Here is a 55,885-nt window from a genome sequence, read left to right on the forward strand (position 1 = left end):
AGTAAAAAAGTTGTCAACTGACACACCGCTATCGCGAGCAGGCTCACTCCTACAGGGGGCCTGCATTTCAATCTAAAAAATTGGTGTTAGTTGGTTCAGGTGTTGGCTCAGAAACACTTCTGCTGAACTAAGAACAATCCTTTAGAGCGATCTAACCTAAGCGTTATTGGTTCTTTTACGAGTTGCGGCAGCTCGTCTAGCATCGGCTTTCAAGGGGAAACGTCTCACGCTGGGGAAACTGCAACTCACCGTAAAAAAGCTTCACTGCCTTCCAGAAATCCAAAACTACAGCAGACATTGCCGCGCATTGCTTGCCGCACTTTTATTGTCGGCGACGGCCGGGTATTAACTGCGATTCAAGGAGCTGTTATATGCATTACCGTTCCCGTTCATTACTGGCGGCTACTGTCGCGTGCGCCATCTGGCAACTTCCGGCCAATGCCGAAGAAACTGCGGCAAGCGCTGACAGCGAATCCCGACTCGGCACGGTGTTGGTCACCGGCACCCGGGGTACGTCACGCACCGTTCTCGATTCTCCGGTACCGGTCGACGTGCTCACCGCAGAAGACCTGAAATCCGCCGGCGCCGCTGACGGTGAACTGGGCGCGGCGTTGCAGACGCTGTTGCCATCCTTCAGCCTGCCGCGCCAATCCAACTCCGGTGGCGCCGACCATGTGCGCGCGGCGCAACTGCGTGGCATGAGCCCGGATCAGGTGCTGGTGCTGGTCAACGGCAAGCGTCGCCATACGTCAGCGGTGGTCAACGACTCATCGAAGATTGGCCGCGGTACCGCACCCGTGGATTTCAACTCGATCCCGCTCAGCGCGATCAAACGCATCGAAGTGCTGCGTGACGGTGCCGGCGCGCAGTACGGCTCCGATGCGATTGCCGGGGTGATCAACATCATTCTCGACGACGCGCCCGAGGGCGGCGAAGTGTCGACCAGTTATGGCGCTTATCACACCCATCAGGACGCCATCGACAAGACCACCACCGACGGCCAGAACAGCGTGACCACCGCGAAGATCGGCACGCGCCTGGGCGAAGAGGGCGGGTTTATCCGCGGCGGCACCGAATACAAGGATCGCAACCCGACCAACCGCGCCGGTTTTGACGGCTTTGCCGATACCCCAGGTCAGCGCAACTATGTGATGGGCGACGGCGTCGCGCGCGACGTCAATCTCTGGTTCAACAGCGAACTGCCGCTGGCCGGCGGCAAGGCCTACAGCTTTGGCACTTATAACCAGCGCCACACCACCGGCGCCGAGTTCTATCGTTATCCGTACGAACAGCCGCAGTTCTACCCCAACGGCTACTTGCCGCAATCGCTCGGCGACAACAAAGACGTCTCAGCCACGGCCGGGTTCAAAGGCCTGATCGGTGACGATTGGGACTTCGACAGCAGCGTCACCCACGGTCGCAACCGCTTCGATGGCTCGACCCGGCGCACGCTTAACGTCAGCCTCGGCGAAGACTCACCGACGAAGTTCGACACCGGCGATTACGAGCTGCGTCAGACCACCAGCAACCTCGACTTCAGCCGTGAACTGCGTCTCGGCGAGCGCTCGTTCGTACTGGCGGTGGGCGGCGAATACCGCTACGAAAACTACCTGACCTATGCCGGTGACGAGGCCTCGTATATCGGCTCCGGGGCGGACGGCGCCAATGGCCTGCGCCCGAGCGAAGAGTCGGATCTGGATCGCAACGTGTTCGGCACCTATGCCGAGTTGTCCGGCGATCTCACTGATCGCTTGTTCGTCGACGCCGCCACGCGCTGGGAGCATTACGACGACGCCGGCAGCAAACTCACCGGCAAACTCAGCGGTCGCTACAAACTCACCGAGCAATGGGCCTTGCGCGGTGCGGTTTCGAACAACTTCCGCGCGCCGTCGCTGGCCCAAAGCGGCTTCCAGAACACCACCAGCAACTTCGGCGATGGCGGCACGCTGACTGATATCCGTGTGCTCTCGGTCAACGATCCGATCGCCCGTGCACTCGGCGCCGAGAAGCTTGATCCGGAAACCTCGAAGAACTTCAGCCTTGGCCTGACTGTCCAGTTGAACGAACGCTTCGACGCCTCGCTGGACGTGTTCCGCATCGACGTCAAAGATCGCATCACTCTGTCGCAACGCATTGGCAGCGATGCTCTGGAAAACTACATCAATGACAACTTCGGCGTTGCTGGCGTGCACGACGTCAACTTCTTCACCAACGCGGCGGACACCAGCACCCACGGCGCCGAACTGGTGCTCAACTACCACCAGCCGTTCTACGAAGGGCAACTGGGCCTGACCACCGCGTACACCTACAACCACACCAAAGTCACCAGCACCAAAGGCACACCGTCGCAACTGACGGCACTGGGCATTGGCAATGACGCCCTCGTTGGCGTCGAAGAAACCAATACCCTGACCGACGCTGCGCCGAAGGATCGCTTCATCTTTTCCGCTAACTGGGCCAGCGAGCATTGGGGCCTGCTCGGGCGGTTGACGCGACAGGGCGAGACCACCCGGGTGTTCGACTTCGGCGACTCGCAACCGGAGCAAACCTATGGCGCCGTGTGGCAACTGGACGCCGAGGTGGCTTACAAATTCACGCCGAAATTCAACATTGCCGTGGGCGGCAACAACCTCACCGACAACTACCCGGAACGTTCCGGTTCGGCGATCAACTACGGCGGCAACCTGCCGTACGACGTGCTCTCGCCGATCGGCACCAATGGCGCCTACTACTACGCCCGCGCCACCTATGGTTTCTGACGCGGGGCCGGGGCGGCACCTGCCGGTGTTTCAGGCGTTGCTGATCACGCTGGGCATGGTGATCACCACCGACATCCTGAAAACCGCGCCGACAGTGGCGCTTAACGTCGGGCCGGAGCATTTCTATTGGGTGTGGGTGCTTGGCGGCGTCGCATCAATGATCGGTGCGCTGTGTTTTGCCGAGATGGCCACGGCGTTTCCGCACCCGGGCGGCGACTATCACTTTCTGCGCACGGCGTATGGCGAGCGCATGGGATTTTTGTTCGCCTGGTCGCGGTTTTCGGTGATGCACACCGGGTGGATAGCGTTGTCGGCGTTCATGTTTGCCGATTATGTCGATGCGGTGGTGCCGCTGGGTCAGTACGGTTCGGGGCTGTTTGCCGGGGCGGTGATTGCGGCGTTGGTGCTGCTTAATCTTGCCGGTAAACACATCGGCTTCATCACGCAGACCTTGCTGGTTGGCCTGCTTGCACTGGGTTTTTTGAGCATTGCCAGTGCCGGTGTTTTTCTGGCCTGGCAAGGCATCGAAGCGCCTGCGCCGAGTCTTGCGCCCGTCGCGCAAAACACTGGCATGGCTGGCTTCTCGGCGGCGATGATTTTCGTCTTTCTGGCGTTCGGAGGCTGGAGCGATGCGGCGACGTTATCGGCAGAAGTGCGTGATGGCCGGCGGGGAATTTTCATCGCCATGCTCGGTGCGCTGAGTGTGTTGATGGCGATCTATCTGGCGCTCAATTGGGCGTTCGTTGTGGGCCTGGGATTCCCGGGACTGGCCGCCAGCAATGCACCGGCGGTGGAGTTATTGAACCGCGCCTTCGGTGCTCCGGGTGTCATGTTGATACTGCTGATGGTTGGCATCGCCGCGATCGCGACCATCAACTCGACCTTGCTGGTCGGCGCTCGCACCACTTACGCGGCTGCGCGTGATGTGCCGCAACTGCGCAGTTTCGGCGCCTGGGATGACCGGCATGGCGTGCCGCGCAAAGCGTTGCTGGCAGAAGGTGCGGTGGCGTTGTTGCTGGTGCTGTTTGGCAGTTTCACCCAGAGTGGATTCAATACGATGGTTGAATACCTGACCCCGGTGTACTGGCTGTTTCTGAGTTTGAGCAGCGTGGCGCTGATCATTCTGCGACGGCGTTTTCCCGAGGTGCCGAGGCCGGTGAAGGTGCCGTTGTATCCGCTGTTGCCGCTGCTGTTCTTCGGGTTGTGCCTGTACATGCTGTATTCCAGCGTGACGGTGGTGGGGTTTGGGGCGTTTTTCGGGATTGGGGTGTTGTTGGTGGGTGCGGTGATATTGGCAGTATTGAGCCGACTGACGCCAAGCCCTCACCCCAGCCCTCTCCCGGAGGGAGAGGGGGCCGACCGAGGTGTCTTGGGGGATACATCGACCTGAAAGACCGAATCGATTATGGATTCATTGAAGCAAACTCAGGCTGAGGTCGATCATGGATTCAGTGAAGCACGTTCAGGTCGGCGTACTCCTCCAATATCCCCGGATCGGTTCCCTCTCCCTTTGGGAGAGGGCTAGGGTGAGGGGCTTCTGATTCTAGAAGGACACCTGCGCCGGCTGCGACAACCGCAGCACCGACAAGTCCCCGGTAATACGCTTGTAAGCCAGCCGAATCGCTTCAATATTGCTCACATTCTTCGCACTGTTCTCATGCAAGATCACAATCACCTTGGTACTCAACCGCTCAGGTTCCTTCGCTCCCTTATCCCGCCACTGCCCATAGGCATCAAACACACTGAACCCATCCGGAAAGCGCGACGTGACCTCCTGATCGAGAAACTCGCGCCAGCGCGCCGGGCTGACTGCACCGTCCTTGCCATCGATCGAACCCACCGAGAAATACAGCTCGGTGCGAATCCACTGCGCCTGCGCCGGACGCGAGGCGTCGCCCTGCAGAGTGGAACTGGATGGATCGTGGGTGTGAACAGAGGCGGGAGGAGGGCTGGCGCAACCGGCGACCGCAACGAACAGTGCAACCAGTAACAAGCGTTTTGGCATGGAGCTTTCCTTCTTATATGAGTGCAGGCGGGGCAATTATAGAATGCGAGCTAAATAGCGATAAAAGATTAAAAAACTTACCTGGCCTCTATTTCTGGAATAAGAGGTTGCGGCGTATTTAATCGTTTCATGTCCAAGGGTTTTAAAGCGGTTCGCGTCAGTTTCGGGTATGTGCTGCCGTGCGCCAAGTGTTAAGTGATGACTTTTGCTTCTTGAATAGTCGGACAATTAATTGATCATCTCAGATGCTCGAGGAATTTGCGTATCAGATTTTTTATATTGAAGCGTTGTTCGGAATGGGTGGCATAACCTGCTGATAAGTTTGCTTTTTAATGAATTTATAATTTTTTGAAATAACCTGCGCGGATTGTTTGGCTGTTTGTGTTTAAGGAAAGTTTTTCTTCATGGGAATCAGCTTGTTGTGTTTGCGATTTAGTTTTTAAATTGACGCTGTGAGGGGGCGAGACTAGGTTCTTTCTTCACAACTTTACTTGACTAAGTATTTGTCTGATTTCGAATGTCGCGCGATTTTTCGTGTGAGTTTTTTGCATGCCTTATAGCGCCTGTGTTCTGCGTGAGTGCAGGGTTGTTATTCACACTCAATGGTATGAAAGGAGTGTCAGTGGTCATGGATTGTTTAAGAGAAACACGTGTTGGAAATGTACTGTCAGGATGGAATCACTTGTCGGTAGTTGGGCCGATCAATGTGCAGAATACTGCGGGTGCGCGTATTCAGTTATCCTCTGGCGAATGGTGCGACGATTATATTATGGGCTGGGGTTCATGCCTGTTAGGGCACGATAGTCCGGTCATCAAACATTCGATCAGCAAAGCCCTGGAGCGAGGTTTTCTCCAACAATACGAAACCGATGAACATCGCCTGTTGAGCGAGAAGTTTTGCGCGGTGGTGCCGTGCGCCGAGAAGTTGCGACTGGTGAACTCCGGCCTGGAAGCCACCATGTATGCAACGCGCATTGCCCGTGCCGTTACCGGCAAACGAATCATCATCAAGTTTGAAGGCCATTTTCATGGGCTCAATGATTCGCTGACCTGGAACGTGGATTCTTCGCCACGCTCGGGTGAGGTATTGGCCGGCGGAGAACTGGAGCGTCTGTCAGGTACTGTGGGTATTCCGAACGAATTCGGAAGTTTGACGGTGGCGGTTTCTTGGAACGATCTGCAAGCCGTGGAGCACGCCTTTGAAAAGTACAAGGACGATGTCGCGGGCGTGATTCTGGAACCTGTCGCCCTGAACCTCGGCTGCATCAAACCGGACGAGGGCTTTCTGCAAAAGTTGCGGGCATTGACCACGCGGCACGGGGCGTTGTTGATTTTCGATGAAGTGCTGACCGGGTTTCGCGCCAATATCGGCGGTGCGCAGAAAGATTTCGCGGTCACTCCTGACATTGCCGCCTTCGGCAAGGCGTTCGGTTGCGGCATGCCCATCGCCGGGATTGCCGGTAAAGCCGAGTACATGGATGTCATCGCGCCCCGCGGTCCGGTACAGATCAGCGGCACCAACACCGGGCGCTATCTTTCTGTGTCCGCCGCACTTGCCGCTATCGATCACCTGCAGGACGGTGCGGTGCATCGGCACGTCGCCGCGCTGGAGTCTCAGTTGAAATCGGGACTTCGGGATGTCTTCGATAAACACCGGATTCCTTGCCATATCGATGGTTATGGCGGTCGAATCGGCGTCCATATCGGCACTTCCGAACGTCCTCGGACAATGAAGGAGATAGAAGGTTTTTATCCGATCGATTTTGCCCAGAAGTTGTTTTATCTGTTGTCCTGCGAATACAACCTGTATGGCTTCCTGATGCCCCTTGGTTACTGTCCTGAGCCGGTAACACTTAGCGCGGCGCACACAGCGGAAATGATCGCGGATGCCTGTGATCGACTGGATTCGGCACTCAAGAGGATTCCATTCCATGGAAAATGAACTTGATCAGGATATTTGCATTCGCCGATTCATAAAGTCCGATATGCCGGCAGTGCTGGCACTGGTCGCACAAATTGGTTCCAGCGAGGACTTGACTGAATCTGCCGGTGAGCAATTTGCCCGGGAACTCGCTGACCCAAACCATGAGGGCGATCGTTTTATTGCCGCACTAGGCGATGTGGTTATCGGAACCATGGGGTGCGCTCCGGGCCCTATCCCGTCAAAGCATGTGTTATGGGCAGACTGGTTGATTGTTGACAGTGAATATCGTCGATATGGCGTTGCGTCCTTGTTATATGACGAGATTGAAAAGTTTGCACTGGAACATAAGAAGGCCTGGCTGTGTCTCGATATCGGCAATATCGACAGAGAACGGGCGGCCTACCGCTTTCATTTACGCAATGGCTTTCAGATCGTCGGGCAACTTCCCGATTATTGGGGTGAGTTTGAACACTTGAACATCATGGCTAAATCTCTCAAATCAAAGGATTGAATTTATCATGGGCGTTTTGAATGACATTACTGCATTGCAGGACGAGGCGGTTTATTGCCGCGAAAAAGGTTTGGTGATCGGGCTTTGTCACGGTTGTTTTGACATTGTTCACCCTGGGCATATTTATCATCTGCAGCGCGCCAATACGATGGTCGATCGACTGTTCGTATCCGTCACCGCAGACCCATACGTGAACAAAGGCGCGGACCGGCCGGTATTTCCCGATCGAAAGCGCGCGGAGTTTCTCGCTTCCATCCGTTATTGCGATTACGTCATCGTCAACCATACAGCTACCGCTGAATTCATGATCAAGACATTGCGCCCCAATTTGTATTTCAAGGGCGCGGATTACACCGATGGATCGGACACCAGACTGCAGGCGGAGCGGGCGCTGGTTGAAAGCGTGGGAGGGCGGATGGTGCTGACGGACGACAAGATATTCGACTCGACTTCCAGGATCGCTCAACTGGTCATGGCCAAGAACAGCTGACAGGTAAACAACCATGTCGAACCTTTTACTGATTGATCTCGACGGAACAATGATCGACACACCGCATTTCGAAGCCTGGCGCAATGCGGCCCTTGAGTTTTCAGGACAGCAACTGACATCGCAGCAATACATCGAGCACATCGCCGGGCGGCCACGCATGGAAGGCGCTTCCCGACTGCTGGCGCTGACCACCCGTCATGCCGGCGGTGCAATGTCCGCAAGGTTCAGCGCCGACGAGCTGGCCGCGTACAAACAGGAGGAATTCCAGCGGCTCTCACCGGGCACCGAGCTGTTCGAGGATTCTTTGCGATTGCTGCAGCGCATCGAAGCGTCTGCGCAGCCGGTGATGTTCTATACGGCGTCGCTGAATGCTCCGCAATTGTTCGAGGCGGCGCTGAAACGGGCGAACGTATGGGGACAGGCGCCGGTCTCGATTACCCGGCAAGCACCACATCAAACCCGCGACAAACTGGTTCAACAACTGATCGGCGACCACGCTCCGCAGGATGTTCAGCTGATCGATGACAGCCCCTATGCGACTGACCTGGCGTGCGGCCTGGGCGTGCGCGCCTGGCAGATTCGCCGTGATCCGCTTGAACCCAAGGCTAGCCATCCACGCGCTTCAATACTGTCATCGCTTGATGAATTCACGCTGGCGCACTCACCACAGGGAAGGAATTAACCATGAAAAAGGAATCAACTGTTCTTGTTACCGGCGGTGCTGGCTACATTGGCTCGCGTCTGGTGCCCAAACTGCTTGCCGCCGGGTACAGCGTCCGGGTGCTGGATGCGCTGTATTTCGGCAACGGGCTCGAAGGTGTGCTGAACCATCCTGGCCTGGAACTCATCAAGGGCGACATACGCGATCCGGCGCTCGTGGAAACGTCGCTGCAAGGTGTCGACACTGTTGTGCATCTTGCTGCAGTGGCGAACGATCCGAGTTTCAATTCGGCTCCGGAACTGGGCCAATCGATAAACATCGATTGCCTGCCGCATCTCATGAGCAGCGCCAAGCGTCTGGGTTGCCGGCGTTTTATCTACGCGTCTTCAGCGAGTGTCTACGGCGTCAATGCAGAACCTTTTGTCGACGAACGCCAGCCCTGCGTGCCCATCACCGACTACAACCGGTTCAAGGCTGATGGCGAGAAGATACTCTTCGAACTGACCGATTCATCGTTCGAGACTGTCGCGGTTCGCGCCGCCACGGTGTGCGGCTGGTCGCCCCGGCAACGTCTGGATCTGACCGTGAACATCCTGACCGCCAGTGCGCTGGCGCGCGGTGAAATCACCGTATTCGGCGGCAGTCAGTATCGCCCTAACGTGCATATCGGCGATCTGACCCGGCTGTATACGATGCTGGTCGAACGGGAGTCCCTGGGCGAGGTGTCCGGGACGGCAATCAATGTCGGCTACGAGAACCACACGGTGACCGACATTGCCAGTCAGGTAAAAGAGATTGTCGATCGGTACTTCCGCACCAATGTGCCGATCACCACGACCCACAGTGACGATGTTCGATCCTACCGGCTGGATTCCCGACGGGTGCAACAGACGCTGGGTTTCGAATTCATCTTTTCGATCCGCGATGCGATCGTCGAAATCTGCGAGCAGTGGCAGTCGGGGAACTTCAAGGACAGCGGCGATGTGTTAGCGGATATCCGTTATCACAACGTACGCAACATGCTGCACAACGACTGGTCGTTCCAGGCGTCAGGAGGCGCATCGTGCTGAGCATTTCCTACGGCGAGCACCGCGAAGACATTGTCGCGATCAACGCGAGATCGTCATCCTTCGCGGCGTGCGTGGCGACCCTGGCCAATCCCTTGCTCGGCGTGCGTGCGCACATGCCCAACGCATCGCCACGCAGCCGGCGCACGCAGTTGCTGTTGGCGGGGGTGTATGCGGCCGGTGTCGGCGTCTCGCGGGAAATCATTGCCTTGCCCGCGCCGGCCATCCTGCGGCTTTACGATGTTGATACGGGGTTGCCGCTTGAGCCGGCAAGCAACGAACCCGTGGTGGTGTTGGCACTCGATCAGGCGACCGTCAGCAGTTGCGAGCAGTTTCAGCTGGCCGGAGTGCAATATGAGCTGACGGTCACCCAGTTCATTGATGCCCCGGATCAGGCGGCGGTGTTGACGCAGATCAGTTTGAAACGCCTCGGCACGGGCACCGCACGCCATCGATTGAGGCTTGATTACGGAGTGGATGGCAGCGCGTCGAACGAATACCTCGGGGCTTGTGACTGGCTGACCGCGCGGCATTACCATTTCGGGGAAAGCGTTGTCGATCAAGCGTCGTTCAGCCTGATCGTCGACACGGCCGAGCAGCGGCTGCGTTATGACGTGCGCGTCGAACAGGCGGATTCAACGGCGAGTTCCGTCGTTTCCTGGCGGCAGGGGCAAGAGGGTTGTGTGGCTTCGGTAACCCTCGACTTTGCAGCGGTCAGCCAGCACCGGTTGGTGACGCATTGGCGGGTGGGCGTCGATAGCGATCAGACCCACCCTGACACGTTTGCCGGCGACTTTGATGTCGCAAGGATTCAAGGCTGTCATTTGAGCCAATGGAACAGCCTCTGGCGTGAGCATGAAGTCACCATTCAGGCTCCGCACACGTGCACTGATCTGGGTATGAAGTACGCAGTATTCCAATTGCTGCAACATGGCCTCGGCGCAGCGCATGGCGTCAATGGCACGATATCGCCGGCGCGAGGCCTGACCAGCACTTACCATTCTGGTGCGACGTTCTTCGACACCGAACTGCACAAGTGCATGTTCTGGATCTGGAACGCGCCGGACGTTGCCAGGGCATTGATTGACTACCGCTACACCTTCATCGAAAAAGCGCTGCAGTTCGCGCGCTCCACTGGCTTTTGCGGCGCACGGTTCCCGGAGGCGTCCAACGATCAGGGCGGCGAAAATGGCCCGCATTATGTGCTGTCCTATCCTGAACAGGACATAAGGCGAGAGTGGAGTGTCGATGAGGTGCTGCACATTTCGGCAGACGTCAGCTATGCCGTGAACAAGTACTGGGCGGTAACCGGTGATGACGCGTTCATGGCGTCTCGGGGCTTCGAAATCCTGATTGAAAGCGCTCGATTCGCGGCATCGGTGTTCAAGTGGTCAGAGAGCAAGCAGGCCTATGGGGTGAATTCGGTCATGGGCCCGGACGAGTATCACTACCACGTGAACAACAGTTTCTTTACCAATTACCTGCTGCGCTGGAGTATCCGGCGGGTGCTTTCATTGCTGGACCGCCCGGGCTTTCCCGGGGTGTCTGGCGCGCAACGCCGACTCTGGCAAGCGATAGCCGATAACGTCTACCTGCCGTGGATCACGGTGGACGGGGTGGCCATTCCTGAGGAGTTCGAAGGTTATGCGGCATTGCCGGACACCCGCCTGCGTGTGGTCAAACAGCGTGGGCCGCAGTTTGCCGACGAGGTCGAACGCGACAGCGCGGAGAAACTGCAAAACTTCGATTCGCAACTGGTCAAGCAGGCTGACATCGTGCTGTTGATGTCGATGTTTCCCGACGATTTTTCAGCGGCCGTGAAGCGGGCCGCGTTCAATTACTATGAACCGCGTACGGTGCATGAGTCCTCGTTGAGTTACGGCCCGCATGCCGTCGTCGCCGCGCATCTGGGCGAGACGCACACCAGTGCCGATTTCATTGCCCGGGCCAGCCGCTATAACCTCGACTTCACGCCGGTCGACGACTACAGCAACGGGCTGCATCTTTCCGCCTATGCCGGCGCCTGGCAAGGATTGGTCGAGGGGCTGTCGGGGCTGGATATCGAATCGGGCCAACTGGCCTTCCGACCGAAGTTGCCCGCACACTGGCAGGCTTACCATTTCACTCTGCAGTTCCGCGGGCAAAGACTGCGGATTTCCGTACTCGGTGACGACGAGCTGGAGATTCGCCACGGCGATCGCCAGTTGCCGACCCAGCGCGGCGAGGATGGACGAATAGGCCTCAAGGAGGGGCACCCATGATTTCTATCAAAGAACGCTTGTCACCTTACAACGAAGCCTTGGGTGTCTTGCCGTTTCGCAAGTTGCTGATTGGCCAGGGCCTGTCGATGGCCGGCGATGCCATCTGCCTGGCGGCGCTGCCGATCGCACTGATTCGCGACGGTTTCGGTGGTGATGTATTTGGTTTCATCATGGCTGCCGTCGGTGTCGGAACCGTTATCGGTGCGCTGGCCGGGGGGATGCTGGCGGATCGCAAATCGCCCCGGCAGGTACTCATCTACACCGATACGGCGCGAGGCCTTGCGCAACTGGCCGCCGTTGCGCTGCTGGTGACAGGGGCGCACTGGGGCTTTTTGGTGCTGGCGTATCTGATCTTCGGTATCGGTATTGGTGTATCGAAACCCTGTGCACAGGTGCTGCTGGTCAATCTGTTGCCGAAAAAGGCCCTGGTGGCGGGCAACGGGGCGATGAACTTCATCGATAACCTGGTCGCCATTCTGTTTCCGGCGACGCTAGGGGTGTTCATCATTCTTTGGGACCCAGTGTGGGGGATCCTGATCGATGGGCTGACCTTCTTCTGCGCTGCCATTTACACCGCGCAGCTGCCGAATGTCGGCCACCATGAATCGGAAGAAGAGTTCTCGCTGCGTGAAGCGCTCAACGGCATCACCGTGGTCGTCAACAACGCCACGCTGCTGTTGGGTTTTGCCGCGACGCTGGTGGTGAACGTGTTGTGTTTCCCGATCTTTCTGGTCGTTGCCCCTTATGCGATCAGTCAGCGCTTCAGTGAAGACATGTGGGGTTATTGCCTGGCGGCATCGGGGTTCGGCGCTTGCATCGGTTCGGTCATCACGGTGCTGGCCTCGGGGCATGAGCGACTGGTGGGGCTCGCCGTCACTTGCGGATTGTTTCTCGCGGGGGCAATGGCCTTGCTCGGGCTGGGCACATCGGCGTGGATGGCGATTCTGGGGGCGACGTTCGTCGGCATCGTCGAAGCCTCCTGGCTCACCGGCTGGGCAACTGCCATGCAGACACATTCCCCGGAGAAGGATCTGGGCAAGGTCGTGGCGGTCGATACCTTCGTGACCAGCGGCGTGCACCCCTTCATCTATCTGGGCAGCGGTGTGGTCGGCGGAATCGTCGGCTACTCCCAGACCCTCACGCTTACCGCTGTTGTCAGTGCGGTCGGGACCCTGCTGATTGTCCTGACTTCCCTCATGTTCATGCCAAGGAGTGCGCGAAATGATCAAGTGCAATAACGTCCAGGAACAGGCCCAAGACCTTTCGAGCGAGATTGTCGAGCGCTGGCAGGCGCTCCTGCAGTCAGGCGAATTCATCCTGGGTGAAGAGGTTCTGGCGTTCGAAGCCTGGATGTCGGAACGCTGTGGCGGGGCGCATGCGGTGGCCCTCAATTCAGGCACGGATGCGTTGTTTCTGGCATTGCGTGCGCTGGATATCGGGCCTGGCGACGAAGTCATTACCTGCGCCAATACCTTTGTTGCCACCGTCGGTGCCATTGTGGCGGCAGGTGCCCGGCCGATCCTGGCGGACGTGGGCGACGATGAGCTGATGAACGTCGATACGATTGCGCCCCTTTTGAATGAGCGGACCAAAGCGGTCATTCCGGTCTATCTGCGCGGACGTCCGCTGAATATCGATGCCATCCTCGACCTGTGCCGTGCCCGCGCAGTGGCCGTCATCGAGGATTGCGCACAGGCGATCGGCACTACCCTCGACGGTCAGCAAGTCGGCACTCGAGGCGATGCCTCAGCCTTTTCCATGCATCCGTTGAAGACGCTTGGGGGCCTGGGGGATGGCGGTATGCTGGTCACCCGCAATCCGAAGATTGCCGAATACGCACGTATTGCACGCAATCATGGCCTGGAAACCCGTAACGAATCGGTGCGGTTCGGGATCAATTCGCGCCTCGACTCGTTGCAGGCCGCGGCGCTCAATGTCAAAGCGCAGTATCTGGATCAATGGCTGAAAAGACGTGTGGAAATCGCCGCTTTCTATGATGACGTCCTCGGCACCACTCGTACGGGTACCGACCTGGGTGGCGGCAAGCCGGGAAATTCCTATTATCACTATGTCGTGCAGTCGCAAAATCGTGATCGCTTGCAGGCGTTTCTGGCGCAGTACGATGTGCAAACGGCGATTCATTATCCGCTGCCCATCCATTGGCAAAAAGCTTGGTTGAGCAGTCAGCCGCGCCTCGTGCTGGCCAATACCGAACGTCTGTCCCGGCAAATGCTCACCCTTCCTTGTCATCATCATTTGTCGGATGGCGAGGTGGAGAAGGTCACCACGCTGATCAAGCAATTCGAACGCACGGAGGGGCGGTGAATATCGATATCGAATGCGTAGTGATCGGCGCCGGTGTGCTCGGGCTGGCGGTGGCCCGGGCACTGGCCTCCAGTGGGCGTGAAGTGATTGTGGTGGAGGCGGGCGAGGGCATCGGGAAGGGCATCAGTTCGCGCAATTCAGAGGTCATCCATGCCGGTATCTATTACGCCGGCAACAGCTTGAAGGCGCAAATGTGTGTGCAAGGCAACCGTCGTCTGTATGCCTTCTGTGAGGCGCACGCCGTGGCTTGCCAGCGTCTGGGCAAGCTGATCGTTGCGACCGATGACGCGCAGCGCGGTGCCTTGCAACGCTTGTGGGAGCAGGGGCGGCGCAACGGTGTCGAGGGCTTGCAGTTGCTCGACGCGCGCCAGGCGCTGGCGCTGGAGCCGGAACTGTCCTGTGTCGCGGCACTCTGGTCGCCCTCCACCGGAATTGTCGACTCCCATGCCTTGATGCTCGCCCTGCAAGCGGATGCCGAGTCCATGGGTACCTCGTTTGCCTTTCATACCCCGTTTGAATCCGCCCGCTGTCACCCTGCCGGGATCGAGTTGCGGATGGGCGGTGCGCAGCCCATGACCCTGGGTTGTCGCGAATTGGTCAATTGTGCCGGTTTGTCGGCGCCGCAAGTCGCAAGTCGTATCACCGGCCTGTGCTCATCGTTCATCCCCGTGCCGCGGTTGTGCAAAGGCAGCTATTTCAGCTTCAGCGGGCGGATACCTTTTCGCCATCTGGTCTACCCCGCACCCGAAGCCGCCGGACTCGGTGTCCACATGACGCTCGACCTCGCGGGGCAGGCGCGCTTCGGGCCGGATGTGGAATGGGTCGCGGACGTTGATTACCGCGTTGACCCGCAGCGGGCCGACAGCTTTTATCAGGCGATTCGCCGCTATTGGCCGGGGCTGCCCGATGGCAGTCTGCAACCGGCGTACAGCGGCATCCGCCCGAAGATCAGCGGCGAACAGCAACCGGCGGCGGACTTTGTCATCAGTGGCCCAGCGGCGCATGGCGTGCCGGGTCTGGTGAATCTGTTTGGCATCGAGTCTCCGGGGCTGACGAGCTGTCTGGCTTTGGCGGACCGCGTCGTGCAGGAAATCGGCGGTTGTTCGCCTCATTGATTACTCACGTACTCGCCGCCGGCTGCGCCAGCGCAATTCCCGCCGCCCCCAGACGCTTGAGCACTTCGAACAAAAGATCGCTCTTGGTCACCCCGACAATCCTCGGGCTGCCCACGTACCCGGTCACCGTCAAGGTGATTCCGTCCGGCGACAGCTTGCTGAAGCGCACGAACGGCGCCGGTTTATCGAGGATGGTTTCGTTCTCCCGATAAGTTGTGAGCAACAGGTCTTTGACGGCTTCGGGATCGATGTCCAGCGGGAACACCAACTCCAGCGATGCGACGCCTTGCGCGCTGCCGCCCAGTGTCACGTTGCGCAGGTTCTGCGAGATCAGTTGCGAGTTCGGCACGATCACAATCGAGCGGTCGCTGAGCTGGATTTCCGTGGCGCGCACGTTGATCCGGCGAATATCGCCTTCGACGCCACTGATGCTGATCAAATCGCCAACTTTCACCGGACGCTCGGTGAGCAGAATCAGGCCGGAGACGAAGTTCTTCACGATCTCCTGCAAGCCGAAACCGATGCCCACCGACAACGCACTGACGATCCACGCCAGATTGGTCCACTGCACGCCCAGCGACGACAGCGTCAGCAGAATCACAAAGGCATAACCGATGTTGGAAAACAGCGTGCTCAGCGAAGCGCACATGCCCGGGTCCATGTCGGTCTTGGGCAGAAACTCATTGTCGAGCCAACGGCGCAGGGCGCGGATCAGCCAGATGCCGATCATCAGCGCCAGCACGGCATTGAGCAGATGGCCGGGAACGATGTTCAGCTTGCGCAACCCGGCGCCGCCAAGGATTGCCATGATATTGCTCGCCAGTTGCCCGAGCGTGGTGCCGATGCCGCCGACAAACAGAGCGATGACCGCCAGCAGCAACAGCGCGGCCCGACTGAAACCGGACAGCAGAATCGAAATCTGATCGAGTCGTCGATCACCGATACCCAATAACTGTTTGAGCGCCTGGCCGCTAGCGTGCCGTGGCGAAAACACGTGCTCGCAGACATCCTTGATCAACTGGATCAGCAGGTAGAAACCCGACAAGACAATGTACGCCCATACCAGCTCATAACTGATGAACCGCGCCAGCGACACGTAGCCAGCCAGCAGCGCGATCGCCGAGACAAACATCGAGATGCCGGCAATGGTGTAAATCACCCCGGCAAACGTGCTGTTCGCCGCCGCATCATTGTCCGCGACCAGCGCCTTGTGCACCTTGCCGACGCGCAACAGCAGGACCGTCACGATCGCCAGCACGACGATCGAAATGACCCCGCGCCCGGCGATCACGATCTGGCTGCTCATGCCGGTGGCGTTGCTGACCTGCACCAGCGTCACCAGCACCAGTAACGTGCAGGACAGAATGCGCGGGTAGGGCTTGAGCGCCAGCGCCACCTGATCGGCAATCGCCGGCAGGCGCCACGAGGGATGTTCGGTCGACAGCAACGCGCGGCTCAACCCGGTGAGCAGCACGCAGGCATACACGACCTTCTCGAACTCTTCGGAAAAAGTTTCCAGCACCGGCGGCAAAGGTTGATGGCGGGTGCAGGCGTAGAACAGCAACTGCAAGGCAATGCCGGTGGTGGCGATGGTCGCCAGCGCCGAGGCGAACGCCAGCGCACTGCGGCGCAGGCGTCCCTCGGGCATGCGGTAAATGCACACCCAGGTCAGACCCCGTTCCGCGAGCCTGCGCCCGAACGTCCAGATGATCAGCGCCAACGCCATCAGCACACTGGTATAGACGCGTTGGCCCGGGGCCCACACGGTGGCCCATGTGTCACGCACCTGCGCGACGAAAAAACGCAGACGCTGACGATCATCCTCGGTCGGACTCACCAGTGGCGACCAGAAACTTGGACTCAACACGCTGTCAGTGCCCAGCGTCAGCTCACTTTCCAGCAGTGTGCGACGGATGCCGGCGATCTGCGTAATCAGATCCGCCGCGCTCTGCTTCAACGCCGCCAGGCTCTTCAGCGTCCCGTCTACTTTGTTCTTCTGCTCCGCCAGGGACGCCCGTTGCGCGACGATATCCGCCTGTTCCGCCGCTACCTCTGCGTCCGGCGCGGCCCCCAGCACTCCCAACTGCACGGCCAACTGCGCCTGCTGCGGCAACAACGCCGCCGACAACCGGTCGACATCCAGAATGAACGCCTGCACTCGATCCTGCGGACCTTCGAGCTGGTTGTAGTTGTTTGCTGCGGAAATCTGTTGCTTGAGGCCGTCGAGACGCAGTTGCAGGGCCTGCAAGTCACTTTGATTGATGACCGCAAGCGGCGCGGCGGCGCTCGTCGAGGGCGCTGGCAAATCCGCCGCCCACATTGACGAACCGGCGGGAACAAGCAGCATGAGCGCGACAAGGATCAGCGACTTCAATGTGTTGCGCATGGAGGGGGAGGCTCGAATTGATCACACAGTCTATGAGGTTAGGTGATCAGGGCGAGGGCCGAGAAAAAAATTCAGGTGGATGGCGCGCAACGTCGGCTCCGTGGCGCACCTTTGAGGCTGGCTACCCTTGGGATCTCGATGGTTATACGTCGTCTGAATTTTTCCAGAAGGGCAGAAGCTTGCCCACTCGCTGTTGATAGTCGAGGTAGTTGTTGCCGAACGTTCTGACTAAATCGCGCTCTTCAAAATGAGTGCCGATCAATATGTAAATCGTACACGTCAAGGCGAAGACCAGATGTCCGACTGTCATGTTGGGTGTCGCCCAGAATGCGATGAGGAAACCCAGATACATGGGGTGCCTGACCATTTTGTAGAGCGATGGCGTGATGAAGGGTGAGGTTTGCACTTCAGTGCGCCGAAAAGCCCGAATTGCCTGGCTTACGCCAAATAATTCGGAATGGCTGATCAAGAAGGTCGCGAACGATATGAGTAGCCATCCGGCCCAGAAAAGCCCGGAAACCAGCGTGGCGGCAAAGCTCGATCGAATGCTCCAGATCGACATGGGAATGGGTTGCCATAGATAGAAGAGCAGCAACAGCATCAGGCTGCTCGACAGCACGTAAGTCGCTCGCTCCATGGCGGGAGGCAACCATTGCGCCAACCTTGCTTTAAAGCCTTGCCTGGCCATAACGCTGTGTTGAAGACCGAACAGCGTTATGAGGGCGATGTCGATCAGTATTGAAAGGGGCAGATTGCGATAGTCGCCTGAGTTGATGTTCTTGGGGACCACCAACCCGCCAACAAAACCGATCAAGTACAAAATCGTCAGCAGGAAAATGAAATAACAGCTCAGGCTGTAAAACAGATAGGCCAAACGGCTGGCCAGAGTTGCTGTTTGTGGTTTTACATTGGATGACATATTCATGATCGATTCTCTCGGTCATAGCGTGGACTGCAAACTCGCACCTGTGGATTAACTGAAGGATAACCTCTAAACGTGGCAGGGATTTCCAGCCGCATTTTGTCTGCTGACGTTTTCAGCCGAGCGGGTTGCCCCATCACGCAGGGGAATCCAGCAGGTGCACCAGCTGAGGGGTGAGCGTATCAGCCGATACGTCGAGAAGTGCCAGTGTGACCGGCAGTTTGAAACGACGGCGACCGGCGCTGCCGGGATTGAGGTAAAGACAATCACCGTGCCATCGGATGCAGGGTTTGTGCGAGTGGCCGGTGATGACGAGTTTGATCTTGCTGTCGAGATCGGCAGGGACGTCAGCGATATCGTGGGTCAGCAGGGTTTGCCAGCCGTTGATCTCAAAGGTGAGATAGTCCGGGAGATTGGCCGCCCAGGGCAGGTTGAGGTCGTTGGAGTTTTCCTGCCCGGTCCCCGGCGTGTATCGCGTCAAAAAACGCCAAGTTTGTCTTTAGGCAGTTTCGCCAGACTCTATCGCCATTATCAATGGCTGGGTGCTGCCAGTTTGCCAATTCGGGTCATGTCCTGAAAGTAGGCAGACGGGTAGGGCTCAGGATGTACGCTGTCAGGGATGGGCAAACTGTGTAGCTCAACCCATCCAAGAAGATCTTTCACAATGTACTTGCACGGGTATTTGATTGTGGGCGACAACAGATCGATATTTCGGCGAGCCTCGACATCCTTGAAATAGGCAAAAGAGGGCGTCTGCTGTTTGAGGCCTTCCACGTGAGCCCCGAGATTACGGCCATGCCAAATGGCGCTTAGCAGGCATTCGTTCTGTGAGGACAACAGGGTGCCTTCGTGTGCTTTCCAAAGCCCCGGTTTTCCGAGTACACGTTTGATTCCGCCTTGGGCGATCATCAGGATCGAAGCGCAGAGCGTGTTAATCGATTCGCTCCTGGCCTCTGCCATTGACTCAAGTTTCCCCCTCGAATATCGCACGGCCTCGACTGTAGGAGCTTCCCCCATATCCTGCTTCCACTTATCGAAGTCTCCCGGCCCATAACCGTCGTGCTCCTTTCCGAGGAGATAGTTCTCCAAGTGAACCCAGTGATGAATGGAGATACCGAGTTTAAACAGCTTTTCGGATGAGTCTCGAATAGCCCCGAATATTGTCGAAACAGCATCGTCGGTACTGGTTAGATAGTCTTGCATGTTCATAGGAGAAAGATTCCTGGGTCGCACGTCACGCGATGCCTGAAGATTAAGCAAACGGACAGTCAATCAGTGCGGTTTTGACTGCCCGGCGAGCGAAGTAAATGGCGGTTGAGCGTATTGTCAGGAAATGCCCAGCTCGGACAGCAGCTTTTTGGCGGTAATTTTTGCGCCGAGTTTGTTGATGGCGTCAGCGGCCGTGTTGTAAGCCCTGATTTTCATTGCGTCGGTGTTGCCTTGTGCATCGACGTCATAACCCAGCTCTTTCAGAACTCTGTTCTTGAAGCCAAAGCCATCCCAGCCTGGGCCGCCGAGTGAAGACAAGGCCCCTTCAATTTGCAGATGCTTATGGAGAGAACCTTCGATTTTATACAGATCTTCGATATCAACATGTTCCAGCATGCGTGCTCCTAAAGTCGTTTCAGGCTCAAAGGTGTCTTGGTTCATCAGATGTTCGATGCCGATCCTGCGCAGCCGGACGAAGAACGGCGCGAGGAGTGGCAGATGGTCGTTGACCGGTTCGCTCGCCACGTCGAGCGGCAATGTGTCTCGCCCAACACTGTGGCCAGGAATGCGCACTGAAGGCGTCGACGACTTTGCTTTGATCGGCAGAAAAGGATCAGCTCTCAGAAGACATCACTGAGTCAGAACCCGCTTCAGCTTCGAGCTTCGCTCGATCAGCCTTGCTGATGTATTTGGGTTTCTTGGGAGCCAGTTTTGCACTGGCTTTTTTCGCTTTTTCTTTGAACAACTGCTGCAGCTTTTTCTGGCGGTTCATGGTGATACTCGGTTTGTCAGTTAAGTCTCGACGCTCGAAGGGCACTTGGTTTGCTCGCCCTGCGGGACAAAGTCGGGAGAATCCTGACGCATGGACTGGGTCCAGGCAACCTCATTTCTAACATCGTCAACCACACGCAATACATCACGCTCGTTGCGCTGTGGAAGGAGGACAACCAAACCGTTGGCAGTCTCGGCAAAAAGCTGTTTCGCAGGATTTCGAAAAAGACGTCCGTACGCTCCCATTAATGCCCATACCGAGTCACCGCCCTGGAGCGAAGGTGAGCAGGCCCGATCGACCAGCAATAGCACGCGTAATCAACAAGTCGCTAGGTGGCGTCGAGCACGTGCGGGAGGTGGTAAATATCGACTCGCTTTCCTGCGTACTCGGTCAGGTAAAGGCTGGACATATAGTCGCTGAAAAAGGTCGACAAGGTCGCAAGATCTGGCGACTTCCATTCGCCAGTATTGGCGTCGATGAACAGGCATTCGCCCGCCTGTGCGATGTAGAAGGCGATTGCGTGTGTGCCGCCGAGACCGATGTAGTAGAAACCATTCCCCGTGAGGTGCGTGTGGAGCGCTTGCTCAAAGGTGGTGTAGTCAACATCGGTTACCTTTTTGACCTCGTGAAGTCCGCCCGACATATATCTGTACAGAATGCTGACTGATGCCAGAAGCGTTTTCTCTGCTTTCAACGCCGCCTCCTCAGCGTCTGCAACGCTTTGCGCGGTCGGCATCCATTCGAACCAGCCCTTCTCGAGCGTCCCGTTGAATACGCCCTTCAGCCGGTCGGCCTCGGCCCTGAGGTTTTCGTATTGGACACACGCGCTATCGAACTCTTTGCCAACAGCGTTGAATGCAGCCTGGTACCTGACGAACTCCATGTTCACTTTACCGTCAGTGTTGTTCGCAAGTATGCGGAATTGGGCGACGTTCTTGCCGCCAAGCAATTGTGCGCCGATCCAGCGGCTGGCCATGCCGCGGCAAACACCGCCGTCAAGGGTCTCGTCGTCGCTTTGATAGGTTGGAGTGACCATCTCGACAGTCGGGTGTCTGATGAGGAGGGCTGCGGTGGTGGTGCGGGCATGATCGGGCATGACGGATCTCCTTGTCCTTCAGCGCGGTTTTCCTGAGTCGGCAGGGGTGAGAAGGGCGCCGCACCGCCCTGGCCTGCAAACCGTTCGGTTTGCCTGGCCGTGCAAATGTCATCGTAGTTCCAGCATAGTCGTGAATCATCGGAAACCGCTTGTGCCTGATGAATGTTGATCGACATCCCGGGTTGCCACTTTCAGGCGCTTCAGCATCGGAACTGATTGCCGATACGTTGAGAAGAATGCTGCGCCGAGAACCTCAATCCCGAATCAAGGACCGACTGCCCATGCAGGACATTCCCCTCCCGACTCAAGCTGTTACCCATAGTGAAACGCAGAGCAGATCACTCAACCCGATTGCGACGGTCAGGGCACTATGCGTGCTGGCAGTCATCGCCTTCCTGCTCATCGTCATTGCTGGCTTCGCGGTCCGTTCAAGCACGCCTTATCCGACGATATTCGTCCTCGCTTTTGCCGTGTCGATGCTTCTCAGTTTCTACATTCTGATGAGCCTGATCGAAATCAAACTCGCTCAGAAGCTGATGCATTTGAAGTCGAGCTTGCTGATCTGGGCGGTTTTTCTGGGTGGCCTGAGTGTTTTCGCCAAGATCGATGCTCAAGCAGAAATAAATCAGATGTTTCACGTCGACCCGTCTCTGCTGCCGATGACCTTGGCCGCAGCGACATTCATGCATGCCGTGGCTAAACTGAAGTTACTTTTCTACCTGATTTTCATTGCCTCATTCGCCATGTTCGTACGGTATTCCGAGGCACGTCGCAAAGGTGAGCGGACTGCCGGCTATATGGTCTGCCATTTATCAAACTGTCTGGTGTTTCTGTTGACGGCCATATTTGTGACCAAAGTGCTGGCATCGGATGAGCGTCGCGGCGAAGTTCTCTATCGTTTTGCTCATGCGGCAGACTTCAATAGCTACTCGCCTTGCAGCACAGTCCATCCTGACGAGTTTGACGTGCTTTACCTCGATAGCAGTCGCAGCAAAATACTCATCGCCCCGAAAATCACTGCCAGTGAAGATATCGAGCCTGCGATCTACCCTTTGTTGAAGTACGTACCGATCCCACGGACATTCAGAACGTTGGTGTGTGATTACAACACCAGCGGCCAGCGTTGATTTCGAACCGAGGTAGCGCTGGTGGTCTCGCCGAGCCGTAGAGCCGCCATCGCCACGATGCTCAGCTGTGCCATTGACTGCGTCAATAACAACCATTAACTCAATCAGGTTCTCATATCGCTGTCGCGGCGTAAGATCAGCTCCATACCCACCCACTGCACACGGAGCATCAACATGAAACGCCAAACCATCCTCGGCATCGCTTTCTCGGTCTTTGCAATGAACGCCTTCGCCGCCGCGACTCAAACTGATCCACTGTTCAGTGATGCCATTGCCGCCGCGACCCAAACTGATCCACTGTTCAGTGACGCCGTTGCCGCCGCGACTCAAACTGACCCACTGTTCAGCGACGCGGTTGCTGCCGATGGTTCGGATCGTCTGAAGGGCAACCTGGTTGCCGAAGGTGGGGCAGACCGTCTGCTTGAACGCCGTGCAGTCTGAATGCAGAGTATGAGCGTAGTACTGGCAAAAGCCCGGCCTTATCAGCCGGGTTTTTTATGCCTGGCAAGTAAGCGGCTTTCGTCGTTTCACTGTTTATACGTGAGCCTCTGCTTTTCCCCTGTAATGCTTCTTATGCCTGCTTTCGGTAACTCAAAGGTGTGGAACTCGACGCCCGTTGAGTCGTTCTGGTGTCGCTTCAAGAAGTAAAGCATGTCGTTGGATTCTGCGATCTGGCATCCCTCGTACTTGTCGAGATTTGCGTAAACCACATGACGCACATCGCATGTGGAAGCAAGTTTCAGCGCCGCTGCCCGGCCAGTGTTTGAGGGGGCGCGTATCAAAAAATACCAAGTGGATAACAGCACAAACGTGAGCAGGCAGAGCATGCCGACAGCAATGAACCCAACCCGATTTTCTGCAGCACGGTCACGTACGCTGGCAATCCACTTGGGGCTGGCTGCGGAATCAACTGTGTCGCCCCGGGGTTTCTCGAAAATCAACATGAGAAGGGTGACGGTTCCAACCAGAGACATAGCAAAAAACAGTGAACCCAGGAAGGATCCGAATCCGGCGGCGCCATAGGCCGAAAACTGCTGTGCACTGATGTTCACCCGTTCGATCGGTACATCGAGTATCAGATAGAATTTCTCCAGGTGTGCAAAACCGCTGAGGGTGAAAGCTCCCACCATGCTGGCGATAAACAGAGCCGCGTCAATGCGCAGATATTTTCTGAAACGTCGAAGATTTTCGTCCCGCCTGATAGATGCGGTCATTTTATTTCCTTCAATAGCCAAGCTTTCAGGCTCTGTGTGGGAATAGGTGGGAGCGTGCCAGCGAGAGACTTTATGGCTCGTCGGTTGAACGCTGAAAAAGGACGCAGGAGGACAGTCTACTTACCCTGGAACTGTTGCGACAATTCTCTAAGGTCTGTAGAACCTCGACATTGGGATATTTTCCACGACGCAACCAAGGACTGGCATGAGTTTAAGTACGGATATCGATAAGGCAATTTCTCTTCAATATCGGGGGTTCCGCGGCTATGGAGAGCTTGAACAGTTGAGGCGACTTTTCGCTCCGGCATTTGTGTCTGATCTGCAGCAAGCGCTCGCAGCAGACCCTACCAACGGTGCGATAACGGTGACACTCGGCTGGATCGACAAAAGACCTTATGCGGATATGACCGTTTCAGGTACAGAAGACTTTTATGAACACAAAATTACCCGTCCGGTGGAATTGGGCGACGCGGCGATTTTTGTCATGGATGTTTTCACGCGCGATCATCAGTCCTTCAGAACTCGCACCAGAGGCTTGATTATTCAGGCCAAGGCTGCCCCGAAGGCATCTCTTCCATCGGTTCCGGTAACAGCACTCTCGCCATCGCGTCCCAATCTGTCTACCAATAAAGAACTCGCGTTACTCTCCAACTGGCCGGAGTTTAACTTGCATCTGGCGAATGGCTGTCGTGGCCCGCTGTTGGGAACTTTTACCCTGAAACACCTTTCCAGCCCGCCACCTTATGGTTGGTACGCCGCGGCTCCGGGAAGCAAAAGTGCAGGCTGGAACACCAGCGGCAATTGGCGGTCCAGGTGGATGTGCGCACCTGCCGTTCATGGAAAACTCTGCGATACCACGCTGGGTGAAGTCATCGAGGCTTTATTTAACAGGACCAAGATCGATAACACTCTTGTCGGTGCGGATTGCATACCGAGGCGGGGTGTTTATAGCGTCGGTACACCTACGAATCCGTCGAATGCAACAGATTGGGATGAGCTTTGTACGATCCTCCTTCAATTGACTGCGAGTAATCGACAAGTGTCAGCGGGACCGCCTAGCGTATTTGTTTCTTTTCCCTATATTCCCCAGATAGCGGCGATGGTCGGGGCTGCCTGGCGCAAGTTGCTTGGTTTGTTCAAAGAAAAGCGTTTTCCGGTCATTATCATTGAGCGCAACCGAATGGATTGAGGGGCAGCAAACTGAAAAATACCCACGAGGATCTCGCATAACGCTCAGGCAAATGCGGCTTCGATAAACGCCCCCAGCGCCTTCTCCTCAAGAATCTCGATCGAGAAATGTCCGAAGCGTTTCGGCAGCCAGATGATGCGTGTCCCGGAGGGCGACTGCAGGTTCTCGCGAATCAGCGGCTGACCGTTTTCGTCCTCCGGCTGAACCCCGCTGGCGATCAGTTCGTCGTAGGCCAATTCGATATCAGGGGTCGTGTAGCAATGACGGTAAATCATGCCTTCGCCCACCGTATCCAACAGCTCCTTGAGATTGCCCGCCAGCGGCTGGACCAGCATGAAGCGTTCCTGACCGACCAACGCCACGGCATAGCGTACGTGCAGACCCCCGCGATTCCAGAACTGCGTTGTGGATATCCGCGCCTGCAGTATCTGCGCGTAATAGGCACAAGCTTGTTCAAGGTCTTTGACCAGTACGTCGATGTGGCTGAACTTCAACTCCATGAAATAGCTCCTGTCAGGCGGTGTCGATGGGCTGGGCTGTAATCGACGATCGGTCAGCCGGAATAAACTAAGCTGATGTGTAACGTCAAGATGACACAGGAGCATCCCACCATGAAGGCGCGCCGCATGATCAAGTCACGTAAGTTGATTGCAACGGTTTCTTCGCTGGCGCTGGTTTTCAGCTCGGCGATGGCATTGGCCGATCCCGGCAATGGGAAGGGGCAGGGCAATGGCAATGGCAAGGGCAATCCGCAGAACATGCAGGGTCACGGTAACCAGAAAGGCAATGGCAACAAGGGCAACAACTCTGGCGGTGACTGGAGTCATGCCCCTAGTATCGATCGCGGCAATGTGCTCGGGATTGTTGGCGGCTACCGCGACTACTGGAGCCCGGGGCCTGCGCTGCCACCGGGCATTCAAAAGAACCTTGCACGCGGCAAACCGCTGCCGCCCGGGATCGCGAAAAAGCTCGATGGACGCCTGGTCGGTCATTTGCCGCATTACGATGGTTATGAATGGCAGCAGGTGGGCACGGATCTGATCTTGGTCGCATTGGCCACCGGCCTGATTTACGAGGTGCTCAACGGGGCGTTTGATTAAGATTTCCTGCCCGTTGCGCACCACCCACGCCGATCAAACGATTTTCAAAGCACTCAGCACGATCAGCGATTGCTCGGCAAAAGCCTGGGCCTGTTCGGTCAGCGCGGCGATGTTGGCTTCGGCGGTGGTCAGCGTTTTGCCGTCCTTGACCAACACTTCGTTTTGTTCGGCGATGACGCTCCACGCCAGTTGCGCCCACTCCGCCGGGTGCTGTTTGCCTTGGCGGATTGCGATCAGGAACAGTTGCTGGAAGCGACTGACCGTGACGCCACCACCGGTAACCGGGCTGCTCAGCACCTGAATATCGGCGTTGAACAGCGCGCGCTTGCACAGTTGCAAGTTGAACGCGGCGCAGCGTTCGTACACCAGCGCCTCGGCGGCTTCGCTCTGGCAAGGGGCTACCGCGCCCATGCTGACCAGGATGGCGATGGCCTGTTCCAGATCGTCGTAGGCCATTGGTGACACCGCATCGAGCAACTGCTGCATCGTTTTGGCTTCGTAGGTCTGGCCGGCGAGTGCATTGAGGACCGGGCGGTAAATTTCCGCTTGCAGTGACGCTTCGCCGGCAGGGCCGGTGACACTGGACGCTACGTTTTCTGTCGGTTGCATCAGCACAAATCGCGTATTGAGCATTCGCGACCGGCGCTCGGCAGCGCTGAGTCGGTTGGCACCGCGCACATACAGGTCGCGACGGAAAGCCTGGTTGACGAAGTAGTCACGCGCCTGCTCGCGCATCACCGGGTGTTCGATACCGTCGAGAAAGGCCAGGCCTTCGGCGCTCAGGTTGAGTACGTCGACCGAATCCAGCGGCACCGCCGTCGTGACGTAATCGAGCTTGGCCGGGGCCAGCGCATCCACCATGTCGGCGAAATACATGCAGTTCCAGTCGCGATTGAAATATTCGTGAGCGACGTATTGGCGGTCCTGACCTTTGATGGTCTGCAGCCGGGCGCCCAGACTCGGCGCGGCGATGGCGTACTTGGGGTTGGCCGCCAGCAGCGCTTCGGAAAACTGCAACGCGGCATCGATGCGCTGATCCGCCCGCGTCGAGTGACTGGCAAAGCGGTCGTGCAGGCTGAACAACTGGCGCAACGGCGCTGAAGGCGACCAGCCCGGGAATGCGTTATAGCTGACGTACAGGTGACCACCCGGTTTGAGGTGGCGGCGGACGAATTCGACGATCAGCTTCTGGTTGTCGCGGCTGACCCAGGTCCAGATGCCATGCAGGCTGATGCTGTCGAATTGCGGCAAATCATGGCGCGCAAGCAGTTGCTCGAAGCTGTCGTCATAGAGTTTTGCACCGTTGTTGCTGAGTTCCGCCAGCTCAATGGCATGGGCCGCCTGACCGGGGTGGAAGTCGGTACCGACGAAGCCTGCCGGGTTGGCCGTGGCGTGGATATTGATCGATACACCCTGACCAAAACCGAGCTCGCAGTGATAACCGTCGGGATTGTCCAGGCCGGCAAAGCCGCGCAACAACAGGCAGTAACGCTGGAAAACCGGATTGATTTCCCGGCTATAGCTGTAGGTGTAGCCTTCGTCCGTGAAATAACCTTCGTTCCAGGCATTGCTCATGGGTGCAGCCTCTTGAATCGTCATTGAAAGTAGCTTTATACGGGACGGACTTGCGTCGTTGAAACCTCTCGCTGTCCACACAGGATGTTGTCGGCAGGATCGAACCATTCGATAGGGTTCGTGCTGATATTTTGCCGGGGTTATTCATGATCGGAGTTGGCCGCTCCTCACAAACGCACGCCCATCTCCAGGGCGCGGGTCTCGAAGCCGAACTCGGCATACATGCGCACCGCGCGCTCGTTGAAAGGCCAGACCGTCAGGCGCAAGTCCTGTGCATTCTGCTCCATGGCCCAGTCTTTAACCCGCTGAATCAGTGCGCGGCCAATGCCTTTGCCCCAGAACGGTTCGGCGACACACACCGAGCCGATGCGCACCACATTCTGCGGCTGCACCAAAGGGCCGGCGCTGGCGGACAGGGTGGCAGTAATGAACGCCACGGGCCGTTCACCGGCGCTGGCGATGAAGACAATCTGCCCGGGTTTTTCGAATACCCCGGCCCAGTGCGGCAAGTCGCGGGCAAAATCATCTGTCGCGGCGGCGTAGATGTCGGGGCGGGCGGCGTGGTGAACCGAATTGAGCAATTGGCCCAGTTCGCACATCGCCAGCGCATCTTCAGCGGTGGCGGTTCGGTAGGTAATGACTTCTTCCATGAATAGCTTTCCTTTAGGACGTGAGGAATTTGGCGTGCTGGATGAAAAGGCGTGGCGGGCGCTGCACGAGCAACACATCCTGCGTTAAACGACGAAATAAAGCATCCCGATGCCTATCGGCATTTCAACCGGGCAGACTGACGCGGGGGGCCCCTGGGTCGCTTTTTCAGGTAGATCTGTGCATTGAATGTTTTTACGTCAGGCGAATAATCGAGCGCTCGAAACCTTTTGGATTGAGCACTGTATGAAATATTTTCGCGTTGATTTCGGCGACATTTATCGTTTACGGACGGCTGCCTCAAGGAGTCGCCCATGAGCCTGCATACCCGCACCAAACGCTTGACCGTGCCGCAACTGGTCGCCATGAAAGGCCAACAGAAAATCGTCTCACTGACGGCGTATTCCAGCAGTATCGCCAAGCTGATCGACCCGATCGTCGACTTCATTCTGGTCGGCGACTCCACGGCCATGGTCGGTTATGGCCGCGCCTCGACGCTGAGCATGCAGCTCGAAGAAATCATCGGCCACACGCGGGCGGTGGTCGATAGCACGCGCCTGGCCTGTGTGGTGGCCGACATGCCGTTTGGCAGTTATCAGGAATCTCACGAGCAGGCCTTTCGTAATTGCGCTCAGGTATTGGCGCGCACCGGTTGCGACGCGGTCAAGCTGGAGGCCAACAAGGCCTTGGCGTCTACTGTCGAGTTTCTCGTGGCGCGCGGGATTCCGGTCATGGCCCATGTCGGCTTGATGCCGCAATTCGTCAACGTCATGGGCGGTTTCAAGGCCCAGGGCCTGACCGCTGAAACCGGTGCAGTGATTGCCGAAGATGCCCGGGCCAATCTCGACGCGGGTGCCTTCAGCCTGTTGCTCGAAGGTGTGGCGGAGGGCGTGGCGCGTCAGATTACCCTGGAGTCGAAAATGCCCACCATCGGCATTGGCGCCTCACCGGACTGCGACGGCCAGGTGCTGGTCACCGAAGATGTGCTCGGCCTGGGCGGTGAGCATCTGCCGCGTTTCGTCAAGTGCTACGCCGATGTCGGCGCGGTGATCAGCGATGCTTGCGCACAGTTTGCCGACGATGTGCGCCATGGCCGGTTTCCTGAGGCGCGGCATTGCTATGGACTGTAGACGCGGTTTTCTTCGGTGAACGCCTGCGCCAGTCGTTGCACCGCGTGGCCGATGTCCTTGTCCCAATCGAGGGTGTAGCTCAGGCGCAGGTACTGCTTGAAGGCGCCTTGCTGGCTGAAGATCTCGCCGGGGGCGATGACGATCCGCTCGGTCAGCAGGCGCTCGAACACCCGTTGCATGTCGATTGGACGCACAGCTTTGAGCCAGAAGCTCGCACCGCCCTGTGGGGTGACTACCTGCCACTGACCGTTACCGTGTTCTTCCAACAAAGTCTGTAGCTGTTGCATGCGCTTGAGCAACAGTGCTCGCAGGGTGGTCAGGTGCTGGTCGATGCGCCTGGAGTTGTAGAGTCTGGCAATAGCTTTCTGCCGCACTGGCGAGAGGCGAAACCCACGCTGCATAAACAATCGATGAAATTGCGTTGCATGCTGGCGGCACAGCACATAACCATACGGGGCTTCGCCGCCAATGATCTTGTCGAACGTCGAGAACACCAGCAGCTTGTCGGGGTCGGCAAAATCGCGATAGCGCGCGGGTGAATCGGAGAAGCTCAACTCGCCCCACGTATCGTTTTCAAACAGCCAGATTTCCCGCTCGGCCAGCCAGTAACAGATCTGCTGTTTATCCTGTGCTGGCATCAACTGGCCTTGGGGAATATTCATCGTGGAGGACAGCACCGCCAGGCGCACCGGTTCGTGCGTGAGTAACGCCTTCAACGCGGATAGATCGAAGCGGCCGTCATCGCCGAGGGGCATTTCGATGACACGGATGTTGGCCGCCTGCAACTGGCGCAGAATTGCCCACGAGCAGGGCGATTCGACCAGCGCCACGCTGCCGCCCAGATTCAAGGCACTGAGTGATAATTCCAGCACGCTGCGCAGGTCTGCGCCGATATAGACGTGCTCGGCCTGCCAGTGGTTGTGAGCGCAACGGGTGTAGTGTTCAGCCAGGGCCGCGCGCAATTCGGGTTCACCTAGGGGCTGATAAAGCGGCGCGTGCGAGTGCGGGTATTGGCGGGTCAGTTCGCGCTCCATTGTCAACAATGGGCCTTGCAGCGACAGCAGCATCGCCGGCGCATCGCTGCTCAGCGCCAGCATGCCGGGCCGACGGGCGCTGGCGAAGACGTGGTCCAGAAGATTGCCGGAGTTGGCGGTCACTGGCGCCGCCGGTATTGGCCGGGTGAAATAGCCAAATCTCGCTTTGGCGTGGATTCTGCCTTCGTCCTCAAGCAGTGCGTAGGCGTATTTGGTCGTCGACACCGAAACGCCGAGGCGCAGGGCCAGTTGTCGCAAGGACGGCAGTTTCTGTTCAGGCGTGCCACTTGAGGCCTCTATCAATCCGACGAGGTAGTGGTAGACATCCTGATAGGCAAATGACACGTCCTTGCTTAACGTCAATGCTGCTCTCCTTGAATGTCAGCGTGTCAGCGTCGGGTGCATTGAGGTTTTGGCAACATCGGCCAGTTCAGCCAGAAACGCTGAAATCTGCTGCGGTCCGCGCAAGTGAATGGCCGGGATCTGCGGTCCGACGGTAGCACGCATTGCTTCAATGCTCGGGCGATTGATACGGTCAAAATTCCACACGTATTTCAGGAAATGCAGAAAGGCTCGGTCCAGACGCTCGGTGCAGCCCACCGGCAAATCAGCGCGTGGGCGATTCAGTGCGCTGCGCAGAATGACCCGCTTCATGCAGGTCAACCGTGGCGTATCCAGCCAGATAACCAGCTCGGCACGGGGCAAGCGCAGATCGAAGGTTCGCCGCGAATAATTGCCTTCGCAGATCCAGGAGTCGCCCGCCGCGGCTTGGCGCACCCGTTCGCGGAACACTTCATTGTCCGGCTCTACCCAGTCCGGTTCCCAGAATAGCGGGTCGAGGTGAATCACTGGCAGACCCAGGCGCCTGCCGATCTCGCGGGCAAGGGTGGATTTGCCGCTGCCCGAGTTGCCCAGAATGACGATGCGTTGCACGTGCAAATCCCTTGCTGCAAAAAGTCGGCAAGTCTAAATCAAGCGTCTCCGGAATTCTGAAAAAACGCTCTGGGCGGTGGGGGCCGAGTGGCAACCAGAAAAAAGCCCGGCCAAAGCCGGGCTCGTCCACTTGCAACGGGTCAAGCTGCCATATTTCCCGCCGCCATTTCCTTCTTGCAGCTGGCTTTCATGGCTTCCATCTGCGCGCCCAGCTCTTCGAGTTTTTCCTTGCCCAAGAGCTTTTTCGCCTGAGGGAACATTTCCGTTTCTTCCTCTTCGATATGGTGCTCCAGCAGTTCCTTGACCACTTTAACCCGGCCGGAAAACTCCGGGGTGCCCGGGTCGGTCAGTTTCAGATCGGGCAGCACCAGTGAATCGACGGTGCGGTGTTCTTCTTTGGCTTCGAAGTACATGACGTCCTGTTCCTTGCTGCCGGCGGCCTTGAACGCGGGGTAGAGGATTTCCTCTTCGAGACGGGTATGGATGGAGATTTCCATTTCCAGTTTGCCCAACAACTCGACACGTTTTTTCAGCGCCCGCTCCGTCGAGTCGCTGAGTTGGCTGAGGATGTCTTTGACTTTTGCATGATCGGCTTTGAGAAGGTCGATAGCGTTCATGGGGGTTGCCTCTGCTGTCACGGAGTGAACACAGGCCGTTGTTTCACGGTGCTGTGAATGCCCTGAATCAGTGGCATTTGGCGTGCCAATCCATGGCTGGTAATCGACCGCTACAGATCAAGGGCTTACGACGTCACAGGCAAAAAGCCTTCGTGCAGCCTGCATGAAAAAGGCATTGCCAGCATTGCAGATCACCGCTTTCTCAGCTGGCAAGCACCGCGCGACGGCTAAGAAATCCGCTTACGACGCCGAATGCTGACGGACATGCTTGGGCCCTGCCAATGCCCAGGCAATCAAGCCAAACAGCGGCACAAACACAATCAGCACGATCCACACGCCTTTATTGCTCGATTTCCCCTCGCTCTTGCGCACCCGATTGATGGCCCAGAGTTCGATTAGCAGAAGAACTGCCGCCAGTACGATCCACACGGTTTCGATTTGCATTGGCTACCTCCTGATGGTCTATGCGTTAGGTGGCGTGGGGTGCGGCAGGTTCATTTATTTTTTGTTCAAGGCGTTGAGCTGGCGGGCCAGGTCCAGCGCCACTCGACCGCTGTTGAGGGTTGGCAGCAGATGGGTGAAGGGAATGTCGATCAGGCGATTTTCGCGCACGGCGCGCAGTTGCGAGAGCACCGGGTCACGGGTCAACAGATAGCGTTTGCGACTGGCCGGCGACCATTCGGCGTCGGCCAGCAGGATCACGTCGGGGTCGCTGGCCAGCAGGGTTTCGCTGTTGACGGTCACCCGATAAAGATCAATGTCGGCGAACACATTGCGTGCCCCGGCAGCCGCCAGCAGCGGAGTGACAAAGCCGCGCCGGCCTTCGCTGTCGAGGCCTTTTACTTCGCTGTCGAGATAGAACACCGACAGCGGTTTACCCGTACCGGCCAAGGTTTTGGCGCTGGCGAGATCGGCGTCCATGGCCGCGCTCAATTGCTGCGCCTGTGGCTGTTTGTGCAGTAGTTGGCCCAGCGTTCGCAAGTCGTTGCGCACATGCGCGAAGTAATCCAGCGAATGGCCGTTGCAGGCCGACTCCAGCAAATACGAACCGACACCGTTGCGCGCCAACCCTGAGCGCGAGGTCACCCCGTCGCCGAATGCGGTGGCAAAACCACCGATCACCAGATCCGGCTTCTGCGCGTACAGCACCTCGCTGGACGGGTACTGCCGCGCGATCACCGGCACGCCGAAATACTCCGAGGGTCGCTGCCCGGAAAAGGTGTCATCCAGATAGGCCACGCCGACCAACAATGGCCCCGCACCCAAGGCCAGCACGATGTCGGCCGCATGCTGGTTGAGCGCAACAATCCGCGAGGGCGGTGTTGGCGCAAGGTGCCAGTCTTCGCCGCAATTGCTGAAACTGTCAGCCAGCAGCGCTGACGAGCAGAGCAGGGCGCCGAGCCCACACCAGAGCTTCCTCATGTCCGCGCCTTGATCAGCAAATCCGCAACAACTTCACCGCCGACCAGATGCCCCTCGACCAGCCGCCGCACCTCATCGTTGCTGCGCACGCCATACCAGCAGCGCTCCGGATACACCGTGACAATCGGCCCCAGATTGCACGGAAACTGGCAGTGCGTACGCGTCAGCAAGACACCGCCCGGCGTTTCGATGCGATCGTGCGCGAGCAAATGTCGGCGCAAGGTTTTCCATAGCTGTTGGGCGCCGCGCTGAGTACAGCGCGGGCCGGTGCAGAGGAACACATGGCGCGCATGCTCGGGAACGTGCGACCAGTCCGGGTGCGTGTCGACGCCGTCGACGGTTTTGATCTCACTCATCAGAAGCGGTACGTGTAGCGCACTTCGGAGGTGAACGGCCGGCCGAGGTTGTCGACATTGCTCGAACGGCTGGTGACGTAATCGCGGTCGAAAAGGTTTTCCACCAGCAGGCTCACGCGGTGTTGGCGAGCGTTGTCGAGGTAGCGATAAGCGTCGGCGTCGACCACTGAATAGTTGCCGTATTCGACTTGCTTCGAGCTTTTGATGTCGCGGATATAGCGGATCGCACCGCCAACGCCCCACAGGCGATTTTCCGATTCGTAACCCACGCGGGAACGGGCGAAGAAGCTCGGGATGTCATTGATGGTCGCCCCCGTGCGCGATTCGGTGAGGTTGCGGGTCATGTCCGCTTGCAGACTCCACTGATCGTTGAGCGCCAGTTTCGCGTCAGCCTCGAAACCGCGCATGCGCACCAGGCCTTCACCGTTGACCCACTGAATGCCGTCGAGGGTGATCAAGTCGTCGATCTTGCGTTTGAACAGGGTCACGCTGGCGCTGAATTCGCGATCGAGCAAGAAGCCTTTGTAGTCGACACCCAGTTCCGCGTTGCGGCTTTTTTCCGGTTTCAGATTGCGATTGCCGATCTCGTCGCCCGGTTCATTGACGAACAGTTGCTCGGCGTTCGGCAGTTTGTAGGCGCTGCCGTATTGGCCACGCACGGACCAGTTGTCGTTGAGGTCATACAGCGAAGTGAGCATGCCAACCGTGGCACCGTCGCCACCGCTCATGGCTTCGTGGCGCACACCGATGCTTGGATGCCAGTCGGGCAGAGCGTCGATCTGCGGGCGCAGTTGCGTGTAGAACGCATGGGCTTCGGCCTTGTCGTTATCGATGATCAGTACATCGTCCTGGCCCTTGAACCATTGATTGTCGGTGCCAAACACCAGCACATGGCCGCCGGGCAATTCAGCCTTGCCTTCGGCCTGCACACCCCAATCGGTGAAGCCCCAATAGTCGTTGTGATTGATGACTTTGGTGCCGCCACCGGCGACGTTGTTGACCCGCGTGTAGCGCGTGTCCCAGTCGTTGATATGGCTTTTGACGAAGTAGCTCAGGCGCTCGTTGATGTTCTGCTCGAAGGTCGCCGTGGCGATCTGCTGCACGCGATCGTTGGTGGTCGTGTGATTGTCGACCGGGCGGGCGAAATCGAGGTTGGCGTCGGCGTATTGGTAGAACAGTTCCAGCCGCGAATCATCGCCGAACGACTGAATGGCCTTGCCGCCGAAGGTAGTGACTTCGTAGGCACGGTTCTTCTCGCTGACGTTTTTCATGTCGCGGTTGCGATACGGCTGGTAACCGTCGGAGACATTGTGGCTGACGTACGCCAGCAAGCCGAGATCGCCGAAACCGTTGCTGAAGATATTCTCGACGCGGGCGTCTTCGCTGGTGCCGCCGAAGCTGTCGACGCCCAGATTCACTTCGCCGGAAGCTTTGCGGCTCTGCGGGCTGCGGGTGACGATGTTGATCACCCCCGACACCGCTTGGGTGCCGAACAACAGGCTCTGGCCACCTTTGAGCACTTCGATGCGTTCGATGGCGTTGGCCGGCAGGGTATCCAGATACAGGCCGCCGTACAGTCGATTGTTCAGGCGCACGCCGTCGAGCAGGATCAGCGTGTCGTCGTTGCGCCCGCCGAGCAGCGAATAGGTACCGTAGTCGAACGGACCGTTTTTTGGCGCCACATACAGGCCGGGAATGAACATCTGCATGACACGGCTGACATCGGCGCTCGGACCGGCGCGCTCGATTTGTTCGCGGCTGACGATCTCGACTTTACTGCCGAACTTGGCCATGTCGGCGACAGTGGTCGATTCCACTGAAGGTGCAGAAACGATTTGCTGATTGAGTTCCAGCGGCGTGTCGTCGGCCAGCAGCAGCGGGCTGAACAGGCAGCCAAGGAACAGGGTTGGAGCACAAGTGTTGAAAGGTCGAATCATTGTCTTCTCGAAAAGGATCTTCGCAGAAGAGCATGCAGGAGAAGGCATCGCGCACAGCCAATACCGGCCCATGCCCGCCCACCGCAGGATTTTGCCAAACAGCATTTCAGGCCGGTCTCCGGGCTCGCGCGTATCGAGGCTTTCACCTTCCCATGGCCGAGTGGCCACAGTGGTCTGTCGAAAGCATCACGCGCATACCGTTGCGGGGGCAGCACCGGACTTGTTCGAAAAGAACGTACCGGTTTCCCGTTTCACCCCATGCACGGCGGCAGGGGGCACCTGAAACAGGGCGGCATCTGAACATCCGACGGGCGGTTCGTCAATGTGGCAAGCAACGGGGGGGCTATTGGATGCGTTCCAGAGCGGCAAACTGGTCACTCAACCACGTATAAAGCTGAGACACCGCCGGGCTGATCTGCTTGCGATGCGGGCACACCAGACTCAAGGGTGAGGCATTGCCGGGGAAATCCTTCAGCAGCACGATAAGTCGCCCTGCGATCACGTCTGCACTGACGTCCAGCCAGGATTTGTTGGCGATGCCTTCGCCGCTCAACGCCCAGCGGCGCACGACGTCGGCGTCGTCGCTGAACATCGGTCCCGAGACCTGGATCGTTTCACTGCCCAGGCTCCACTTGTCGTAGACCCGGCCACCTTGCTGGTAGAGCAGGCAAGGGTGGTTGTGCAGATCGTCCGGTGTTTGCGGGTATCCGTGGCGCTCCACGTATTCCGGTGCGGCGACCAGCACCCGCCGGTTCCACGGTGCCAGCGGCAGCGCCACGTAGTTGGCATCTTCATTCGAGCCGTATCGAATCGCGACGTCTACCGGGTCGCGAAACAAGTCTGCGATCTGGTCCGACAGGGAAAATCGCAAGGTCAGTTCCGGGTGCTGGCGGCGAAACAGCGTAAGCCACGGCAGCAAAATGTTGCGCCCCAGATCGGACGGCGCCGTCACTTGCAGCACGCCGCGCAACGTGGCGTTTTCACCGCGTAGGTTTTCCTGGCCTTGCTTGAGCGCCTCCAGTACCGAGTGGGCGGTGGGCAAGTATTGCTCGCCCTCGGCGGTTAATCGCAGGCTGCGGGTGGTGCGCGCAAACAGGCGCACGTCGAGTTCACGCTCCAGACGCTTGATCGCCGCGGCCACCTGACCGGGCAATAAATCGGCCTCAAGGGCGGCAGCGGTGAAGCTGCCCAGCGCGGCGCTGCGGGTGAACAAACCAAGATCATCAATGCGGATCATTTTCACTCCTGTAGTGAAAGTGTTGGCCCATTCTGCTGGTTTTTCTTTGTGCCTGGGAAGTCGAAGATGGCGGCAAGTGAGCACATCAGCTCTTCAGACAGCGAGTTTCCATGAAAGCCATCACCTTCACCCAACACGCTTTGCCCATTGAAGATCCGCAATCGTTGCAGGACATCGACCTGCCGGTGCCGACTCCCGGCCCACGGGATTTGCTCGTAGAAGTTCGTGCGGTGTCGGTCAATCCGGTCGATACCAAAGTGCGCGCCGGCACTTTCACCAAAGAACCGAAAATCCTCGGCTGGGATGCCGCAGGCATCGTCCGTGAGGTCGGTGCTGAAGTGACGCTGTTTCAGCCTGGCGACGAAGTGTTCTACGCAGGCTCCCTTGCCCGCACCGGCAGTTATAGCGAATTTCACCTGGTGGACGAGCGAATCGTCGGGCACAAACCGCGTTCGTTAAGTGCAGCGGATGCGGCAGCATTGCCGTTGACGTCGATCACCGCCTGGGAATTGTTGTTCGACCGTCTCGGTGTCAGCGAAGGTTCAGGGCAGGGCAAGTGCCTGTTGATCACGGGGGCAGCGGGCGGCGTCGGCTCGATGCTGGTGCAACTGGCCCGACAGTTGACGCGGCTGACTGTCATCGGCACCGCCTCGCGGCAGGAAACGGCTGACTGGGTCCGGCAGTTGGGCGCGCATCACGTCATCGATCACAGTCAGCCGCTGCTCGCACAGTTGCAGGCACTGGGCATTGACGAGGTCAGCCATGTCGCCAGCCTGACCCATACCGAGCAGCATTTTGCCCAGCTGATCGAAGTACTTCGACCACAAGGGCGTCTGGGCGTGATCGACGATCCTGAAAGCCTCGACGTGATGCCGCTCAAGCGCAAGTCGCTGTCGCTGCACTGGGAGCTGATGTTCACCCGTTCGCTGTACGAAACCCCGGACATGATCGAGCAACATCATCTGCTCAATCGCGTCAGCGATCTGATTGACCAGGGCATTTTGAAAACGACTGTCGGTGAACATTTTGGCGCGATCAACGCAGCAAACATGCGCCGTGCCCATGCCTTGGTCGAGAGCGGCAAGGCCCGAGGCAAACTGGTGCTCGAAGGTTTCTGATTTCACTCATTCAGACGGGCCTGTACGCGGGCCGGTCAGGAGCAGCTCATGCGTATGAAAAAGCTTTCTGCTGCATTGGTCATGGTCATGGCGGCGCCGTTCGCCCATGCAATCAGCGCCGTCGCGTTGCCGGCCAATGCCCCCGCCGACCGATCGTTCGGCACGCTCGAACAGGTCCATGCGTTCTATGACGCGATGCCCACCGGCGTGACCGTCACCGAGACCGGGCGCATCTTCGTCAACTTCCCGCGTTGGGGCGACAACGTGCCGTTCACCGTGGGCGAGATCCGCGACGGCAAAGTCGTGGCTTACCCGAACGCGGCGATCAACCGGGAAAACCTCAACGATCCCAGTGATGGTCTGATCAGCGTCCAGAGCGTGGTGGCCGACGGGCGGGGCCGTGTCTGGTTGCTCGATACCGCCGCGCCGGGTTTCGCCGACCCAAAACCCAAAGGCGCGAAGCTGATCGCGGTGGATCTGGTCAGCAACAAGATCGTCAAGCGTCTGGTGTTCCCGAACAACGTCATGTTGCCGAGTACCTACGTCAACGACATGCGTTTCGACTTTCGCACAGGCCCAGAGGGGACGGTCTATCTCACTGACTCGTCCCTGCGCGGACCGGGTGCGATCATCGTCATGGACATCGCCAGCGGCAGTGCCATGCGCCGTTTGAGCGGTGTGCCGGCGACCTCGGTTGACCCGACCTTTGTCCCGGTGGTTGAAGGCCTGCCACTCACCGTTGAAGGTCCGGACGGCAAGCGCAAACCGCTGGGCGTGGCCTCGGATGGCATCGCGCTGTCGGCGGACGGCAAGACGCTGTATTTCACGCCGCTGTCGAGTCGGCACCTGTATTCGGTGTCCACCGCGTTGCTGCGTGATGCCAACTTCAGTGAACAGCAACTGACGGCTGCCGTGCAGGATCTGGGGGAGAAGGGCGCGTCCGATGGTCTGGAGGCTGACGCCGCCGGCGCCATCTATGCCGGCGATTACGAGCACAACTCGATCCGCAAGCGTCTGCCGGATGGCCAATGGCAAACGCTGGTCCACGACCCGCGTCTGCTCTGGCCAGACACATTGTCCATTGGCCCCGACGGCTATCTGTATTTCATCGCCAACCAGTTGCATCGCCAGGCGGCATTCCGTTCCGGGCAGGATCAGCGGCAAAAGCCTTACAGCCTGATGCGTCTGAAGATCGACGCAGCGCCGGCGCCGACACGCTGATTTTCAAGCGGCATTGAGTTCTGCGTTTTCACTTTTCAGATCAGGAGTTCAATCATGGATCTCGTTTCTCTGGCCAAGCGCCGATTCACCACAAAAGTTTTCGATGCCGACCGCAAGATCCCCAGGCACACACTGGAGTTGCTGCTCGAACAACTGCGCAACAGCCCGTCGTCGGTCAACTCTCAGCCTTGGCATTTCGTGGTTGCCGAGAGTGATCAGAGCCGGGCGCGAATCGCCCACAGTACCCAGGGACCGTTCAGCTTCAACCAGCCGAAAATACTCAACGCGTCGCACGTCATCGTCTTTTGCACTCGCACACATCTGCCGGAGGAATACTTGCAAGCGTTGCTGGCTCAGGAAGCCATGGACGGGCGTTTTCACAATGCCGAGGCGCGAGCAGGGCAGGAGCGTGGGCGGCGCGGTTTTGTCGATCTGCATCGCTTCGATCAGAAAGACCTGCAGCACTGGATGGAAAAGCAGACCTACCTCGCGCTGGGCACGTTGCTGCTGGGTGCCGCCTCGCTGGGTATCGACGCGACGCCGATGGAAGGTTTCGACAGCAAAGTCCTCGACAGTGAACTGGGCCTGCGCGAACAGGGCTTCACCAGTCTGGTCGTGGTCAGCCTCGGCTATCACAGCAGCGAAGACTTCAACGCAGGCCTGCCCAAGTCACGCTTGCCGGCCCAGTCGCTGTTTACCTTTCTCTGAATGCAACCGGTCCCTGGAGTATTGAAGATGAGCAAGTCTACAGAAGCATTGATCTCGATTGCCGTGCTCAAGGCCAAGTCAGGCCAGGAACAGGCCTTGAAACAAGGCTTGCTGGCGCTGGTGGAACCGACACGCGCAGAGCCGGGCAATCTCGACTATGTGTTGTTTGAACTGCGCGACCAGCGCGGCACGTTCTACATGCGCGAGGCCTTCAAGGATCAGGCGGCACTGGATGCGCATTTCGCCATGCCTTACTTCAAGCGCTTTGCCGCCGCGGCGGATGAGCTCCTGGAGGAGCCGCTGCAACTGATATTTCTTGAGCACGTCTCGAACTGATCCAGTCTTCCATTCAACCTGTCAGGGTGTTCTGCCATGAAAGATACCGCGCCACGGCCAACCCACGGAACGCCGGTTCACGAAGACATCGATGCCATTGAAACCAACGAGTGGCTGGAAGCCCTGGCAGGTGTCGCCAAAGTCGGCGGCAGACCGCGCGTGCGGTTCTTGCTGTTGCGCCTGGCCGAGCAGGCCAGCCGTCTCGGCGTGCAAACGACGGCGAGTGCGTATTCGCTGTACCAGAACACTATCGCGCTCGAACAGCAGCCGGTTTATCCCGGGGATCTGGTGATGGAGGAGCGCATTACCTCGATCATTCGCTGGAACGCCCTGGCCATGGTGGCGAAGGCGAACAAGGCCTATGGCGAATTGGGCGGTCACATCGCCAGTTACGCCTCGGCGGCGGAAATTTTCGAGGTCGGCTTCAATCACTTTTTCCGTGCGGACAGCGAAGCCGGGCGGGGTGATCTGGTTTATTTCCAGGCGCACTCTGCCCCCGGGGTGTACGCGCGGGCCTTTCTTGAAGGGCGTTTGCAGGCGTCGCAACTGGAGCGTTACCGGCAAGAAGTGAAGGGCGGCGGATTGTGTTCCTATCCGCATCCCTGGCTGATGCCCGACTTCTGGCAGTTTCCCACGGGCTCAATGGGGATTGGCCCGATCAATGCGATTTACCAGGCACGGTTCCTGCGGTATTTGCAGCATCGTGGAATTGCCTCGACAGAGGGGCGGCATGTCTGGGGCGTTTTTGGTGATGGCGAGATGGACGAGCCGGAGTCCATCGCGGCGCTTTCGCTGGCAGCGCGTGAGAGTCTCGACAACGTCACCTTCGTGATCAACTGCAATCTGCAGCGTCTCGACGGACCCGTACGCGGCAACGGGCAAATCGTTCAGGAACTGGAGTCACTGTTCAGCGGCGCCGGCTGGAATGTGATCAAGGTGTTATGGGGTTCGGACTGGGACCCACTGTTTGCCCGCGATAACGGCCATGCATTGTTACGCCACTTCGCCGGGATGGTGGATGGCGAGTACCAGAATCTGGGCGCCAATGACGGTGCGTATAACCGCAGCCATTTCTTCGACCAGGACCCGCAGTTGCAGGCGTTGGTTGCAGACATGAGCCCGGAGCAGATCGATGCGTTGCGCCGGGGCGGTCACGACTTTCGTAAGCTGCATGCCGCGTTCGAGACCGCGCGCAAGCACAAGGGCAGGCCGACCGTGGTGCTCGCCAAAACCAAGAAAGGTTTCGGCATGGGCCAGATCGGCGAGTCGCGCAACACCTCGCACCAGCAGAAAAAACTCGATATCGAAGTGCTCAAGGCATTCCGTGATCGTTTCGCCTTGCCGCTGGACGATGAGGCCGTGGCACAAATGCGCTTCTATAAACCGGCCGACGACAGCCCCGAGCTGCGATACCTGCATCAGCAGCGACGGGCACTCGGCGGTTACCTGCCCAAGCGCAACGGTGTGGCTGCACCCATAGCAGTGCCACCGCTCGACAGCTATGGCCGTTTTGCGCTGAAGGCCGATGAGCGTGAAAACTCGACGACCATGGCGGTGGTGCGACTGTTCACCCATCTGATCAAGGACAAACAATTGGGGCCGCGCATTGTGCCGATTGTCGCCGATGAAGCGCGCACATTCGGCATGGCGAATCTGTTCCGGCAGATCGGGATTTATTCATCTGTCGGCCAGCTGTACGAGCCAGAAGATGCCGGCGCGCTGCTCTATTACAAGGAATCAACCGACGGGCAACTGCTCGAAGAAGGCATCACCGAAGCCGGTGCGATTTCTTCCTGGATCGCTGCGGCCACGTCCTACAGCGTCAATGGCGAGCCGATGTTGCCGTTCTACATCTACTACTCGATGTTCGGTTTTCAGCGCATTGGCGATCTGATCTGGGCAGCGGCCGATCAGCGCGCCAGAGGCTTTTTGATCGGCGCCACATCGGGGCGCACAACGCTGGCCGGTGAAGGACTGCAGCATCAGGACGGCTCCAGTCAGTTAATGGCAGCCACTGTGCCTAACTGCCGCGCCTACGACCCGGCATTTGCCAGCGAGGCGGCGGTGATCATCGACCATGGCAGCCGGCGCATGCTTGAGCAGCAAGAAGATGAGTTCTATTACCTGACGGTAACCAACGAGAACTACGTTCAGGCCTCACTTGAACCAGACGAACACGCGGATGTGATTCGCGGCATGCGCCTCTATGCCCGCTATGGCGAGGAGGTACCGGCGGTTCGTTTACTGGGTTCGGGAGCGATTCTGCGCGAGGTGATTGCCGCCGCGCACATGCTGGATCAAGAGTGGCAAGTCAGCAGCGAAGTGTGGAGCGTGACCAGCTTCTCCGAACTCGCCCGTGATGCCCGCGAGGTGCAGCGTCAGCAAGTGTTCGGCGGCGATGTCGAGTGCCAGAGTCACCTGCTGCATTGTCTGCCCGGTCACGCGCCAGTCGTGGCAGCCAGTGATTACGTGCGCGCCTATGCACAATTGGTGGTGCCGTATTTACAGGCGCCGTGCATCTGCCTGGGCACCGACGGATTTGGACGCAGCGACACACGCGCGGAGTTGCGCAGCTTCTTTGAGGTGGATCGCTATCACATCGTTTTGGCGGCGCTTGCTTCGGTCGATCCGCAGGCACATACCCAGGCTCGGGCGAAATACGCTATCGACGCCGACGCCGAAGCTCCTTGGAACTGCTGAGCCTACACGTCGTGTGTCGCTTCTTTCATCAACCCACATCAGAGGCAGATCCATGTCGTTCGGTACTTTGGTCGAATTCGGCGTCACATCTGTAAAAGTCGCACGCGCCCCTTTATATGGGCTGATGCTTGCAGCCGTGCTGGCCGGGTGCGCAAGCTTGCATTGGGTTGATGCGCCGTTTCTTGATCGCGACGGCACACTCTGGCTGCCTGCTGCGCAAATGGATCGCGTCGGTCTGTTCAATGACGGCACGCCGCGGGTGCAATGGCCGATGACGGTGTTTCGTTTGTCCAAACGGTAGGGTGGCAGGCAACCTTAAACCTACTGGAGCACGGCCTCCTGCGCATCATGATCGATCACAACGCTCGCCTGCTCTTGATAGAACCGTTGAAACTCTTCGGCCGGCATCGGTTTGGCAAACAACCAGCCCTGACCGAAATGCACACCGTGATCGCGTAGGTAATCCAGCTGCGCCGGGGTTTCGATGCCTTCGGCGACAATCTGCAGGCGCATGCTCTTGGCCATTTCGATGATGTGGTTGATCACCGAACCGGCGTCAGGGGCCTTGTCGATGGTGTCGACGAACGACTTGTCGATCTTCAGTACATCCAGCGGTAATTGCTGCAAGTGTTGAAGGCTGGAGAAACCGGTGCCGAAATCGTCGATGGCGGCCAGATAACCCAGTGCGCGGGCCTGATCGACGGTGTTGCGGGCCGAGTCGATTTCGACAAAACCGCGTTCGGTGGCTTCCAGCCAGATTTGATGCGCACGCACGCCGATCTGGCTCAACGCAGCTTCCAGCTTGGGCAGAAAACGGCCACTGCAAACGTCCTCGGCGGCCAGATTGATTGCCACGTGCAAATCGCGCTGTTCGACCAGCAGCGGGCCGAGATCGCGCATCACACACTCGATCACTTGATCGGTGATTGGCAGGATCAGGCCGCTGTGTTCAGCCATCGGAATGAACGCGTCGGGTCGCACCAGCCTGCCGTCCGGACGTTGCCAGCGCACCAGTGCCTCGGCGCCGATGCATGTCCCTTCGCTCAAATCCATGATCGGCTGGTAATGAACGACGAACTCACGATTGCGCACGGCTTGCTGCAGTTCGGCCAGCGGCGACAGGCATTGACGGGTGCGCCTGATGATCAGCAGCGCCAGGATGCCGGCCAGCAACCCGCCGATCGGCAGCAGCAACATCTCCATGCGGATCAGGCCTTGCAGCAGATCCCGGCGCGACAGAGCTGCGATGGCGACCCAATCGCCGCTGTGCACGAGGGTGTAGAGATAACCGTCCTGCAGACCCGAGGCGGGGCCGGAATGCACGCGTGTCAAAAAATGTTCGGCGCCCGGACGTGAGACGCCGACCAGATCCCCGGCAGAGGTGCCGACTGCCAGGTGCAGGTCTTCGTCCAGCATCACATGGAGAAATTGCGCGGGATCGACCAGCACATTGAAGGCCGCGTATTGCAGCGCCATCATCGGTTTGGCAGGGACGATGCGCGACTGCACACCGAGAGATATGCGCACACCGTCGGCGGTGGTGAAGTCTTCGCGCCATGGCGTCACGTGATGGCCGACTAAGCCCCATGAACCGCATGCGTAGATTTCTTGCTCGACATAGCCGACGGACTTCACCGTTAACGTGTTGATGGTCAGCAGGCGCATCTCATCGATACTCTCGGGCGTGCACGGTGCCAGCTCGGAACCGGCGATAGTTTTCAGTGCCCCGGCGGCTTCATTGAACGTGCCGTTGGCGCGGCTGGAGGCCACGGCGGCGAGGGTTTCCAGACGCTGCTGAGCAGACGCCAGATTGAGCATCCAGGCGAGGTAGCCCATCAGAATCACTGGCAGCAAGACACACGGAAGCCCCAGGAGAATGCTCCCCCAGACGATGCGTTTTTTATTCATTTGTCGCCACCTTGGCCACAGGCCTGTGACGTGCGCACAGCACGGCTGATTTCAGCAAAGACAGATTACGACGGCAGCGGCTTATCGATATTGCTGCAGATCAATGGGTGTGATGAATGGATCAAGCCCCAAAACCGGAACCGCGCGTTTCACCGCTGCGTACCCGGTAGTAGCGCAAATGGGTGGCGAGCAACGGATCTGAATGGCTTGCTGACGTTCGGCCCTATATCCTGCACGCCTGTGTGATGGAATGACTTAGGGAAGAATTGCATGCCGTTCAGGGTGATGGTGGTCGGTGGTTACGGAAATTTCGGCAGCATCGTGTGCCGGCATCTGGCGTTGATGGCGGATGTGGAGTTGGTGCTTTCGGGGCGCCATCCGCGCAAGTTGCAAAATAAACTCGATGAGCTCAACCGTCATTCAGCCAACGTCTGCACAGGCTGGTGCGGCGACGCCATGGGCGGCGAGTTCAAATCCGCATTGAGCGCGCTGAACATTCAGTTGGTCGTCCACACCGGCGGGCCGTTTCAGGGGCAATCCTATGCCGTCGCCGAGAGCTGTATTGATGCTGGTGTGAACTATTGCGATCTGGCGGACTGCCGAACTTTCGTCAACGGCATCGACGTGCTCGATGCGCGGGCGAAACAGGCTGGCGTGGCGATCCTCAGCGGTTGCAGTTCGGTGCCGACGCTGTCGTCGGCAATCATCGATGAACAGCGCCAGCGCTTTTCCCGCATCGACTCGATTGAGCATGGCATTTCCTCATCGGCGAAAATGCCGGGGCTGTCGACCATCGAAGGCGTACTCGCCTATGCCGGCAAACCGATCAAGCAACTCAAAAACGGCAAGGTGCATGAAGTGTCCGGCTGGCTGGACCTGACCTTGCGCAAAATGCCGCAGATGGGTACCAGGCTGCTGGCCAACGTCGATGTCCCGGACATGGACATCTTCGCCAGCCGTTATGGCGCGCAGACCCTGAAGTTCAAGGCCGGCGCCGGGCTCAAACTCGGCGGCATCGCCAACGGTTTGCTGGCGCAGGCACTGAAAGTCGGACTTGTTCGCGACCATGCCCTGTGGGCCGGCAGACTGCATCGCCTGGGCCTGCGCTTCGAGCGTTTCGGTGATGGCAAAAGCGCGATGTACATCGACGTGCGGGGCCTTGGGGTTGACGGCAAACCGCTGTCGATGACCGCGCAACTCACCGCCCTGAACGACGAAGGCCCGGAAATCCCCAGCTGCGCCGCCGTGGCCCTGGCGACAAAAATGGCTTCGGGCTACGTACCGGCCGCTGGCGCCCGACCGTGCGTGGGCGAAATCAGCGTCGCCGAGTACATGGCCGCGATCAACGACCCGGCCAACCTGAGCCTGGTCGTGAACTACTCGGACGGGCAGCGCTGACATGCTCTACCTGTGCCTGAAATACCTGCACATCATCGCCGCGATTTTTCTGTTCGGTTTCGGCATGGGCTCCTACCTCTACCTGATCGCCGCCAGCCGCACGCGCAATCCGCAAGTGATCGCCCACGTGGCGCGCATGGTCGTCGGCTTCGACACGTGGATCACCACGCCGGCCGGTTTCGTGCAGATCATCACCGGTTATCTGCTGATGCGCCTGTCGGGGCTGAGCATGAGCACCGAGTGGGTGCTGACCTCGTTGATCATCTTCTTCTGCGTCGGCTCGCTGTGGTTGCCGGTGCTGCTTTTGCAGAAACGCCTGTGCGTGATGGCGGCGAGTGCGAGCGAAGTGGGCGCGGCGCTGGATGAGCAGTATCAAGCCGTGTACCGGAAATGGTTCTGGATGGGCGTGATGGGTTTTGCCGGAATGTTTGTCATCGTGCTGATGATGGTCACGAAGATGACGCCGGTGCAGTTGTTCAGCTTTCTGGTGTAGCTGCGGTGGCTTTCAGGAAGCGCTGTTCGTGATCTGGGGTGGGGAGCAGGCAGGTGTCGTATTTGCCGAACAGGCGATAGCGGTTTAGCGCGATACGGTTGTAGGCCCAGTCGCGCAGGCTGCGGGGGAAAATGCGCAGCAACTGCAACGGTTGCCAGCGGGTCGGGAGTTGGCTGATGACTTCGAAGAAGGCGTCTGAGCGTTCCCAGTAATGGTGGTCGCGGATGACGGCCATGGTGTCGAATTGATCGATGGGGAGGCCGGCCCACGCCAGAAGTGCTTGGCCTTCGGGCGATTGCACGGAGGCGAGGCGTACGCGGTGTTGGTGGTCGTGGCGGATCAGAAAGCGTGCCCAGCCGTTGCAGAGTTTGCACACGCCATCGAAGAGGACCACGGATTCGCCGGGGGTGAGGAGCGGGGCGGGGCTTGGGCGGGTTTTTGAGGTGGGCATTGGGTTGGGTTCGGGAGAGATGGAATGTTGCGATCATAGCGTCAGAAGTTGCTGTCTGCGAATGGCCGTACCTGGCAAGAACCGGCGAGAGTGTGAACTCACCGCTCCGTGACAAATATCAAGTCGGGCCAAGTCTCACGCCACGCTTTGGCTCGAATGCGGTCCAGAAACATGGCATGTTTTTCGATTCTGAATCGCTCTGTTGGCCGCACCACCAGCGAGAACAGATCTTCCAGCCCGAACGGCGCCAAAACCTCTATCTCATCGTGATGATCAAGTCTGACAGCGACGGCGGTTGCGGTTTCGGGCCAATAGGTCATTGCATCGGCAGCAGAGCGATAGGGAGCATCGGCGTTGCGCAAGTGCATTCGAGCCTGATTTTTTACAGACCAGTTCAATTCGCTACAGAGGCTAGAGAGTATGCTTTCCAGTGCCGAATCTACTTGCGCACTGGCACGTGCCGGGTCGAACCAGATGATATCGATATCTGCGCGCAGCGCTGAAGACTGGCGCTGATGCAGGTGACCCCACACCAGGCTGCGCACGAAACCGGCGCCAATCCAGCAGTCCGGCAAGTTCAGATCGCGAGCTATGTGCAGGATTTTCATCCTTACAGGATTCTGAGTGAGCAGGGTTTTTAGCTGTGCTTCGTGCTGCATTGGGTTTTTCTCATTGCGCTTGGTCATTTGATCTTGTCAAAGGTAGCCACAATCGTGACATTCGATGAGTGCTTTCGACTGTTTTTGGCCAGAAGCGGATCGTCGTGAATGTCCGCTTTCGGCCAAGAGCGGATTGTCGACTTCATCAAAGAAAGCCGCGGCCTAAGCCGCAATGTTTCAACGCGAACGCTCCTGTTCGCCAATCGCGTTCTGTTTGATGATGTCCATGACGGCAGCGGTCATGATTGCCGTAGAAACACCGAACATAAGAATGCCATTAGCCGCCTCCAGCGGGCTGAGCAAGCGCCATTGCGGGCTCAGAACCACATCGCCATAGCCCAACGTGGAGAAGGTCACGCCGGAAAAATACAGCGCGCTGGTGAAGTCTTTGAACTCGCCTAGCAGCAGGAACAGCAAGGCCCACAGGGCCATTTGCACATAGTTGCCGATGAGCATCACCACCATGACCATCGACAACAAACGCACGTCATCTGTCTTGGAGTGGCACGCTTTCATCTTGCGCTGCTGCGACGCATAACGCCGCGCACACAGGGCCAGGAACACCGCCTGCAAAACCACGCAGAGCACGATCACCGGCAGACCCACGAGGAAATTGATCAGCATGTGCGATCCTCTGTAGAGGTTGGGTTAGAGGCGTTGCGACGTTGCCGGCGATTATCAAGCAGATAAACCATCGCACAGGCATACAGCGTGACCCGAATGAACACCCCATGCGGATCGCGAAGGCGGTATAGACATCCTTGCCGGCGGCGCTGTCCTGCACCGACTGGCCGAGCAGAATGATCATGGTCATCAGGCTGTTGAGCCAGAAACCCGGCGTGTAGCGGCCAGGGCTCAGCCCATAGAGTTTTCGGGCCAGTAGCAGCCCGAACAGCAGCATCCACAGGAAGAACATCCACAGATTGACGAACAGGCCCAGGGCGAACCAGAAGATAATCGCCAGCAGGCCGCCGAGCAGGGTTGAGCCGAGCAGTTCCCGCCCGGCAGATCGCGCGCTGGTAACGGTGCTCTGTTGGCCGAGGTTGACCAACTTCATGATGATCGGCATGTAGCTGGCCGGATCGATCAGCGCCAACAGGAAGGCAGGCATCACCACCAGCGCGGCGCGCAACGCCAGCCAGTTGACCTCATCTGCCGACAGGGTCGGTGCGGGGGCGGGTGGTCGTGTATCGATGGGATCCGGGAACAGCCAGTGGCTGATCGACACCGCCGTGAGCGCCAGCAGCATGCCTTTGACCAACGAGACCACCACCTGCAGGGCCAGATCGAAGTCGGTGGCGCCGGCCGCGCTGATCATCGTCAAGCCGACCACCATGAAGGTCGCGACCAGCGCGCTGCCGCCTCGCATGCCATAGCGGAACACCAGAAACAGGCCCAGGCAAACCAGCATCACGCCGACCGCCGCGTAATACTGCAACAACGGTATCAGCAGCAAGCCGCTGCCGGTGGTGATCATCAGCACCAGGGCCAGGCCCAGGCTGGCCTTGAACGGCAGCGGTCGGTTCATCACCGCCAGCATCGGTGCGATAAAAGGGATAGGCAGGGCCTGACCGAAATTCCAGTGCTCAACCCAAGGTTGGGTCGGTGACTGGAAGTCCGGGCCCAGACGCACACAGCCACTCAGGCCCACGGCGGCACACAGCAGTAACCGGCTCATGCGGGCAGGACATGCCTTCAAGCGCATGCGCCTCAGACCGGCGGGAGCTCGTTCGCTGACCCACGTTGCGGTGGCTCAACGCTCAATAGTTCATCCAGAACCTCGATGTGCGGCTGGTCGTCGATCCACTGCCAGAACAGCTGATAGGCGACCGCCAGCATCACCGGCCCAATGAACAGACCGATAAACCCGCCGCTGACCATACCGCCCAGCGCACCGATCAAAATCACCGGCATCGGCACGTCGACGCCGCGGCCGAGCATCAATGGCTTGAGGACGTTGTCGGACATGCCGGCGATCAGGCTGTAAATGCAAAAAACGACGGTACCGAGCGTGGTGCCGTCAGTGGCGAAGACATAGGCGATTACCGGCACCGTCACGAGGATTACCGGCAACTGCATGATCCCCATCAACAGCGCAACCATGGCGAGCAGCCCGGCACCGGGCACCCCCATAAGCACGAAGCCGACGCCCACCAGCAGCATCTGGATAAAGGCGATACCCACCACGCCCTGGGCGACCGCGCGAATGGTCGCGGTGCACAGTGTCGCAATGCGTCGGCCGCGCTCCGGGCCGGAAAGACGGGTGGCGATGGCGATGGCGCTGCGTTCGCCGTTGTCGCCGTAGGCCATCAGCACACCGGCGATGATCAGGGCACCGATAAACAACAGAAAGCCCACGCCAACCCCAGCCATCTTGCCCAGCAAGGTCAAGCCGATTGTTTTGATGTACGGCATCAACTTCATCACCACGCTGCTCATGTCGGTCGCCGACTGCAACCAGAAGGCATAGAGCCGTTCGCCAATGAGCGGCAGGGTGGTAATTTTTTCGTTGGGCAGCGGAATGGTCACGGTGTCGGACTTGAGAATTGCCAGGGCGCCTTCGACCGATTCAGTGATTGAGGTGCCCAGCAGATAAATCGGCACCATCAGCAAGGCCAGGGCGACCACGACGATCAGCGTGGCGGCGCGGCCATCTTTATTGCCCAATTTGCGCTTAAGCAGGGTGTGCAGTGGGTACAGGGTGATCGCCAGGATCACTGCCCAAAGCATCAGATTGAGGAAGGGTTCAAAGATCTGAAAGCAGAACAGCACCAGCACCGTGATCAGTCCGGCGCGAATCAACACATCGAGCAAACCACCGGATAGCGCCCTTGCAGAAATGTTTGTGTTTAACATTGCCTAATCCCTTGCTGTTCGTCGCGTGGAGGCAGTATAGACGCTGATTTTTCGAAGGTTGGGCGATCAGAAAACCATCCCCATGACCGCAGATTTATAACCGTCGGGGGGATCGCTTGAGTGTTTTTTAGAGGAATACCGGAGACCTTATGCCCCCTTTCATAGCGGGGTGATCCCGCTACTGAACGTTTTGGAGGCTCATACCCGTGTTTCGCTACGAGGGCCTTTTATTGCCCAGATGATCAGGCCGATCACTGGCAGAAGCGCGACCAGCGCCACCCATAAAACTTTCTTCGGTGTTTCTGCCGAGCTTTTCACCACATTGATGATTGCCCAGATATCCAGAACGAAAATGACGAAGGCGATAAGGTCGTACAAAAAAGAGCCCATGTATGCAGTCCTGCGAGTGAAGTTACGCTTCAAGATAGGCCATAAAACGCAACGTGGTGTTGGGCCTGCGAAAAAACGGGCCGCGCTTTTTGCTTCTTCGCGCAAATGGGCAAGACAGATCCGCGCTGCTCTGTTGTGGATTGCAAATGCCGTAATTATTGGAGGGCTGAATCACCTTTGATTCCGAAGACACCTTGAGGTCAGCTTTTGGCCGAAAGCAGACGCCCAATGCAATCTTGATCCCTTTGTGACAGCAGCCACACCACCGCCACAAAGGGATTACCCCTCAATCCACCGGCACAACATTATCCAGCGCTCGATTCACCGCCAATTCCCCCAGCATCACCACTTGCGCAATCCCCAGTGCGGTTTTGCGGTGGCCTGGGTCCAGCAGGGCGGCGAAGTTGCACAGCATTTCGGTGGATGAACTAAGGGACTCGCTGGCGTTGACGAGCAGGGACTCGCTGTCGTAGTCGGCGTTGGCCAGAAACATGGGCGCGTGTTTCTGGTCGCTGCCCATGATGCGTTGGGTTGGGGTGAGGTAGTAATCGAGGGCGCGTTCGGCGGCTTCGTGGAATTTCTTGGAGTTGGGTGATTCGTACGGGGAGGCCGGATCTGTGTCCGGCGGGTTCGGCGTGATCTTGAACATGTTCTTCTTTTTCCTGTTATGTGGCCGCCGCACCGAGCTACTAAACAGGGGGTGGCAGCTGTACGCAGGTTAGTAGACCGGGGAAAAGAAGAAAGCCGGCGCGCCCGAGGGCGCCCTACGCACAGCCGCCATCGAGTGCAGGTACGTGAATACCTTTTGATGGACGCTTGTGCACTTTCATTTACCACGGGCTACTAAACCCGATCACTGGGAATCAGTGATGCGAACCAAGTTACCGGTGGCCCTTGAAGCGCACAAGCCGGCGGATTCTGGCGTAGTCGTAGGCAACGGCGCAAGACGTTGTAGCCTTAAGCAGGTAACGCGACGTGTCTTTTAAACAACCACGAAAAACTCCTAAACACGCCTCATCAACACGCCGTTCAAACTGACATTCTTCGATCCATCCTCCAGCTCAGCCAATGGCTTGGAACCCTCACGCCAAGGCACGCACCAACACTAAGTTGCAACCCAAAAAGACGAGGAGGGATACCTATGTCAGTTCATCCAATTCTGTTCCTGGGCGGCTCCGGCGCCATCGGCCACCGTTCTGCCAAAGCCTTGCGCGCCGCCCATCCCGACGTACCTTTACTGATCGGCGGCCGTGACCTGGCCAACGCTCAGCAAGCCGCAGAAGAAATGGGCAGGGCGCAGGGCGTGGTCATTGATCCTGCTGCCGATCAGTAAAAAAGGGACAAATTTATTTTCAGAGAATAAATCTGTCCCATTTCTTCTTTTTGTTCTACGTAGTCGTATTCGACCGGTAAATCGTTGAGATGCCATGAGAGTGCAGCTCTGATGTCGGTCAGCTATGGCAGAGTCAGAAAATGTCCCAAACCAAACCACCTTTAGTTCGTCACTCAGCGGATGAGAACAAGGGACGGGGATATTTCTTGAAAGATAGTACTGGGCTTTTATTGGCAGAAAAGGAATGGCGGGAATTTCAGGATTTCGGAGAATGCGGGATTTAGGCGAGCCATTCAAAGTGGGCGAGAGCGCTCGGCACGGAACCAAGCGCTCAGGGTAGGGCGGGGCACTTACTGCTCCACCCTGACGTTTCAGCCTTTGTTTGCGTTTAGCTTGCGCAGTTCTTCGTAGGTCGCCGACTGGACGAACCAGAAGCCGGAAATGATGCACCAGCACAGGGTGCCGGCCACGAAGATACCCAGCGCCGGGAGGAACCCGCTGGTGAAAATCGCGACGATAGCGACCAGCCAGATGAACGCTAGGGAGAGATAGAGGACGGTGTTGTTGACGCTGATGACGAAGTCTTTCACGGGGCATATTCCTTGCGGGATGTAGAAAAATTCCCCCTCTCCGGGGGCGAGCGCATGCTATCACATTGCCTTCATGGTTCAAGGAAGGGGAACTCATCGCCGGGTGGAATGGGGACAGATTTATTTATCAGGCAGTCCGGTCGCTTCTGGCCGAAAGCAGACGCCCAATGCAATCTTGATCCCTTTGTGACAGCAGCCACACCACCGCCACAAAGGGATTACCCCTCAATCCACCGGCACAACATTATCCAGCGCTCGATTCACCGCCAATTCCCCCAGCATCACCACTTGCGCAATCCCCAGTGCGGTTTTGCGGTGGCCTGGGTCCAGCAGGGCGGCGAAGTTGCACAGCATTTCGGTGGATGAACTAAGGGACTCGCTGGCGTTGACGAGCAGGGACTCGCTGTCGTAGTCGGCGTTGGCCAGAAACATGGGCGCGTGTTTCTGGTCGCTGCCCATGATGCGTTGGGTTGGCGTGAGGTAGTAATCGAGGGCGCGCTCGGCTGCGTCGTTGAGTGTTCGGGAGTCTGGGAATTTGTAGGGTGAGACTGGATCGGTTTCTGGTGGATTCGGCGTCGGTTTGAACATAGATGAAGCTCCATATGGGACTTAAGGAGCCATCACCTTCGCTACCAAACGAAAGGTGGTGGCCATACGAAGGTTGGTAGACCGGCCCATATGGAAAATCCGGCGCGCCCGAGGACGCCCTGCGCATGGCCACCATAAGACAAATGCTGAAAAAGCATCTGCGCACGGTGACGTTATGCGTCATATGGAAGCGGGCTACCAAACCCCATCACTGTTTTTCAGTGACCCGGAAACGATAAAACCCGCACCCCAGACGCACAAGCCGGCGGATTCTGGCGTAGTCGTAGGCAACGGCGCAAGACGTTGTAGCCTTAAGCAGGTAACGCGAAGTGTCTTTTAAACAGCTACGGAAAACTCCTAAACACGCCTCATCAACACACCGTTCAAACTGACATTCGTCGGTCCACTTTCCAGCTCAGGCAATGGCGGGGAACCCTCACGCCCGGGCACGCACCAACACTAAGTTGCAACCCCAAAAAGACGAGGAAGGATACATATGTCAGTTCATCCAATTCTATTCCTGGGCGGTTCCGGCGCGATTGGCCACCGTTCTGCCGAAGCGTTGCGCGCTGCCTATCCCGACGTCCCATTGTTGATCGGCGGCCGCGACCTGGCCAAGGCGCAACAAGCTGCCGAGGAAATGGGCGGGGCGCAGGGCGTGGTCATTGATCCTGCTGCCGACGACTTGGGGTTGGGCGATCGGCCGGTCAGCGCCGTGGCGGTTTTCTACATGGATCATTCCCTTGCCGGGCTGCGTTTCGCGCAGAAGCGCCAGATTCCGCATCTGAGCATTTCGTCCGGCATTTTCGAGATTGCGCCGCAAATCGCCAGTTACATCCATCGCCCTGACGCGTCCCCCATCGTGCTGGGTTACGAGTGGATGGTGGGTGCAACGACGGTAGCGGCGCTGCGCATTGCTGAGGCCTTTGCCCGGGTGCGCGACATCCGCATCGATGCGTTGGTCGACGAGGAGGACGGTGGCGGGCCGACCGTGGCCAAGGATTTCGAACACCTGAACAAGATGCTGCCCGCCGCCCTGACTCGACGCGACGGGGAATACATCTGGCGAGAAGGGGCGGACAAGAACGTCAGCTTCCGTGCGCTGGACGGTACGCCGATGCAAGCCACTGGTTTTTCATCCATCGACGTCACTGGGCTGGCGGCCGCGACCGATGCGCCGAATGTTCAGTTCAATCTCGCCAGCGGGGTGAGTTCATCACGGCGCGCGGGCGGGCCGATGTCGACCGAGATCCTCATCGAAATGATCGGCGAGGATCATCAAGGGCGACCGTTGCACACCCGGCATGCCCTCGTTCACCCGGCAGGCGCCGCTGCACTTACGGGGCTGAGCGTCGCCATGCTGCTGGAGCGATTGCTTGGGCTCGACGGTCGAGCGCCGACGCCTGCAGGCCTGTACTTTCCTTATCAGTTGCTGGAGGCCGGTGCTTATCTGGAGCGTCTGAGCAAGGAGGGCGGTGAGTTGCTTGAGCTGAAGGTGCAATAAGGCAGGTCGCTTTCGGCAATGCCGATCTTGCTCATTGAACCGCTGGCGAGCCTTGATGCGCTCGCCAGCTAAGGCGACTGCCAAGCCCCGCCATCCGCTACCGGCACCTCGCCCAGATCATAAGGATTAACCCCTTCAAGACAGCCGACATTGAAACCAAACTCCTGCGGGTTGGTACTGCGTCGATGATGGGTATAGATGCCGCAGTTACCGCAGAAAAAATGCTCGGCCACCTGCTGGCCAAAACTGTACTTCAACAATGCGGATTTTCCTCGGATCACTTTCAGGTCAGCCGCCGGCACTGCCGCGACGATCGCGCCTCGGCGTTTGCAGAACGAGCAGTCGCAGCGGTGCGGCGCGGGCAGGCCTTCGGGCAAGTGGATTTCGAGGATCACCGCGCCGCAATGACAGCTGGCGCGATGGTCGCGACGGATGGGTGTGCTGCCGATCTGTTTGAGCATGACTAAGCCTCCATCCAGTCCACCGTTGCCGTCTCGCGCCATTTCACCTCGGTGATGCCGAACCGCTCGGCCTGGGGTTTGGAGATGACTTTCAACGGCGGTTTGCCGGGTTTGGGAATCGGCGCAATGCCGGCGTCGCAGCTCGCCCA

The 55,885-nt window shown here is 58.2% G+C and carries 57 protein-coding genes, 2 pseudogenes and 1 riboswitch (1 of these 60 cut by a window edge); of the genes and pseudogenes, 27 read left to right on the forward strand and 32 right to left on the reverse strand.

Features of this window, described 5'->3' with window-relative positions:
- Positions 1-371: 371 nt before the first annotated feature.
- A complete protein-coding gene (locus tag ACW9IR_RS07315; RefSeq protein WP_457462433.1) occupies positions 372-2,759 on the forward strand; it encodes a TonB-dependent receptor plug domain-containing protein in 2,388 nt (795 codons plus the stop codon).
- The gene (locus ACW9IR_RS07320; RefSeq protein WP_457462435.1) at positions 2,749-4,149 is read left to right on the forward strand and encodes an APC family permease; all 1,401 of its coding nucleotides are present in this window, start codon (positions 2,749-2,751) and stop codon (positions 4,147-4,149) included. The genes ACW9IR_RS07315 and ACW9IR_RS07320 overlap by 11 nt, the downstream gene beginning before the upstream one ends.
- A gap of 153 nt (positions 4,150-4,302) precedes the next feature.
- Here the strand turns inward: ACW9IR_RS07320 and ACW9IR_RS07325 are convergent, their stop codons facing one another.
- Positions 4,303-4,764: a DUF3574 domain-containing protein gene (locus ACW9IR_RS07325; RefSeq protein WP_150707876.1), complete on the reverse strand. Its 462-nt coding sequence runs from the start codon at positions 4,762-4,764 to the stop codon at positions 4,303-4,305.
- Positions 4,765-5,392: 628 nt separating this feature from the next.
- Between ACW9IR_RS07325 and ACW9IR_RS07330 the strand changes: the two genes are divergently transcribed.
- From ACW9IR_RS07330 to ACW9IR_RS07370, 9 genes are read left to right on the forward strand one after another with little or no spacing between them, the layout of a single operon-like run.
- Complete coding sequence (locus ACW9IR_RS07330) at positions 5,393-6,706, forward strand: aspartate aminotransferase family protein (protein WP_457462437.1); 1,314 nt, start codon at positions 5,393-5,395, stop codon at positions 6,704-6,706.
- Positions 6,696-7,199 carry a GNAT family N-acetyltransferase gene (locus tag ACW9IR_RS07335; protein WP_180988074.1) on the forward strand — a complete coding sequence of 168 codons (504 nt, stop codon included), beginning with the start codon at positions 6,696-6,698 and terminating at the stop codon, positions 7,197-7,199. Before ACW9IR_RS07330 ends, ACW9IR_RS07335 begins: the two co-directional genes overlap by 11 nt.
- Before the next feature lie 7 nt (positions 7,200-7,206).
- A complete protein-coding gene (locus ACW9IR_RS07340) occupies positions 7,207-7,689 on the forward strand; it encodes an adenylyltransferase/cytidyltransferase family protein (protein ID WP_052229445.1) in 483 nt (160 codons plus the stop codon).
- Between the two features lie 49 nt (positions 7,690-7,738).
- Entirely contained in the window at positions 7,739-8,371 is a 633-nt protein-coding gene (locus ACW9IR_RS07345) for a hypothetical protein (RefSeq protein WP_457462440.1), read from the forward strand.
- Positions 8,372-8,373: 2 nt separating this feature from the next.
- Entirely contained in the window at positions 8,374-9,420 is a 1,047-nt protein-coding gene (locus ACW9IR_RS07350) for an NAD-dependent epimerase/dehydratase family protein (RefSeq protein ID WP_457462442.1), read from the forward strand.
- On the forward strand, positions 9,414-11,678 hold the full coding sequence (locus ACW9IR_RS07355) for a glycosyl hydrolase family 65 protein (protein WP_457462444.1): 2,265 nt from the start codon (positions 9,414-9,416) through the stop codon (positions 11,676-11,678). The genes ACW9IR_RS07350 and ACW9IR_RS07355 overlap by 7 nt, the downstream gene beginning before the upstream one ends.
- Entirely contained in the window at positions 11,675-12,916 is a 1,242-nt protein-coding gene (locus ACW9IR_RS07360) for an MFS transporter (RefSeq protein ID WP_095118508.1), read from the forward strand. The genes ACW9IR_RS07355 and ACW9IR_RS07360 overlap by 4 nt, the downstream gene beginning before the upstream one ends.
- Positions 12,900-14,003: a DegT/DnrJ/EryC1/StrS family aminotransferase gene (locus tag ACW9IR_RS07365; RefSeq protein ID WP_457462446.1), complete on the forward strand. Its 1,104-nt coding sequence runs from the start codon at positions 12,900-12,902 to the stop codon at positions 14,001-14,003. Before ACW9IR_RS07360 ends, ACW9IR_RS07365 begins: the two co-directional genes overlap by 17 nt.
- Positions 14,000-15,118 (forward strand): NAD(P)/FAD-dependent oxidoreductase, encoded by a 1,119-nt coding sequence (locus ACW9IR_RS07370; protein WP_457462448.1) that lies wholly within the window; start codon positions 14,000-14,002, stop codon positions 15,116-15,118. The genes ACW9IR_RS07365 and ACW9IR_RS07370 overlap by 4 nt, the downstream gene beginning before the upstream one ends.
- A gap of 4 nt (positions 15,119-15,122) precedes the next feature.
- Here the strand turns inward: ACW9IR_RS07370 and ACW9IR_RS07375 are convergent, their stop codons facing one another.
- The 6 genes and pseudogenes from ACW9IR_RS07375 to ACW9IR_RS07400 all read right to left on the reverse strand — a co-directional run bounded on the left by ACW9IR_RS07375 (position 15,123) and on the right by ACW9IR_RS07400 (position 20,407).
- A complete protein-coding gene (locus tag ACW9IR_RS07375) occupies positions 15,123-17,504 on the reverse strand; it encodes a DUF3772 domain-containing protein (RefSeq protein ID WP_457462450.1) in 2,382 nt (793 codons plus the stop codon).
- 142 nt (positions 17,505-17,646) lie between these two features.
- Positions 17,647-18,429 (reverse strand): methanethiol S-methyltransferase, encoded by a 783-nt coding sequence (mddA, locus tag ACW9IR_RS07380; protein ID WP_186616115.1) that lies wholly within the window; start codon positions 18,427-18,429, stop codon positions 17,647-17,649.
- Positions 18,430-18,562: 133 nt separating this feature from the next.
- Positions 18,563-18,871: pseudogene (locus tag ACW9IR_RS07385) on the reverse strand (metallophosphoesterase family protein); the annotation flags it as partial.
- 86 nt (positions 18,872-18,957) lie between these two features.
- Complete coding sequence (locus ACW9IR_RS07390; RefSeq protein WP_457462452.1) at positions 18,958-19,635, reverse strand: hypothetical protein; 678 nt, start codon at positions 19,633-19,635, stop codon at positions 18,958-18,960.
- 117 nt (positions 19,636-19,752) lie between these two features.
- The gene (locus ACW9IR_RS07395; protein WP_457462454.1) at positions 19,753-20,172 is read right to left on the reverse strand and encodes a helix-hairpin-helix domain-containing protein; all 420 of its coding nucleotides are present in this window, start codon (positions 20,170-20,172) and stop codon (positions 19,753-19,755) included.
- A 76-nt stretch (positions 20,173-20,248) separates the two neighbouring features.
- Positions 20,249-20,407, reverse strand: a complete 159-nt coding sequence (locus ACW9IR_RS07400; RefSeq protein ID WP_095118515.1) for a DUF2986 domain-containing protein — start codon at positions 20,405-20,407, stop codon at positions 20,249-20,251.
- A 125-nt stretch (positions 20,408-20,532) separates the two neighbouring features.
- On the opposite strand from ACW9IR_RS07400, the pseudogene ACW9IR_RS07405 reads away from it, so the two are divergent.
- Positions 20,533-20,643 (forward strand): annotated as a pseudogene (locus ACW9IR_RS07405) (MarR family transcriptional regulator); the annotation flags it as partial.
- A 92-nt stretch (positions 20,644-20,735) separates the two neighbouring features.
- Here ACW9IR_RS07405 and ACW9IR_RS07410 read toward each other — a convergent pair.
- Positions 20,736-21,503 (reverse strand): YopT-type cysteine protease domain-containing protein, encoded by a 768-nt coding sequence (locus ACW9IR_RS07410; RefSeq protein WP_457462456.1) that lies wholly within the window; start codon positions 21,501-21,503, stop codon positions 20,736-20,738.
- 281 nt (positions 21,504-21,784) lie between these two features.
- On the opposite strand from ACW9IR_RS07410, the gene ACW9IR_RS07415 reads away from it, so the two are divergent.
- A complete protein-coding gene (locus ACW9IR_RS07415) occupies positions 21,785-22,630 on the forward strand; it encodes a hypothetical protein (RefSeq protein WP_102899079.1) in 846 nt (281 codons plus the stop codon).
- A gap of 174 nt (positions 22,631-22,804) precedes the next feature.
- On the forward strand, positions 22,805-23,071 hold the full coding sequence (locus tag ACW9IR_RS07420) for a hypothetical protein (protein ID WP_457462459.1): 267 nt from the start codon (positions 22,805-22,807) through the stop codon (positions 23,069-23,071).
- An 86-nt stretch (positions 23,072-23,157) separates the two neighbouring features.
- Here ACW9IR_RS07420 and ACW9IR_RS07425 read toward each other — a convergent pair whose 3' ends face one another.
- Positions 23,158-23,844 carry a hypothetical protein gene (locus ACW9IR_RS07425; RefSeq protein WP_457462461.1) on the reverse strand — a complete coding sequence of 229 codons (687 nt, stop codon included), beginning with the start codon at positions 23,842-23,844 and terminating at the stop codon, positions 23,158-23,160.
- Between the two features lie 205 nt (positions 23,845-24,049).
- Here ACW9IR_RS07425 and ACW9IR_RS07430 point away from each other — a divergent pair, with 205 nt between their 5' ends.
- Complete coding sequence (locus ACW9IR_RS07430; protein WP_457462463.1) at positions 24,050-25,033, forward strand: hypothetical protein; 984 nt, start codon at positions 24,050-24,052, stop codon at positions 25,031-25,033.
- Positions 25,034-25,077: 44 nt separating this feature from the next.
- On the opposite strand, the gene ACW9IR_RS07435 is transcribed toward ACW9IR_RS07430, so the two are convergent.
- Complete coding sequence (locus ACW9IR_RS07435) at positions 25,078-25,533, reverse strand: VOC family protein (protein WP_457462465.1); 456 nt, start codon at positions 25,531-25,533, stop codon at positions 25,078-25,080.
- 126 nt (positions 25,534-25,659) lie between these two features.
- On the opposite strand from ACW9IR_RS07435, the gene ACW9IR_RS07440 reads away from it, so the two are divergent.
- Positions 25,660-26,133 (forward strand): anti-virulence regulator CigR family protein, encoded by a 474-nt coding sequence (locus tag ACW9IR_RS07440; RefSeq protein ID WP_457462467.1) that lies wholly within the window; start codon positions 25,660-25,662, stop codon positions 26,131-26,133.
- Between the two features lie 33 nt (positions 26,134-26,166).
- On the opposite strand, the gene ACW9IR_RS07445 is transcribed toward ACW9IR_RS07440, so the two are convergent.
- The gene (locus ACW9IR_RS07445) at positions 26,167-27,708 is read right to left on the reverse strand and encodes a class I SAM-dependent methyltransferase (RefSeq protein WP_457462469.1); all 1,542 of its coding nucleotides are present in this window, start codon (positions 27,706-27,708) and stop codon (positions 26,167-26,169) included.
- A 167-nt stretch (positions 27,709-27,875) separates the two neighbouring features.
- Positions 27,876-28,358, reverse strand: coding sequence for a GNAT family N-acetyltransferase (locus ACW9IR_RS07450; protein ID WP_457462471.1), 483 nt, complete (start codon positions 28,356-28,358; stop codon positions 27,876-27,878).
- A 312-nt stretch (positions 28,359-28,670) separates the two neighbouring features.
- Between ACW9IR_RS07450 and panB the strand changes: the two genes are divergently transcribed.
- Entirely contained in the window at positions 28,671-29,486 is an 816-nt protein-coding gene (gene panB, locus ACW9IR_RS07455) for a 3-methyl-2-oxobutanoate hydroxymethyltransferase (RefSeq protein ID WP_457462473.1), read from the forward strand.
- Here panB and ACW9IR_RS07460 read toward each other — a convergent pair.
- The 8 genes from ACW9IR_RS07460 to ACW9IR_RS07495 form a co-directional block, all read right to left on the reverse strand.
- Complete coding sequence (locus ACW9IR_RS07460; protein WP_457462475.1) at positions 29,474-30,883, reverse strand: aminotransferase-like domain-containing protein; 1,410 nt, start codon at positions 30,881-30,883, stop codon at positions 29,474-29,476. The two genes, panB and ACW9IR_RS07460, sit on opposite strands and share 13 nt — an antisense overlap.
- An 18-nt stretch (positions 30,884-30,901) precedes the next feature.
- The gene (locus ACW9IR_RS07465) at positions 30,902-31,453 is read right to left on the reverse strand and encodes an AAA family ATPase (protein WP_457462477.1); all 552 of its coding nucleotides are present in this window, start codon (positions 31,451-31,453) and stop codon (positions 30,902-30,904) included.
- A gap of 140 nt (positions 31,454-31,593) precedes the next feature.
- Complete coding sequence (locus ACW9IR_RS07470; protein ID WP_034155440.1) at positions 31,594-32,070, reverse strand: hemerythrin domain-containing protein; 477 nt, start codon at positions 32,068-32,070, stop codon at positions 31,594-31,596.
- 240 nt (positions 32,071-32,310) lie between these two features.
- Positions 32,311-32,514: a PLD nuclease N-terminal domain-containing protein gene (locus tag ACW9IR_RS07475; protein ID WP_016984840.1), complete on the reverse strand. Its 204-nt coding sequence runs from the start codon at positions 32,512-32,514 to the stop codon at positions 32,311-32,313.
- A 54-nt stretch (positions 32,515-32,568) separates the two neighbouring features.
- Positions 32,569-33,492, reverse strand: coding sequence for an ABC transporter substrate-binding protein (locus tag ACW9IR_RS07480; protein WP_457462480.1), 924 nt, complete (start codon positions 33,490-33,492; stop codon positions 32,569-32,571).
- Positions 33,489-33,848 (reverse strand): (2Fe-2S) ferredoxin domain-containing protein, encoded by a 360-nt coding sequence (locus ACW9IR_RS07485; RefSeq protein WP_457462482.1) that lies wholly within the window; start codon positions 33,846-33,848, stop codon positions 33,489-33,491. The genes ACW9IR_RS07480 and ACW9IR_RS07485 overlap by 4 nt, the downstream gene beginning before the upstream one ends.
- The gene (locus ACW9IR_RS07490; protein ID WP_457462484.1) at positions 33,848-35,785 is read right to left on the reverse strand and encodes a TonB-dependent receptor plug domain-containing protein; all 1,938 of its coding nucleotides are present in this window, start codon (positions 35,783-35,785) and stop codon (positions 33,848-33,850) included. Before ACW9IR_RS07490 ends, ACW9IR_RS07485 begins: the two co-directional genes overlap by 1 nt.
- A 92-nt stretch (positions 35,786-35,877) precedes the next feature.
- Positions 35,878-36,083, reverse strand: a riboswitch (cobalamin riboswitch).
- Between the two features lie 45 nt (positions 36,084-36,128).
- A complete protein-coding gene (locus tag ACW9IR_RS07495) occupies positions 36,129-37,022 on the reverse strand; it encodes a LysR family transcriptional regulator (RefSeq protein WP_457462486.1) in 894 nt (297 codons plus the stop codon).
- A gap of 110 nt (positions 37,023-37,132) precedes the next feature.
- Here ACW9IR_RS07495 and ACW9IR_RS07500 point away from each other — a divergent pair, with 110 nt between their 5' ends.
- Genes ACW9IR_RS07500 through ACW9IR_RS07525 form a run of 6 tightly spaced genes read left to right on the forward strand, consistent with a single transcriptional unit; the run spans position 37,133 to position 43,406 of the window.
- Positions 37,133-38,140 (forward strand): zinc-binding alcohol dehydrogenase family protein, encoded by a 1,008-nt coding sequence (locus tag ACW9IR_RS07500; protein WP_150729064.1) that lies wholly within the window; start codon positions 37,133-37,135, stop codon positions 38,138-38,140.
- Between the two features lie 48 nt (positions 38,141-38,188).
- On the forward strand, positions 38,189-39,361 hold the full coding sequence (locus ACW9IR_RS07505; RefSeq protein WP_457462488.1) for an L-dopachrome tautomerase-related protein: 1,173 nt from the start codon (positions 38,189-38,191) through the stop codon (positions 39,359-39,361).
- A 54-nt stretch (positions 39,362-39,415) separates the two neighbouring features.
- On the forward strand, positions 39,416-40,069 hold the full coding sequence (gene nfsB, locus ACW9IR_RS07510) for an oxygen-insensitive NAD(P)H nitroreductase (RefSeq protein ID WP_095118542.1): 654 nt from the start codon (positions 39,416-39,418) through the stop codon (positions 40,067-40,069).
- Positions 40,070-40,096: 27 nt separating this feature from the next.
- A complete protein-coding gene (locus ACW9IR_RS07515; protein ID WP_457462490.1) occupies positions 40,097-40,405 on the forward strand; it encodes a putative quinol monooxygenase in 309 nt (102 codons plus the stop codon).
- Positions 40,406-40,441: 36 nt separating this feature from the next.
- Entirely contained in the window at positions 40,442-43,105 is a 2,664-nt protein-coding gene (gene mdeB, locus ACW9IR_RS07520) for an alpha-ketoglutarate dehydrogenase (RefSeq protein ID WP_457462492.1), read from the forward strand.
- 52 nt (positions 43,106-43,157) lie between these two features.
- Positions 43,158-43,406 (forward strand): hypothetical protein, encoded by a 249-nt coding sequence (locus tag ACW9IR_RS07525; protein WP_457462494.1) that lies wholly within the window; start codon positions 43,158-43,160, stop codon positions 43,404-43,406.
- Positions 43,407-43,426: 20 nt separating this feature from the next.
- Here the strand turns inward: ACW9IR_RS07525 and ACW9IR_RS07530 are convergent, their stop codons facing one another.
- A complete protein-coding gene (locus tag ACW9IR_RS07530) occupies positions 43,427-45,013 on the reverse strand; it encodes an EAL domain-containing protein (protein ID WP_457462496.1) in 1,587 nt (528 codons plus the stop codon).
- Between the two features lie 270 nt (positions 45,014-45,283).
- On the opposite strand from ACW9IR_RS07530, the gene ACW9IR_RS07535 reads away from it, so the two are divergent.
- Together ACW9IR_RS07535 and ACW9IR_RS07540 are read left to right on the forward strand one after the other, a co-directional pair.
- Positions 45,284-46,411: a saccharopine dehydrogenase family protein gene (locus ACW9IR_RS07535; RefSeq protein WP_457462497.1), complete on the forward strand. Its 1,128-nt coding sequence runs from the start codon at positions 45,284-45,286 to the stop codon at positions 46,409-46,411.
- Position 46,412: 1 nt separating this feature from the next.
- The gene (locus ACW9IR_RS07540; RefSeq protein WP_457462499.1) at positions 46,413-46,904 is read left to right on the forward strand and encodes a DUF2269 family protein; all 492 of its coding nucleotides are present in this window, start codon (positions 46,413-46,415) and stop codon (positions 46,902-46,904) included.
- Here the strand turns inward: ACW9IR_RS07540 and ACW9IR_RS07545 are convergent.
- The 7 genes from ACW9IR_RS07545 to ACW9IR_RS07575 form a co-directional block, all read right to left on the reverse strand.
- Positions 46,888-47,355, reverse strand: coding sequence for a thiol-disulfide oxidoreductase DCC family protein (locus ACW9IR_RS07545; protein ID WP_457462501.1), 468 nt, complete (start codon positions 47,353-47,355; stop codon positions 46,888-46,890). The two genes, ACW9IR_RS07540 and ACW9IR_RS07545, sit on opposite strands and share 17 nt — an antisense overlap.
- A gap of 98 nt (positions 47,356-47,453) precedes the next feature.
- A complete protein-coding gene (locus ACW9IR_RS07550) occupies positions 47,454-48,014 on the reverse strand; it encodes a nucleotidyltransferase family protein (RefSeq protein WP_457462552.1) in 561 nt (186 codons plus the stop codon).
- 177 nt (positions 48,015-48,191) lie between these two features.
- Positions 48,192-48,530 carry a potassium channel family protein gene (locus ACW9IR_RS07555; RefSeq protein WP_457462503.1) on the reverse strand — a complete coding sequence of 113 codons (339 nt, stop codon included), beginning with the start codon at positions 48,528-48,530 and terminating at the stop codon, positions 48,192-48,194.
- A complete protein-coding gene (locus tag ACW9IR_RS07560) occupies positions 48,502-49,692 on the reverse strand; it encodes a DUF2955 domain-containing protein (RefSeq protein WP_457462505.1) in 1,191 nt (396 codons plus the stop codon). Before ACW9IR_RS07560 ends, ACW9IR_RS07555 begins: the two co-directional genes overlap by 29 nt.
- Before the next feature lie 32 nt (positions 49,693-49,724).
- Positions 49,725-50,870 (reverse strand): AI-2E family transporter, encoded by a 1,146-nt coding sequence (locus ACW9IR_RS07565; protein WP_457462507.1) that lies wholly within the window; start codon positions 50,868-50,870, stop codon positions 49,725-49,727.
- 198 nt (positions 50,871-51,068) lie between these two features.
- Positions 51,069-51,260: a PLD nuclease N-terminal domain-containing protein gene (locus ACW9IR_RS07570; protein ID WP_102899049.1), complete on the reverse strand. Its 192-nt coding sequence runs from the start codon at positions 51,258-51,260 to the stop codon at positions 51,069-51,071.
- Positions 51,261-51,546: 286 nt separating this feature from the next.
- Positions 51,547-51,909 carry a DUF6124 family protein gene (locus ACW9IR_RS07575; protein WP_457462509.1) on the reverse strand — a complete coding sequence of 121 codons (363 nt, stop codon included), beginning with the start codon at positions 51,907-51,909 and terminating at the stop codon, positions 51,547-51,549.
- Between the two features lie 492 nt (positions 51,910-52,401).
- On the opposite strand from ACW9IR_RS07575, the gene ACW9IR_RS07580 reads away from it, so the two are divergent.
- Positions 52,402-52,593 carry a Rossmann-fold NAD(P)-binding domain-containing protein gene (locus tag ACW9IR_RS07580; protein WP_258014066.1) on the forward strand — a complete coding sequence of 64 codons (192 nt, stop codon included), beginning with the start codon at positions 52,402-52,404 and terminating at the stop codon, positions 52,591-52,593.
- A 371-nt stretch (positions 52,594-52,964) separates the two neighbouring features.
- Here the strand turns inward: ACW9IR_RS07580 and ACW9IR_RS07585 are convergent, their stop codons facing one another.
- The gene (locus ACW9IR_RS07585) at positions 52,965-53,183 is read right to left on the reverse strand and encodes a hypothetical protein (RefSeq protein WP_007916145.1); all 219 of its coding nucleotides are present in this window, start codon (positions 53,181-53,183) and stop codon (positions 52,965-52,967) included.
- Positions 53,184-53,408: 225 nt separating this feature from the next.
- Entirely contained in the window at positions 53,409-53,771 is a 363-nt protein-coding gene (locus tag ACW9IR_RS07590; RefSeq protein ID WP_457462511.1) for a DUF6124 family protein, read from the reverse strand.
- A gap of 496 nt (positions 53,772-54,267) precedes the next feature.
- Between ACW9IR_RS07590 and ACW9IR_RS07595 the strand changes: the two genes are divergently transcribed.
- The gene (locus ACW9IR_RS07595; RefSeq protein ID WP_457462513.1) at positions 54,268-55,275 is read left to right on the forward strand and encodes an NAD(P)-dependent oxidoreductase; all 1,008 of its coding nucleotides are present in this window, start codon (positions 54,268-54,270) and stop codon (positions 55,273-55,275) included.
- A 68-nt stretch (positions 55,276-55,343) separates the two neighbouring features.
- Here ACW9IR_RS07595 and ACW9IR_RS07600 read toward each other — a convergent pair whose 3' ends face one another.
- Both ACW9IR_RS07600 and ACW9IR_RS07605 read right to left on the reverse strand, forming a co-directional pair.
- The gene (locus ACW9IR_RS07600; protein ID WP_110719797.1) at positions 55,344-55,736 is read right to left on the reverse strand and encodes a GFA family protein; all 393 of its coding nucleotides are present in this window, start codon (positions 55,734-55,736) and stop codon (positions 55,344-55,346) included.
- A 2-nt stretch (positions 55,737-55,738) separates the two neighbouring features.
- Positions 55,739-55,885, reverse strand: the 3' portion of a protein-coding gene (locus tag ACW9IR_RS07605) for a DUF6555 family protein (RefSeq protein WP_435036989.1). It continues 102 nt past the right edge of the window; only the last 147 of its 249 coding nucleotides appear in the window; its start codon lies off the right edge, out of view — the gene reads right to left on this strand; the stop codon is at positions 55,739-55,741.

Source organism: Pseudomonas sp. SDT291_1_S447, assembly GCF_054070155.1.

Coding starts and splice junctions, on each gene's coding strand:
- ACW9IR_RS07560 (WP_457462505.1), bottom strand. CDS start 49,692: ATGAGCCGGTTACTGCTGTGTGCCGCCGTGGGCCTGAGTGGCTGTGTG.
- ACW9IR_RS07495 (WP_457462486.1), bottom strand. CDS start 37,022: ATGATCCGCATTGATGATCTTGGTTTGTTCACCCGCAGCGCCGCGCTG.
- ACW9IR_RS07400 (WP_095118515.1), bottom strand. CDS start 20,407: ATGAACCGCCAGAAAAAGCTGCAGCAGTTGTTCAAAGAAAAAGCGAAA.
- ACW9IR_RS07415 (WP_102899079.1), top strand. CDS start 21,785: ATGCAGGACATTCCCCTCCCGACTCAAGCTGTTACCCATAGTGAAACG.
- ACW9IR_RS07540 (WP_457462499.1), top strand. CDS start 46,413: ATGCTCTACCTGTGCCTGAAATACCTGCACATCATCGCCGCGATTTTT.
- ACW9IR_RS07445 (WP_457462469.1), bottom strand. CDS start 27,708: ATGAGCAATGCCTGGAACGAAGGTTATTTCACGGACGAAGGCTACACC.
- ACW9IR_RS07450 (WP_457462471.1), bottom strand. CDS start 28,358: ATGGAAGAAGTCATTACCTACCGAACCGCCACCGCTGAAGATGCGCTG.
- ACW9IR_RS07390 (WP_457462452.1), bottom strand. CDS start 19,635: ATGAACATGCAAGACTATCTAACCAGTACCGACGATGCTGTTTCGACA.
- ACW9IR_RS07430 (WP_457462463.1), top strand. CDS start 24,050: ATGAGTTTAAGTACGGATATCGATAAGGCAATTTCTCTTCAATATCGG.
- ACW9IR_RS07315 (WP_457462433.1), top strand. CDS start 372: ATGCATTACCGTTCCCGTTCATTACTGGCGGCTACTGTCGCGTGCGCC.
- ACW9IR_RS07320 (WP_457462435.1), top strand. CDS start 2,749: ATGGTTTCTGACGCGGGGCCGGGGCGGCACCTGCCGGTGTTTCAGGCG.
- mddA (WP_186616115.1), bottom strand. CDS start 18,429: ATGAATATGTCATCCAATGTAAAACCACAAACAGCAACTCTGGCCAGC.
- ACW9IR_RS07360 (WP_095118508.1), top strand. CDS start 11,675: ATGATTTCTATCAAAGAACGCTTGTCACCTTACAACGAAGCCTTGGGT.
- ACW9IR_RS07410 (WP_457462456.1), bottom strand. CDS start 21,503: ATGCCCGATCATGCCCGCACCACCACCGCAGCCCTCCTCATCAGACAC.
- ACW9IR_RS07525 (WP_457462494.1), top strand. CDS start 43,158: ATGTCGTTCGGTACTTTGGTCGAATTCGGCGTCACATCTGTAAAAGTC.
- ACW9IR_RS07440 (WP_457462467.1), top strand. CDS start 25,660: ATGATCAAGTCACGTAAGTTGATTGCAACGGTTTCTTCGCTGGCGCTG.
- ACW9IR_RS07365 (WP_457462446.1), top strand. CDS start 12,900: ATGATCAAGTGCAATAACGTCCAGGAACAGGCCCAAGACCTTTCGAGC.
- panB (WP_457462473.1), top strand. CDS start 28,671: ATGAGCCTGCATACCCGCACCAAACGCTTGACCGTGCCGCAACTGGTC.
- ACW9IR_RS07565 (WP_457462507.1), bottom strand. CDS start 50,870: ATGTTAAACACAAACATTTCTGCAAGGGCGCTATCCGGTGGTTTGCTC.
- ACW9IR_RS07420 (WP_457462459.1), top strand. CDS start 22,805: ATGAAACGCCAAACCATCCTCGGCATCGCTTTCTCGGTCTTTGCAATG.
- ACW9IR_RS07575 (WP_457462509.1), bottom strand. CDS start 51,909: ATGTTCAAGATCACGCCGAACCCGCCGGACACAGATCCGGCCTCCCCG.
- ACW9IR_RS07535 (WP_457462497.1), top strand. CDS start 45,284: ATGCCGTTCAGGGTGATGGTGGTCGGTGGTTACGGAAATTTCGGCAGC.
- ACW9IR_RS07580 (WP_258014066.1), top strand. CDS start 52,402: ATGTCAGTTCATCCAATTCTGTTCCTGGGCGGCTCCGGCGCCATCGGC.
- ACW9IR_RS07530 (WP_457462496.1), bottom strand. CDS start 45,013: ATGAATAAAAAACGCATCGTCTGGGGGAGCATTCTCCTGGGGCTTCCG.
- ACW9IR_RS07335 (WP_180988074.1), top strand. CDS start 6,696: ATGGAAAATGAACTTGATCAGGATATTTGCATTCGCCGATTCATAAAG.
- ACW9IR_RS07345 (WP_457462440.1), top strand. CDS start 7,739: ATGATCGACACACCGCATTTCGAAGCCTGGCGCAATGCGGCCCTTGAG.
- ACW9IR_RS07490 (WP_457462484.1), bottom strand. CDS start 35,785: ATGATTCGACCTTTCAACACTTGTGCTCCAACCCTGTTCCTTGGCTGC.
- ACW9IR_RS07350 (WP_457462442.1), top strand. CDS start 8,374: ATGAAAAAGGAATCAACTGTTCTTGTTACCGGCGGTGCTGGCTACATT.
- ACW9IR_RS07545 (WP_457462501.1), bottom strand. CDS start 47,355: ATGCCCACCTCAAAAACCCGCCCAAGCCCCGCCCCGCTCCTCACCCCC.
- ACW9IR_RS07595 (WP_457462513.1), top strand. CDS start 54,268: ATGTCAGTTCATCCAATTCTATTCCTGGGCGGTTCCGGCGCGATTGGC.
- ACW9IR_RS07435 (WP_457462465.1), bottom strand. CDS start 25,533: ATGGAGTTGAAGTTCAGCCACATCGACGTACTGGTCAAAGACCTTGAA.
- ACW9IR_RS07475 (WP_016984840.1), bottom strand. CDS start 32,514: ATGCAAATCGAAACCGTGTGGATCGTACTGGCGGCAGTTCTTCTGCTA.
- ACW9IR_RS07550 (WP_457462552.1), bottom strand. CDS start 48,014: ATGCAGCACGAAGCACAGCTAAAAACCCTGCTCACTCAGAATCCTGTA.
- ACW9IR_RS07590 (WP_457462511.1), bottom strand. CDS start 53,771: ATGTTCAAACCGACGCCGAATCCACCAGAAACCGATCCAGTCTCACCC.
- ACW9IR_RS07600 (WP_110719797.1), bottom strand. CDS start 55,736: ATGCTCAAACAGATCGGCAGCACACCCATCCGTCGCGACCATCGCGCC.
- ACW9IR_RS07485 (WP_457462482.1), bottom strand. CDS start 33,848: ATGAGTGAGATCAAAACCGTCGACGGCGTCGACACGCACCCGGACTGG.
- ACW9IR_RS07555 (WP_457462503.1), bottom strand. CDS start 48,530: ATGAAAGCGTGCCACTCCAAGACAGATGACGTGCGTTTGTTGTCGATG.
- ACW9IR_RS07330 (WP_457462437.1), top strand. CDS start 5,393: ATGGATTGTTTAAGAGAAACACGTGTTGGAAATGTACTGTCAGGATGG.
- ACW9IR_RS07425 (WP_457462461.1), bottom strand. CDS start 23,844: ATGACCGCATCTATCAGGCGGGACGAAAATCTTCGACGTTTCAGAAAA.
- ACW9IR_RS07505 (WP_457462488.1), top strand. CDS start 38,189: ATGCGTATGAAAAAGCTTTCTGCTGCATTGGTCATGGTCATGGCGGCG.
- ACW9IR_RS07340 (WP_052229445.1), top strand. CDS start 7,207: ATGGGCGTTTTGAATGACATTACTGCATTGCAGGACGAGGCGGTTTAT.
- nfsB (WP_095118542.1), top strand. CDS start 39,416: ATGGATCTCGTTTCTCTGGCCAAGCGCCGATTCACCACAAAAGTTTTC.
- mdeB (WP_457462492.1), top strand. CDS start 40,442: ATGAAAGATACCGCGCCACGGCCAACCCACGGAACGCCGGTTCACGAA.
- ACW9IR_RS07570 (WP_102899049.1), bottom strand. CDS start 51,260: ATGGGCTCTTTTTTGTACGACCTTATCGCCTTCGTCATTTTCGTTCTG.
- ACW9IR_RS07470 (WP_034155440.1), bottom strand. CDS start 32,070: ATGAACGCTATCGACCTTCTCAAAGCCGATCATGCAAAAGTCAAAGAC.
- ACW9IR_RS07325 (WP_150707876.1), bottom strand. CDS start 4,764: ATGCCAAAACGCTTGTTACTGGTTGCACTGTTCGTTGCGGTCGCCGGT.
- ACW9IR_RS07515 (WP_457462490.1), top strand. CDS start 40,097: ATGAGCAAGTCTACAGAAGCATTGATCTCGATTGCCGTGCTCAAGGCC.
- ACW9IR_RS07500 (WP_150729064.1), top strand. CDS start 37,133: ATGAAAGCCATCACCTTCACCCAACACGCTTTGCCCATTGAAGATCCG.
- ACW9IR_RS07480 (WP_457462480.1), bottom strand. CDS start 33,492: ATGAGGAAGCTCTGGTGTGGGCTCGGCGCCCTGCTCTGCTCGTCAGCG.
- ACW9IR_RS07375 (WP_457462450.1), bottom strand. CDS start 17,504: ATGCGCAACACATTGAAGTCGCTGATCCTTGTCGCGCTCATGCTGCTT.